The following is a 56,409-nucleotide window of genomic DNA, read 5'->3' on the forward strand; positions in this document are numbered from 1 at the left end:
GTACGGCGGGATGGTGTGCTTGGTCGGCCCGTCGATCGCGCGTGCCTTGTCGCCTGCGATGCGATAGAAATCACCCTTGCGTCCGAACGCCTTGGTGACGGCGGCCACGGCCGAGGCGAACAGGATGCGGGGCGTTCCGCACTCACGCAGCGCCATCTCCATCGTCTCGGGCATGCCGAGGCCGATGCCGTAGGGGGTGCGCGTGACGTACTTCGACAGGAACAGCGCAAGCTTGCGGGGCTTGATCTCATCGAGCCGGTACGACCGGCCCTGCGTGATCGCCACGATCTTCTCGGTCACGAAGAGCAGATCCCCCGGCTGCACGGCATCCGCCGCGTACTCGGTTACCACGGCATCCAGATCGTCGTCCGGCATGACGACGCGGGTGCGCAGCGGGATGCGGGCGTAGCTCTTGCCGTCGACGCTCGCCTCGAGCGCCTTGCCGTCGTTCGCCTGCATCACTCGAGGTAGTCCCGCAGCGACTGCGAGCGGCTCGGGTGACGCAGCTTGGCCATCGTCTTCGACTCGATCTGGCGGATGCGCTCACGCGTGACGCCGAACGTGTCGCCGATCTGGTCGAGAGTCTTGGGCTGACCGTCGCCGAGACCGAAGCGCATGCGGATCACGCCCGCCTCGCGCTCGGAGAGCGAGTCGAGGAGCTGCTCGAGCTGACGCTGCAGCATCGTGAAGCCGACGGCGTCGGCGGGCACGACGGCTTCGGTGTCCTCGATCAGGTCACCGAACTCGCTGTCGCCGTCCTCGCCGAGCGGGGTGTGCAGCGAGATGGGCTCGCGACCGTACTTCTGCACCTCGACGACCTTCTCGGGCGTCATGTCGAGCTCGCGGCTGAGCTCTTCCGGAGTTGGCTCGCGTCCCAGGTCCTGGAGCATCTGGCGCTGCACACGGGCGAGCTTGTTGATGACCTCGACCATGTGCACCGGGATGCGGATGGTGCGGGCCTGATCGGCCATCGCGCGGGTGATGGCCTGACGGATCCACCAGGTGGCGTAGGTCGAGAACTTGAAGCCCTTGGTGTAGTCGAACTTCTCGACGGCGCGGATCAGACCGAGGTTGCCCTCCTGGATCAGGTCCAGGAACTGCATGCCGCGGCCGGTGTAGCGCTTGGCGAGCGAGACGACGAGACGGAGGTTGGCGCCGAGCAGGTGGCTCTTGGCCCGCTGACCGTCGCGGGCGACCCACTGCAGGTCGAGGCCCAGCTGGCTGGTCTTCTCGGCTGCGGACATCGCCGACAGCTTCTCCTCGGCGAACAGACCGGCTTCGATGCGCATCGCGAGCTCGACCTCTTCGGCCGCGTTCAGCAGCGCGACCTTTCCGATCTGCTTCAGGTAGTCCTTGACAGGGTCGGCGGTCGCGCCGGTGATCTGCGTGGAGTAGACCGGGACGTCGTCCTCGTCCTTCGATGTGAGGACGATGGCGCCGGTGGGCAGCGGCTCGGTGAACGCCGGCTTCTTGCTGTCGTCGTCTTCGGCGTCTTCGACGACGCCGTCCGGCACCGCCTCTGCGGGGGCTTCGTCGTCCGAGGCCTTCTTCCGCTTCGCCGGTGCCTTCTTGGCCGCGGGGGCCTTGGCTGCGGCGGTCTTCTTGGCGGCAGGCTTCTTCGCCGCCGGCTTCTTCGCGGCAGCAGTCTGCTCGGCCTCGACGGCCTCTGCTTCCGGCTCGGTCTTCTTGGTCGTCCGGGTGTTCTTCGTAGCGGCAGGAGTCACGTTTCGCCTTTCACGGGGCAGCGCACTCGCCCCGGGACATTTCGGACACTAGTAAGACCCTTGTCAAGTCGTCAGCGCGAACGCGGACCATTGACAACGGGTCGGATTACCAGTATCGCACACGAATCGTGAGCTGGATGCATCCGGTGGCAAGACGGATCAGGACCGGGAGCGCTTGTCGTCGTCGCCGGGCGGCCGGGTGGCGAGATACCGCTCCAGTTCGGCGGCCAGTTCGTCGGCGCTGGGCAGATCTCGTTCGTCGAAGCCGCCCTCGTCGAACCGATCCGCATCCTCGGGGTCGCGACCGGCCATGTACGCGTCGTAGCGATTCTCGAGGGTGTGCACCATCTGGCGCAGCTCGTCGTTCCCCTCCACCTGCTCGTTCACCTTGGCGAGGAACTCTTCGCGTCCCTCCCGCAGGTCGTCGAGCCCGAGCACGATCCCGGTCGAACCCATGATCCGGTCGGCGGCGGCGATGACGGCCTCGGGGTTCTCCGTCTCGGCCAGATAGTGAGGAACGAGCAGTACGAAGCCCACGACGCGGTCGCCGCGCTCTGCGAAGCGGTACTCCAGCAGGTGTCCTGCCGTACCGGGAACCTGCGTGCGAGGACGCCACACCGACATGCTCGCCGTGATCTCCTTGCGGTTGCCGCTCACCGTGGTGCTGATCGGTCGGGTGTGCGGCACCGGCATCGCGATCGAGTGCACCCAGGTGACGCCCGAGACGGCGAACTCCTCGGCGAAGTCGAGCACGGTCTGGGCGAATGCGTTCCAGGCGAAGTCGGGCTCGTATCCCGAGAGAACAAGGAACTGCTGACCCAGCGCGTCGTGCGCGATCGACAGCTCGAGGCGCGCGGGGCGGTACTCGGTCAGGTGATCCTGCTCGAACACGAAGACCGGCCGGCGCGCCCGGTAATCCAGCAGCACGTCGTTGTCGTACACGGCCACCGGCTGCGGGTCGGAGACATCGCGTAGATGTTCGATGAGACCCGACACGGCGCTGCCTGCGTCCGTGAAGCCCGTGAGCAGGATGACCAGCGGCAGTCCCGGCGGGACGGCAGGGGCGTTCGCGACGCGTTCGTACAGCTCTCCGGAGACGGGCATGTCTCAATGCTACGAGCAGCGCGGCGCACGGGGCGCCCCACTGTCTCGCTCACAGCGAACACTGCTGGGATGCCAGGGGCGAGCGGTGCCTAGGATGGAACCATGACGCTTCCTGCGCTCTCGCACACCGTTGATCCATTTCCCGGGAGCGCTGCCGACGCCGCAGTGCTCGTCGTCCCGGACACCGAGGCGTTCCCGGATGCGCTGGATGCCTATCCAGGGCTGAAGGACGTGCTCGCCGCCGTCGGCTTCACCGGCGCGGCCTCGTCGTTCACCCGCGTGCACGCACCGTCGGTCACGCAGCTGCCGTTCGCGGTGGTCGGCGCGGGCAAGACAGCGGATGCCTCGTCCGTCCGCGACGCGGCCGGAACCGCGCTGCGCTCGCTGACCGGCTTCGCCGACGTCGCGCTCGCGCTCGCCGGGCCTCTGGACGAGTTCGCGGCCGCGGCCGCGGAGGGCGCCGTCTACGGCGGTTACCGCTTCGAGGGATACCGCGCCAAGCCCGGCAAGCCCCGGGCCGAGAACATCACAGTGCACAGCGCCAACGTGTCCGCGGACGACATCGAACGCGCCCGCGTGCTCGGCGACGCGCTCGCGCTCGTGAAGGATCTGGTCTCAGTGCCCGCCGAGTGGCAGAGTCCCGCCGATCTCGCGCAGAGCGCGGCGGATGCCGTCGCCGGCCTCGACGTGTCGGTCGACGTTCTCGACGAGAACGCGCTGGCCGAGCAGGGTTACGGCGGCGTGCTCGGCGTCGCACAGGGGTCGGATCGCCCGCCGCGCGTCGTGCGTCTCGAGTACGCCCCCGCAGACGCCGCCGGTCACATCGCACTGGTCGGAAAGGGCATCACGTTCGACACGGGAGGCCTATCACTCAAGCCTGCGGCGAGCATGGTCGGGATGAAGTTCGACATGGCCGGGTCCGCCACGGTCCTCGCCACGCTGAAGGCGATCGCCGAGCTGAAGCTGCCGGTCCGCGTCACCGCGTGGATGTGCATCACCGACAACATGCCCTCGGGCAGCGCGACCCGCCCCGGCGATGTGCTCCGCATGCTCGACGGCCAGACCGTCGAGGTGCTGAACACCGATGCGGAAGGCCGCCTGGTCCTCGCCGACGGACTCGTGGCCGCGAGCCGCGAGAACCCCGATGTCATCTTCGACGTCGCCACCCTCACCGGCGCGATCCTCGTGGCACTCGGGCACCGGCACACCGGCGTCATGGGCGACGACGACGCCGTGTCGGAGTACCTGGCCGCGGCCGAATCCGCAGACGAACTGGCCTGGCCGCTGCCGCTGCCGGACTACATGGAGGACTCCCTGGACTCCCCCATCGCCGACATGCTCAACGCCAACATGGGCGATCGCGCCGGCGGCTCGATGTTCGCAGGCCTCTTCCTGCAGCGCTTCGTCGGACGCACCGGCGACGCGGAAGACGCTCCGCGCATCCCGTGGGTGCACCTGGACATCGCCGGGTCGTCGGAGAACGGCAGCTCGCCGTACGGATTCACGGACAAGGGCGCGACCGGCGCGACCGTCCGCTCGCTCGTCGCGTTCGCCGAAGCACGCGCCAAGGAGGCCTGATGACCACGCACACCTTCGACCTCGTCGTCCTCGGCGGCGGCAGCGGCGGCTATGCCGCGGCTCTTCGTGCCGCCGAACTCGGCAAGAGCGTCGCGCTGATCGAGAAGGACAAGGTCGGCGGCACGTGCCTGCATCGCGGATGCATCCCGACCAAAGCGCTGCTGCACGCCGCCGAGGTGGCCGATCACGTCCGCGATGCGGGATCCGTCGGCATCGGCGCGACGTTCGACGGCGTCGACGCCGCCGGCGTCCGCGCCTACCGCGAGAACATCGTCGCGAAGAAGTACAAGGGCCTGGAGGGCCTCGTCAAGGCACGCGGCATCACGACCGTCGCAGGGACCGGCAAGCTCAACGCCGACCGCACCGTCTCGGTCGGCGACGACGTGTACAGCGGCACCGACGTCGTGCTCGCGACGGGCTCCTACAGCCGCTCGCTTCCCGGCCTCGACATCGGCGGACGCATCCTCACCAGCGAGCAGGCGCTCGAGCTGGATGTCGTCCCGGAGCGCGTCCTCGTGCTCGGCGGCGGAGTCATCGGCGTGGAGTTCGCGAGCGTGTGGCGCTCGTTCGGCGCCGAGGTGACGATCATCGAGGCGCTGCCGCACCTGGTCCCGAACGAGGACATCGCCCTCAGCAAGGGACTCGAGCGGGCGTTCCGCCGTCGCGGCATCCAGTATTCGCTCGGAACGCGCTTCCAGACGGCGACGCAGGATGACGCGAGCGTCACGGTCACGCTGGAAGACGGCAAGACCTTCACCGCCGACTACCTGCTCGTCGCCGTCGGCCGCGGGCCGGTCACGGCGGACCTCGGATTCGAGGATGCCGGGATCACCCTCGACCGCGGATTCGTGACCGTGGACGAGGAGCTTCGCACCGGCGTCCCGAACGTCTGGGCGGTCGGAGACATCGTTCCGGGGCTCCAGCTCGCACACCGAGGCTTCCTGCAGGGCATCGCAGTGGCAGAGCGGATCGCCGGCCTGTCCCCCGCTCCGCTTCCGGAATCGCAGATCCCGAAGATCACCTACTGCAACCCCGAGGTGGCGTCCGTCGGCGTGTCCGAGGAGGCCGCCGTCGCAGAGCACGGCGCCGACGCGGTCGTATCCTATGAATACAACCTCGCCGGCAACGGCAAGAGCGAGATCATCGGCACGACGGGCCTCGTGAAGGTCGTCCGACTGAAGGACGGGCCTGTCGTCGGAGTTCACCTTCTCGGCGATCGGGTCGGAGAACTCATCACCGAGGGACAGCTCGCCGTCGCCTGGGAGGCGCACCCCGAAGACATCGCCCCGCTCATCCACGCGCACCCGACGCAGAGCGAGGCACTCGGCGAGGCCTTCCTGGCGCTCTCCGGAAAACCATTGCACGCCCTCTGACCACCAACCGGTGTCAGGGTCACTAAGCTGAGTACGTCATAAACATTCTTGAAGGAGACTCCGTCATGAGCACATCCGTGGTCCTCCCCGCTCTCGGTGAGAGCGTCACAGAGGGTACGGTCACCCGCTGGCTGAAGCAGGTGGGAGACACCGTTCAGGCGGACGAGGGCCTGCTCGAGATCTCGACCGACAAGGTCGACACCGAGATTCCCTCCCCTGTCAGCGGCGTCATCGAGGAGATCCTCGTCGCCGAGGACGAGACCGTCGAGGTCGGCGCGCTTCTGGCGCGTATCGGCGACGGCAGCGGCGCTGCCCCCGCTTCGGATGCTCCGGCTGCCGCCGAATCCGCCCCGGAAGCCGCGCCCGCCGAGGCCGCCCCTGCGCAGGAGGCGCCCGCCGAAGCAGCAGAAGCCGAGACCGCGCCCGCCCAGGAAGCCGCCGCCGAATCCGCTCCGGCCGTTCCTTCCGGCGACGCGACCGACATCCGCCTCCCGGAGCTCGGCGAGAGCGTCACCGAGGGCACCGTCACCCGCTGGCTGAAGCAGGTCGGCGATGAGGTCGCCGTGGATGAGCCGCTGCTCGAGATCTCCACCGACAAGGTCGACACCGAGATCCCCTCGCCGGTCGCCGGAATCCTGCAGGAGATCGTCGCAGCTGAGGACGAGACCGTCGAGGTCGGCGGTGTCCTGGCCCGCGTCGGCTCCGGCGCTGCCCCCGCGGCTGACGCTCCGGCTCCTGCCGCTGAGGCTCCGGCACCCGCGGCCGAGTCCGCTCCGGCTCCTGAGGCGGAGGCTCCTGCCGCTCCGGCGCCTGCCCCCGAGACTCCGGCTGCTCCCGCTCCTGCCCCCGCCGCTCCCGCTCCGGCCCCCGCCGCAGCACAGCCGGCTGAAGAGAAGGCCGATGACAAGGGCTCGCTCTACGTGACGCCGCTCGTGCGCCGCCTGGCGTCGCAGCAGGGCGTCGATCTCGCCACCGTCACCGGCTCGGGCGTGGGAGGGCGCATCCGCAAGGAGGACGTCCTCAAGGCCGCCGAGGCCAAGGGCGCAGCACCTGCTGCGGCCGCCGCCGCTCCGGCACCCGCACCTCTCGAGGTCTCGCCGCTGCGCGGGACCACGCAGAAGATGTCGCGCCTGCGCAAGGTCGTCGCAGAGCGCGCCGTCGCTTCGATGCAGCAGACCGCACAGCTGACCACCTTCGTCGAGGTGGATGTGACGGCTCTGGCGAACTACCGCAACAGCGTCAAGGACGACTTCCTGAAGAAGACCGGCGACAAGCTGTCCTTCCTGCCGTTCTTCACGCTCGCCGCCGCGGAGGCCCTGCAGGCCTTCCCGATCATCAACGCGACGGTCGACGGTGAGAACATCGTCTACCCGGCGACCGAGAACATCTCGATCGCCGTCGACACCGAGCGAGGCCTGCTCACTCCGGTGCTGCGCGACGCGGCGTCGAAGAACCTCGCGCAGATCGCTCACGAGATCGCGGACCTCGCCGCTCGCACCCGCGACAACAAGCTGAAGCCCGACGAGCTCGCCGGTGGCACCTTCACGGTCACCAACACGGGCTCGCGCGGCGCGCTGTTCGACACCCCGCTGGTGTTCCTGCCGCAGTCGGCGATCCTCGGCACCGGCACCGTCTTCAAGCGCCCCGGCGTGGTGACGGTCGACGGCGTCGACGCGATCGCGATCCGCTCGTACGCGTACCTCGCGATCTCGTACGACCACCGCATCGTCGACGGCGCGGACGCGGCGCGCTTCCTCGGAGCGGTCAAGGCACGCCTGGAGGCCGCGAACTTCGCTGGCAACCTGGGCGCCTGACCTCAGGCAGTCACTCCGGCTGGTGCGCGACGTCGTAGATGTCGCGCACCAGCCATTTCTGTTCCCGGCGCTCGAGCACGAGCATCTGCTGCGCGCTCTCGCCGGACGCCTCGGTCGGGGCGAGCCTGACGACGGCGACATCGCCATAGTCGTCCACGAGCGTCGCCGTACTCGCCGCCGCCCCCTGCGCGACCAATCCTCCGGCCGGTGTCGCAACGCCCGCCGCGAGCGCTTCAGGGCACGCCTCCGCCGCCGCCTCGACGCAGCCCACGACGGTGTCGAGCAGTCCCGGCACCGACAGCAGCGGGTCCTCGCCCTCTGCGGGCGCGGAGACGACCGGATCCGGCCCCGCAGAGGGTTCCTCGGTCGCCGGAGCTGACTCGACGGGCTCATCCACCCTGACCGGCCGGCTTCCCTTCTGCGCGGCCTGTGCCGGATCGGCGTCCCCGCCCTCGGGCCACATCAGCCCGACCACGAGCACGACGGCGGCGAGCGAACCCGCCAGGATCAGCGGACGCCGCCGCGACCGTGGCGGCGCGCTGTTCTCCCGTCGTCGCTCGCCGACCTTCTCGCTGTCGCGGTGTCGCTTTCGCGTGAGCCGGGACAGCCCGGCGATCATGGCCTCCGACATCGTCTGCAGTGCGGTGCGTGCGGCATCCAGCGTTGACGGCCGGGCTGCGGCCGCGCGCGTCGTCGCACGCGTTCGTCGCGCGCGGCGCCCACCCTCGCCCTCGGGGCGCGGCACCCGGCGCGGCGCGAGATCGGCCGCGCGCTCGGGAGCGAAGACATCCAGTCTGAGCGCGCGCGGCGCCGCCACGGCGAACAGCTGGCCCTCCCAGCGGGCATCCGCGTCGTCATGATGGCGCCGATCGCGGAGCGCCGCAGCCATCTCGTCGAGAACACGGATCGTGGCCCTGTCATCGGTGTGCTCGGCGATGCGCTCGACGAGCGCGGACGTGCGCGCCCTGGCACTGCCGCCTGATCCGTGCACGAAGAGCGGTCGCCCATCGCCGGTGAGCCACCAGTCGCCCTCAGCGTCCGCAGCGTCCGCAGCGTCCGCGCCGAGTTCCCTCACGCCGCGCAGCAGGCTCACCACCAGCGTGCCCAGCTCGCCGGTGGCCAGCGGGGCTTCCGCCGCGCGTCGACGACCGAGAAAGCCCTCGACGGGCTGCGTGCACCACGGAAGCAACGCGTCATGCCCGTCTCTCCGGCGACGCACGTCGATCACCCCGCACACGTGCTCGGCGCCGGAGAAGGCCCATCCGGCCCACTCGGCGAGCTCCACGGCGTCGACGCACACGGCGACGCCGTCCTCATAGGCGACCAGGGCGCCGGGGAACGGTCCCTCCGTGCGGTCGACAGCGCGGATGAGACGATGGGCCCCCGGCACCAGCGCGGAACGATCTGCTGCGGCATCCGTCTCTGTCATCGGCCCATCACACCGCACCTGGGCCCCCGAAAAGGCCGGAGGGGCCCGAATGTGCACAGGTCGGCTCTCATCGCAGATGTGCAGGACTAGTGCGCCTCACGCGAACGCGAACATGAGGGGCTGCCGGACTCGGTATCCTGGTACGCATGGCTAAGCGTGCTCCCGAACCCGAAAAGCGTCCTGGGTTCTTCTCCCAGATCAAGTCCCTCTTCCGGTTCACACGCGAGATCTATCCGTGGCTCCCCTGGGCGCAGATCGCCATCCTCATCGGCGGCATCCTGCTCGGCCTCGTCGTCGGCTACCTCATCCCGCCGTTCCAGATCTGGTCCCTCGTGCTGTGGGGCGTCACCGGACTCATGGTCGGCGTGCTTGGGTCTCTCTTCCTGATGACGCGCCTGTCCACCAAGGCGATGTACCAGAAGATCGACGGTATGCCCGGCGCGACCGGCCATATCCTCAGCACGAGCCTCGGCCGCAAGTGGCAGGCGTCGGACACTCCGGTCGGCATCAACCCGAAGACGCAGGAGGCCGTGTACCGCGCCATCGGCCGCGGCGGCATCGTCGTGGTCGGCGAGGGAGCACGAGGCCGCCTCACGCGTCTCATCAACGAGGAGCGCACGAAGGCTCAGCGTGTCGCGCACGGCGTGCCGGTGCACGTCTACTACGTGGGTCACGGTGATGACGAGGTCGCGATCGCTGACCTCTCCAAGACCATCAAGAAGCTCCCCAAGGCCATCGACAAGACGACAATGGCCGCGGTCATCCGCCGTGTGGACTCAGTCTCCCAGTCTGTGACGTCGCTGCCGATCCCGAAGGGCATCGACCCGACCAAGGTCCGCGCGCAGCGCCCGCGCTAAAGCTCAGCGCGACTCCGGCAGGTGCTCCTTCGGGAGCCGCCGGACCTTGGCCCTGCGCCTGCGGCGCTCGGGCACCATCGAGCGCATCTCGTCGAGCTTGCCGAAGCACAGCAGCCGGTCGTCCGCCTCCAGCACGACGTGCTTGCGCGGATTGGGGATGACCGAGACGCCGCGGTGCAGCGTCAGAACGGTGATGTCCCGCTCCCACAGGCCCGACTCCCCCAGCGTCTTGCCGACCAGTTCAACAGCGCTGTGCACGCTGAGCTCCGCCACGCCGTAGCCTGCCGAGACGGTCAGGCGCTGGCGGACGTCGATCTCGGGGAACGCTACCTGCGCTGCGATGTAGTCGATGATCGCGCCGGCGACATCGAGCTTCGTCGCCTGCTCGATGCCCTGCAGACCCGGCGAGGAATTGACCTCCATCACCAGCGGCCCCTCGTCGCCCTCCAGCATGTCGACACCGGCCACCCGCAGCCCCATGATCTGCGCTGAGCGGACAGCGGCCCGCTCGTACTCGGGGTCGAGCTGGACGGCTTCGACGCTGCCGCCGCGGTGCACGTTCGAGCGGAACTCGTCTCCGGCGGCCACCCGTCGCATCGCCGCGACCACCCTGTCGCCGACGACGAGGGCGCGGATGTCGCGACCGCGGCTCTCCGAGACGAATCGCTGGATCAGCACGTTCTGCTTCGTCGAGTGCAGCGTCTCGATGATCGCCTCGGCGACCTTGACCTGCGGGGCGAGGATCACACCGATGCCCTGGGTGCCCTCCAGCAGCTTGATGACCACGGGTGCGCCGCCCACGCGCTCGATCGCGGGCCTCACATCGGCGCGGTTGCGCACGAACGCGGTCGCGGGCATGGCGATGTTGTGCCGTGACAGGATCTGGCTCGCGCGCAGCTTGTCGCGGGCGCTGGAGATGCCGTTCGCGGTGTTGGGCGTGTAGACGTCCATCTGCTCGAACTGCCGGACGACGGCCGTGCCGAAGTAGGTGATCGAGCTTCCGATCCGGGGCAGGATCGCGTCGTAGTCGCTGAGCGGCTTGCCCCGGAAATGCAGATCGGGTTCGTCGGCGGTGAGGTCGATCGCGAACTTCAGCGTATTGAGTACTTTCACGTCGTGTCCGCGCTGGATCGCGGCTGCGCGCAACCGCTGCGTCGAGTATGCCTGGGGTGCACGGCTGAGTACGGCGAGCTTCACGTCTGTTTCCTGCCAAGATGTATCGCGTGGTTAGGACATCTCATTCAAACACTCTTACCGGGTGGCGTGAATGGGTGAGCCTGCCCGACGCCGGCGTCGACTGGATCAAGGCGAAGATCGACACCGGCGCGCGCACCTCCTCGCTGCACGCCTTCGACGTCGTCGAGTTCGACCGCGAGGGCGAAGCCTGGGTGCGGTTCCGGGTGAACCCGTGGCAGCACACCGACGCTGAGGCCACGATCGTCGAGTGCCCGATCCACGATCGGCGCGAGGTGCGCAGCTCGTCCGGCCACTCGCAGGAACGTCTGGTCGTGCTGCTGGCGATCCGTCTGGTCGACCGGCTCATAGTCTCCGAGGTGACGCTGAGCAATCGTGACGAGATGGGATTCCGGATGCTGATCGGCAGGGAGGCCCTGCGTCGCGGGTTCATCGTCGACCCCGCCCGTTCGTTCCTCGGCGGCCGCGCCCCCAAGGAGGCCCGCCGCCGCAATCGCGGTGCAGCTGACGTCACGCCCTGATTAGGACCGTGCCGACCGCCTTGTCGTGCAGTCCGCGCTGATCCTGGTCCCAGATGACGGCGGGGATGACGAGCACGAGCAGCAGAGTGCGCACGATCGGGCGCCACAGGCCCACCCATGCCCCGTTCGCGAGCACCAGGCGCATGCCGAGGATGCGATGCCCCGGGCTGCCGCCGATCGTCGGGATGAACAGGATCTGGACGACCGCGAACACGACCAGCGTCGCAAGCGAGTCGTACTGGAAGAACGCGATCGAGATGACCACGGCGGCTGCCCAGTCGATTGCGAGAGCGCCGATGCGCCGGCCGACGCGGGCGATGCTCCCCGGCCCTGCCGTGGGGTAGCCGAGACGCTCCCCTGGATACGAGTTCACGGCGTCCGTCACACATCCATCCTATCGAGGGTCTGTAACATGGCCGAAACAAAGAGGACACGGCTGAGAAACCCCTGCGCCCTACTGTTCATGCAGGCCCGAAGGCCCCGATCCGCGTCATCCAGGAGTGATAAATGTTCACCGATTCATCCGAGGTGCTGAGCTACATCAAGGAGAACGACGTCAAATTCCTTGACATTCGTTTCACCGATCTGCCCGGCGTGCAGCAGCACTTCAACATCCCGGCGTCGACCGTCGACGAGGCCTTCTTCACGGATGGTCAGCTCTTCGACGGCTCCTCGATCCGCGGCTTCGCCAGCATCCACGAATCGGACATGCAGCTCATCCCGGACGTGACCACCGCCTACGTCGACCCGTTCCGCGAGGCCAGCACGCTGGTGATGCTCTTCGACATCTACAACCCGCGCACCGGCGAGATCTACTCGAAGGACCCGCGCCAGGTCGCGAAGAAGGCCGAGAAGTACCTCGTCTCCACCGGCATCGCAGACACCGCGTTCTTCGCTCCGGAGGCGGAGTTCTACATCTTCGACGACGTGCGCTACTCCGTCAGCGCCGGCGAGAGCTTCTACAAGGTCGACTCCGAAGAGGCGGCATGGAACACCGGTCGTGAGGAAGAGGGCGGGAACCTCGCCAACAAGACCCCCTACAAGGGCGGCTACTTCCCCGTCAGCCCTGTCGACAAGACGGCCGATCTGCGCGACGACATCACCCTGCGCCTGATCGACGCCGGCTTCCACCTGGAGCGCTCGCACCACGAGGTGGGCACGGCAGGTCAGCAGGAGATCAACTACCGCTTCGACACGATGGTGCACGCGGCGGACGACATCCTGAAGTTCAAGTACATCGTCAAGAACACCTGCGAGGAGTGGGGCAAGGTCGCGACCTTCATGCCCAAGCCGCTCTACGGTGACAACGGCTCCGGCATGCACACGCACCAGTCGCTGTGGAGCGAGGGCAAGCCGCTGTTCTACGACGAGGCCGGCTACGGACAGCTCAGCGACGTCGCGCGCTGGTACATCGGCGGCATCCTGGCCCACGCGCCTGCGCTGCTCGCCTTCACCAACCCGACCCTGAACAGCTACCACCGTCTGGTCAAGGGCTTCGAGGCTCCGGTCAACCTCGTCTACTCGGCCGGCAACCGCTCCGCCGCGATCCGCATCCCGATCACGGGCTCGAACCCGAAGGCCAAGCGCATCGAGTTCCGCGCCCCCGACGCCTCGGGCAACCCGTACCTCGCCTTCGCGGCGCAGCTGATGGCGGGACTGGACGGCATCAAGAACCGCATCGAGCCGCACGAGCCCGTCGACAAGGACCTCTACGAGCTTCCTCCCGAGGAGGCGAAGAACATCCCGCAGGTGCCCAACTCGCTGCTGGACTCTCTCGACGCACTCCGCGACGACCACCAGTTCCTGCTCGAGGGCGGCGTGTTCACGCCCGAGCTGATCGAGACCTGGATCTCGTACAAGATCGAGAACGAGATCCTGCCGATCGCGCAGCGTCCGCACCCGTTCGAGTTCGAGCTGTACTTCGGGGTCTGATCCTTCGCACACCGTAGAAGAGCCGGGTCCGCACTGCGCGGATCCGGCTCTTCTGCGTCGAGCAGCCAGGCGTTACGGTTCAGTATGGGCAAACTCAAGTACGACCACACCGCCGAACCGATCCAGATCGAGGACGTCACGCTGGCGCACCTGAAAGTGGTGATCGCCACCAAGCTCCGCCGCCAGGAGAGCTTCATGATGACCTGGCGCCCGATCGATCAGGGCGAAGGCGGCCGGCTCACGGCCTGGATCCACCCCTCCGTGCCGCTCGTGTTCGTCTTCGACAGCCCCGATGCGCCCGCGATCGACTCCAAGCGGCTGGAGGAGATGATCCACGCCACGAACGCCACCGGCGAACTGGTGCTCGATCATCTCGTGAAGACGCTGGACTGAGCCGTCCGCTCAGAGCACGTTCAGGGCGCCCGCCTGCACGCGCACCTCGAATGACGACACCTCGCCGAACTCCTCGCCGTCGACCTCGAATGCGAGGGGCTGCTCGAGTTCGACGCGCACGCGCTCCGCTGTCAGGTGCTGCGTCGACTCCGTGCTCACTGCGCTCTCGCCGCGGGTGAGAATACGGCGGATGCCGTTGTCCCAGACGACGGAGCGCACGGTGTCGAGCCACTGCAGCGCGCCGTCTGCGCTCACCAGCAGCAGGTCGAGTCGGCCGTCGTCCAGCTTGGCGTCCGGCAGCAGTCGCACCCCGCCCTGGACCATGCCGCAGTTGCCGATCAGCAGCGTGTGCCCGCGGACCTCCTGCGGTTCGCCGTCATCGATGGTCAGCGTGACGCCCGTCATCTCCGTGCCGGCCATCGCCCGTCCCATGGCCTCGACGTACGCGAGCCATCCGGCTCTGTCCTTCAGATCGTCATCGGTCTCGACGAGCATCTGCGCGTCGACGCCGAACCCGACCATGACCGCGAACGCGCGCTCCCCGTCGTCGGTGCGCACCCAGCCGAGATCGATCTGCCGCGGTTCGCCGCCCTTGATCCGGCGGAGCGCCGCGGGGATGTTCTCCAGCGGAACGTCGAGGTTGCGTGCGAGCAGGTTGCCGGTGCCCTGCGGAACGATGCCCAGCGCGGCATCGGTGCCCGCGAGCGTCTCCGCCACCGCACGGACGGTCCCGTCTCCCCCGACGGCGATCACGACCGAGCATCCCGCGGCCACGGCATCCTGCGCCATTCCGTGGCCCGGATCGTCGGGAGTGGTCTCCCACCAGCGCACGTCGTCTCCAAGGTGCTCGGCCACGGCCTTGCGCAGCTTCTCCTCATCGACCTTCGAAGGATTCCAGATGAGGCCGTAGCTCGTCGCTGTCATGTGCTCAACCGTAGAACAAGTGCTCGAAGACACGCCGTGCGCGTCTCGTCGTGCCGAGGTAGTCCTCCTCGACGGCGCTGGCGGAGCGCTCGGGGTACCCGAGCAGTCGCGCGATCGCGTCGAGTTCGCGGCGGTCTGTGGGCAGTGCGTCGCTGGTCTGGCCGGTGCGCAGGGTGATCGCCGAGCGCAGCCGACTGGCCAGCAGCCACGCGTCCCGCAGCAGGTCCGCATCCTCCGCCGCCATCAGGTCGCCGTCGACCGCGGCCTGCAGCGCGTCCAGGGTCGACGTCGTGCGCAGCGCCGGAAACGCGTGGGCGTGCTTCAGCTGGATGAGCTGCACGAGCCATTCGACGTCGCTGAGGCCTCCCGGCCCGAGTTTCAGATGCCGGTGCGGGTCGGCGCCGCGGGGCAGGCGCTCCCCCTCGACACGCGCCTTGATGCGCTTGATCTCACGGAGGGCGTGTTCGTCGACGTCCTCGGGATAGCGGACGCTGTCGGTCATCGCCATGAATCGCTCGACGAGCGCGGAGCTCCCTGCGACGCCACGGGCGCGCAGGAGCGCCTGAGCCTCCCAGGACACCGACCAGCGCCGGTAGTACTCCGTATAGGCCACCAGGGTCCGTACGACGGGCCCGTTGCGGCCTTCGGGACGCAGACCGGCATCCAGGTCCAGCGGTACCTTGGCATCGGTGAGGTGCTCTCGCAGCCCCGCCACGATCTGCGAGGCCAGGCTCTGCGCCCGCTGGGGGTCGACATCGCCCGGGTCATAGACGTAGAGGATGTCTGCATCGGAACCGAAGCCCAGCTCCGCGCCGCCGAACCGGCCCATCCCGATCACGGCGAACTCGAAGGAGTCGTCCTCGGGCGGCACCACCTCGCGCCGAACGGCTCGCAGCGCCGCCTGGATCGTCACATCCGTGATGGCGGTGAGCGCCGTGGCGAGCTCCTCGATCGTGATGACGTCCAGGACGCCGCCCATCGCGATGCGAAGCAGTTCCCGCCGACGCAGTGCCCGCACGGCCTTCAGCGCAGACGTCACGGACGCGTGCCTGGTCTGGATCGCCCTGGCCTCCTCGTCGAGCTTCACCGGGGCACGCGGCCGAAGGCGCTCCGCGTTGTCGAGCCAGGCCACCGACTCGGGGATCCACTCCAGGAGCTCGCCGATGTACCGCGACGCCGACAGCAGCAGCGTGAGGCTCTCCGCGGCGCCGGACGAGTCGCGCAGCATCCGCAGGAACCAGGACGTGTCCCCCAGACGTTCACTGATCCGGCGGAACGCCAGCAGGCCGTAGTCGGGGTCGCTGCCGTCGGCGAACCAGCGCACCATGATCGGCATGAGGTGGCGCTGGATGGTGACCTTCCGGCTGATGCCGGACGTGAGCGCGCCGATGTGTCGGAGCGCGCCGGCCGGGTCGCGGAAGCCGATCGCGGCCAGGCGGTCGCGAGCCTGCTCGGTGGAGAGCGTGCGCTCCTCCTCCGGCAGGGCCGCCACCGCACTCAGAAGCGGGCGGTAGAACAGCCGGGTGTGGATGTCGCGGACTTCGCGTCTGACGCGCTCCCAGAGCTCCCAGATCGCCGGTGCGGTCTCGGCGAGCCCGGATGCACGGGCGAGCACGCGCTGTTCCTCCGCCGTCCGCGGCATGAGGTGGGTGCGCGTGAGGTCTCGCAGCTGCACCCGGTGCTCCATCAGGCGCAGCGTGCGGTAGTCGGCCGCGAAGATCGCGGCATCGGAGCGCCCGATGTATCCGCCCGCGACCAGTGCGTCCAGGCTCTCGAGCGTGCCGCGGGTGCGGATGTCGGGATCGGTCAGCCCGTGCACGAGCTGGAGAAGCTGCACGGTGAATTCGATGTCTCGGATGCCGCCGACGCCGAGCTTCAGCTGATACGGGGCATCCTCGGGGTCGACGTGCTCGGTGACCCGCTCCCGCATGCGCTGCACGCTGTCGACGAAGTCCTCACGTGCGGCGCTGGACCAGATCTTCGGCTGGACGGCTTCCAGATACGCCTCTCCGAGCGACTCGTCGCCCGCGATCGGACGCGCCTTCAGCAGCGCCTGGAACTCCCAGCTCTTCGCCCAGCGGTCGTAGTACGCCAGATGGGAGCCAAGCGAACGCACGAGCGCGCCCTGCTTGCCCTCAGGGCGGAGGTTGGCGTCGACGTCCCACAGCGGCGGCTCGACCTCGATCCCGCAGATGCCCTTGATGGTCTCCCGGGCGAGGCGCGTGGCGATGTCGATCGCGCGCCCCTCCTCGAGCGCGTCTTCGTCGGCGGAGCCACCCACGAAGATCACGTCGACGTCGCTGACGTAGTTGAGTTCGCGGGCCCCGGCCTTGCCCATGCCGATGACGGCGAGCTGCGTGCGTGCGACGTCCTCCGCCGGGACTGCCGCCGCGACGCGTGCTCGCGCGACGGCGAGTGAGGCCTCCAGCGCCGCGCCGGCGGCATCCGCCAAGGCGGCGGACACTGCGGCGATCCGGGTAGCCGGCTCCGGCGTCATCAGGTCGATCGCCGCGATCTCCGCGAGGGAGCGGCGGTACGCGATACGCAGCGCGACCCAGGAGGTGTCCTCGCCGGAGGCAGCGATGCCGTCCACGGCGCCCACCGCAGCCAGCATGCGCTCCTGCAGAGTGCGCGCGCTCGGTACGAGCGATCCGACCTCGCCGAGGACCTGGAGCTCGTCCGGATGCCGGTAGAAGAAGTCCGCCAGCCCGTTCGAAGCACCGAACACCCGCCACACGATCGCGCGCGACTCCTCGTCGCCCATCAGCTGCCGCAGGACGCCCGTGTCGCGTCTGGCGATCCGCAGCATCCCCTCGACGGCAGCATCCGGATCGGCCGCCACGGCGCCGCCGAGCAGCTCCGCACCGTCGACCGCGAGCAGGGTGGACAGCTCGTCGACGGCATCGGCGGCGCCGCTCAGCCCTGTGAAACCGAGTCGGGCGAGTGCCGATCGTGACAGCGCGGACTCTGAGCGGACCATCCGATCAGAGCAGCTCGAGGTTGCTCTTCAGCTCGAACGGGGTGACCTGACCGCGGTAGGCCTCCCACTCCTTGCGCTTGTTCAGCAGCACGTAGTTGAACACCTGCTCGCCGAGCGTCTCGGCGACCAGCTCGGAGGACTCCATGTACTCGAGTGCGTGATCGAGGCTGGCAGGCAGAGAGGTGTAACCGAGAGCACGGCGCTCTGCGTCGCTCAGCGACCAGACGTTGTTCTCGGCCTCCGGCGGCAGCTCGTACTCCTCTTCGATGCCCTTGAGGCCGGCGGCGAGCAGCAGCGCGTACGCGAGATACGGGTTGGCCGCCGAATCCAGCGCGCGGTACTCGACACGCGACGACTGGCTCTTGTTGGGCTTGTACATCGGCACGCGCACCAGTGCGGAGCGGTTCGCGTGGCCCCAGGTCACGAAACTCGGCGCCTCGTCGCCGCCCCACAGCCGCTTGTACGAGTTGACGAACTGGTTGGTGACGGCGGAGATCTCGCTGGCGTGACGGAGGAGACCGGCGATGAAGTGGCGTCCGGTCTTCGACAGCTGGTACTTTGCGCCCTCTTCCCAGAAGGCGTTCTGGTCGCCCTCGAACAGCGACATGTGCGTGTGCATGCCGCTGCCCGGCTGGTCGCTCATCGGCTTCGGCATGAACGTCGCGTAGACGCCCTGCTCGATCGCGACCTCCTTGACGACCGTGCGGAACGTCATCACGTTGTCCGCGGTCGTCAGGGCGTCCGCGTACCGCAGGTCGATCTCGTTCTGACCGGGGCCGCCCTCGTGATGGCTGTACTCGACCGAGATGCCCAGGTCCTCCAGCATCCGCACCGACCGGCGACGGAAGTCGTGGGCCGTCCCGCCGGGGACGTTGTCGAAGTACCCGGCCGAGTCCACCGGGACGGGACCCTCGGGCCCGACGCCCGAGGACTTGAGCAGGTAGAACTCGATCTCGGGATGCGTGTAGAACGTGAACCCGGCATCCGCCGCCTTCGCGAGCGTGCGCTTGAGGACATGACGCGGGTCGGCGACCGCGGGCTGACCATCGGGCGTTGTCAGATCGCAGAACATGCGCGCCGTCGGGTCGATCTCGCCGCGCCACGGCAGGATCTGGAAAGTCGTGGGGTCGGGCTGCGCGAGCAGATCGGACTCGTAGGTGCGTGTGAGCCCCTCGATGGCCGAGCCGTCGAAGCCGATCCCCTCGGCGAACGCCCCCTCCACCTCGGCCGGCGCGATCGCGACGGACTTCAGGGTGCCGATCACATCGGTGAACCAGAGACGGACGAATTTGACGCCGCGCTCCTCGATCGTGCGCAGCACGAAGTCCCGCTGCTTGTCCATGCCCATATGCGGTATTACTTCCCGTCCACGTCGGTGGCCTTGCGCCAGTCTTCGTCGATCGCTTCCTCGACCGCCCATGCCTCAGAGCGCTCGCGCAGCGTCTGCAGCGCGTTCGCGGCCGCGGCGGCCGTGTCGAAGGGGCCGACACGATCGACGGCGGGCGACATGTAGCCGTACTCGACTTCACCGGAAGTGGTGTTGTACCAGTACTTGCGCTCTCCGCTGGACATGTACGAATCTTCTCCTCGAGACATGGCCCGTCCCTTCGTAAGGCTTTGTCACGATACTAATGGGGACACCCGCTCTCGCTAGGCTATTGCGCATGGCAAAAGCGATCGGCGTCGACATCGGCGGCACAGGCATCAAGGCAGGAATCGTAGACCTCGACAAGGGGACGCTCGATTCCGATCGTATTCGCGTCGACACCCCGAAGGGCGCCTCTCCCGAAGACGTGCTGAAGGCGGTCCACGAGGTTCTCGACACGCTCGGCGTGCGCGACTCCGATCTGCCCCTCGGCGTGGCATTCCCCGCGATCGTGAAGCGCGGCAGGACGCTGTCCGCGGCCAACGTCTCCAAGGAGTGGCTCGACTTCGAGGCCGAGAAGTTCTTCGAGGACGGTCTCGGCCGCGACATCACCTTCGTCAACGACGCGGATGCCGCCGGGATCGCCGAGGCGCGCCACGGCGCAGCCCGCGACGTCGAGGGCCTCACGATCATGGCGACCCTGGGCACCGGCATCGGCTCGGCGTTCCTGTACAACGACGTGCTGCTGCCGAACACCGAGCTCGGCCATCTGCTCTACGACGGCACCACCGTCGAGGACGCGTCGATCGAGAAGTGGTGCGCGTACTCGGCCATGGAGCGCGAGAACCTGTCCTGGGAGGACTGGTCGGCCCGGCTCCAGGTCTTCTTCTCGCACGTCGAGTTCCTCTTCAGCCCCGACCTGTTCGTCGTCGGCGGTGGCGTCTCGAAGCACCCCGACAAGTTCATTCCGCTGCTCGATCTGAAGACGCCGATCGTCCCGGCGATCCACCGGAACTCCTCCGGCATCATCGGCGCGGCGTCCCTGGCTGCGGACTAGCGAGATCCGGCGTACGGGCTGCGAATGGGGCGGCCTGTACGCCGGGTTCTGTCCCGGGGTCTCTCTCGAGGATCCCCTTCGACGGCCATCTCTCTCGGCGACACGTTGCCGTGCCGCTCCAGCGGTCTACCCGAGGACTCGGCGAGCCGCGTCATCATCCTCTGTCTGACCTTGCTCCGGACGAGGTTTACCTGGCAGGTCATGTCACCATGACCCCCGGTGGTCTCTTACTCCACCCTTTCACCCTTACCTCGCGACCCGTGGGCCGGAGGCGGTCTGCTCTCTGTGGCACTATCTCGCGGATTGCTCCGGGTGGGCGTTACCCACCGTCCTGCCCTGCGGAGCCCGGACGTTCCTCGGTGCGGTTGCCCGCAACGCGACCGTCCAGCCGCCCCATTCGCCTCTCCAGTCTACTTCTCGCCGGTGCGCTCGATCCGGAGGTCGAGCGGCACGTCGATCGAGAACGCCCCGAACAGGCGCCTGGTGGCGACTGCGGCGGCCTCGCGCACCGCGGATGCCGCGGCATCGGCCTGCTCGGCCGGAACATGCAGGATCACCTCGTCATGCAGGAAGAAGGCCAGGTGCGCCTGCGTCGCGAAGGGACCGGATGCCGTCGCCGGGGTCTGTGCAGCAGGAAGCTGCCTCAGCCGATGCCGGATCTCCGCCAGCCAGATCAGCGCCCACTCGGCGGCGGTCCCCTGCACGATGAAGTTGCGGGTGAATCGGCCTCGTTCACGTGCTCGCCCGCGCGCACGCTTCACCTCGGCGGGCACGACATCGGCGCCGGTCGCGGCGGCCTGCTGCGCCTGCCAGTCTGCGTCCGGTCTCGGCGAGGATCGGCCGAGCCAGGTCGATACGACACCGCCGTCCTCGCCGATGCGGGCGGCCTCGTCGACGCGGTGCATAGCGCGCGGGTAAACCCTGCGCAGGCGCGGCACGAGCCTGCCGCTGTCCCCCGTCGTGGCACCGTACATCGCGCCCAGCACTGCGTACTTGGCCTCTTCTCGCGTCGCCACCGCTCCGGAGGCGACGACCCCCGCGTACAAGTCCTGTCCGCGAGCGGCCTCGGCCATGGCCTTGTCGGATGCCATCGCGGCGAGCATCCGCGGCTCGAGCTGCGCGACGTCGGCGATGACGAGCATCCACTCCGGGTCGGCCCGCACGGCGGGCCGGAGGATGCGCGGCAGCTGCAGCGCTCCGCCACCTGAAGACGCCCAGCGGCCGGTGACCACGCCACCGGGGATGTACACGGGGCGGAAGCGTCCGCCGTGCACCCACTCCGCGAGCCACGCCCACCCGTTGGCGCTCATCAGCCGCGACAGCTTCTTGTACGCCAGCAGCGGCGCGATGACGGGGTGGGAGATCTCGCTGAGCTGCCACTGGCTGGTCGACTCGACGTTGACGCCGACGCGATGCAGTGCGCGCAGCAGCTTCACGTGGCTGTCGAGGTGGAGCGTCGGGTCCCCGACGTGGAAGCGCACGGCGTCGGCGTGGGTCGCCATGTGCGCGGGCATCCCTCCGCCGGACGGGCGGGCGCCGAGCACCTCAGTGAGGATGCGGTCGTGCTCGGCGGCATCCCAGGGAAGGCCGGCGGCGCGCATCTCCTCGGCGATCAGGCCGCCCGCGGACTCTGCGGCGCAGAGGAGCGCGAGTCGACCCGTGCGGTCGGCGGCGATCACGCCGAGCTGTGCGCGCAGTTGGTCGAGGAGGTCGGCGACGGACTCCGCCCCGCCGTGGTCGTCCGGGGCGAACAGCGCGGGCTCAGTGATCTCCGGTTCGCGCGGCAGCCAGTCGGGCGAGGGCGCGAGCGGACGGGCGACCACATCCGTGTCGCGGAGGATCGCGTGGCACAGCAGCAGGTCGTGCGTGCGGGTCAGCTGCACACCCACGGAGAGGAGATCGGGGTAGAGCTCGCGTGCGCTGCGGATCACCCAGCGCGGGCGTTCACGCGCTTCGACCTCGCGGACCCAATCGGCAAGTTCTGCGGCGGCGAGGTCGGTGCGGTCGATCTCTGAGCCCTCGGCGTCGAGCCGGACGGCGGCGGCCCCGCCGTCGCCCGTTGCGGCCAGCAGGATCCGGGAATCGGCTGCCGGCCCGGCGCTCACAGCCCCGATTCTTCGGTGCGCACGAGGATCGCGCCGCACTCCGGGCACGAGACGACGGCATCGGGCGCGGCCTGACGAACCTCATTGAGATGCGTGCCGGAGAGCATCATGCGGCATCCTTCGCAGGTGCCGCGCCGCAGTAGTCCGACGCCGATGCCGCGCGACGCGCGTCGGGTGTACTCGGCGAGCAGCTCAGCGGGGATCTCTGCGGTCACCGCGTCGCGGTCGCGGGTGAGCTGTTCGATCTCGCTGGTGGCGGCCGCGATCGACGCCTTGGCCTGCGCCGTGAGCTCGGTGCCCTCGGCGGTGGTGGTGTCGATCAGCGCCTGCTGGGTCGCGACGGCGGCTTCGGCGTCTTCGAGACGGCCCATGACGTCGAGCTCGATGTCTTCGAGGTCGCTGATGCGCTTGGCGAGGCTGGCCAGCTCGTGCTCGAGCGCCTGCGCGTCCTTGGGACTGGTCGTGGTCGCGAGGCGGTCGGCGTCGCGCGTGCGGCGCTGCTCGGTGACCTTCACATCGGATTCGAGCCGGGTCAGTTCGGTGCGGATGTCGTCGCGGGTACCGCTGAGCGCGGTCAGCTCACGGAGCTGCTCCTGGCGTTCCTTGGCGAGCTCGCTGATACGCGCCCCCTGCGCCGGTGTCGTCCGCTGCCGCTCGGCCTGCTGAAGGCGTCGATCGAGCTCGGCGACGTCGAGGAGGATGCGCTGTTGTTCGGGGCTGGCGTTCACACATCCAACTTACCGTCCAGGTAGGTCCAGATCCGGTTCTCGCGCAGGAATCTGCTCCGTTCGCGCATAGAACCGGGCGTGCCGCTGTCGCGGAAGAACGCTTCGAACTCCACGACGCCGTCCGTGTCGAACGGCCCCCCTGACACGGTGTCGAGGATGTCCAGCCGGGTCCATCGGGTACCCGCGTCGAGATCCAGCTCGGCCGGTCGAGTGGTCGGATGCCACGATCGCAGCAGGTACGCGGCATCCCCCGTCGCGAAGGCCGTGAAACGGGAGCGCATGAGACGCACAGCCGTGGGGGCGGCGATGGCGCCGGAGAGCACGGGGCCGCAGCACGAGTCGAATGTGTCTCCGGATGTGCAGGGGCAGCGCATGCGTCCATTGTGCCGCGTACCCTGTGACCATGACCGCTCTTCCCGTCCGTACCGCCCACAACGGCTTCACTCTCCCCGCGATCGGCCTCGGCACGTATCGACTGAACGGCGATGCGGGCGCTGCCGCGATCGCCGGCGCCATCGACGCCGGCTACCGGCTGGTCGATTCCGCATTCAATTACGAGAACGAAGGCGCGGTCGGCCGTGGGGTGGCGGATGCCGCCACTGATCGCGCTGAGGTCATCGTGACCACGAAGCTGCCCGGCCGGCACCACCCGGCCGAGAGGGCGCGCACCAGCATCGAGGAGAGCCGATTCCGGCTCGGCCTGGATGCCACCGACCTGCACCTCATCCACTGGCCGAACCCGATCCAGGACGAGTACGTGCAGGCGTGGGCCGCGCTCGTCGAGGCGCAGCAGCGCGGCACAGTGCGCCAGATTGGCGTCTCCAACTTCCTGCCCGAGCACCTGGAGCGCCTGGAGCGCGAGACCGGAGTGCTCCCGGTGGTCAATCAGATCGAGCTGCACCCGTACTTCCCGCAGACCGAGCAGCTCGCCTACCACCGCGAGCACGGCATCATCACCGAGGCGTGGAGCCCGATCGGCCGCGGCAAGGAGCTGCTGGAGGAACCGGTGATCGCGGAGGTCGCCGCCGCGCACGGCATCTCGCCGGCCCAGGCCGTGCTCGCCTGGCACGTCGCTCGTGAGAGCGTCGCGATCCCGAAGGCGTCGTCGCTGGAGCACCAGAAGGCCAACCTCGCGGCGGCATCCATCACACTCGATGAGGCCGAGGTCGAGGCGATCACCGCGCTCGGTCGCGCCGATGGCCGGCTGTTCGACGCAGACCCGCGCTCGCACGAGGAGTCCTGAGCCGCGACGCTCCCCCGCCGCGGCGCGTCACAGCATCGCGGTGAGAACGCCGCCGTCAGCGCGCAGAGCCGCGCCGTTCGTGGCGGAAGAGAGCGGACTCGCCAGGTAGAGCGCGAGGTTGGCGATCTCGGCAGGGTCGATGAATCTCTGCAGCAGCGATGTCGTGTTCTGCGAGATGATGGCGGCCTTCATCGCATCCTCAGGAACATCCTGCGCTGCCGAGAGCGCGCCAACCGTATCGGCGACGCCATCGGAGTAGGTCGGACCGCCGAGGATCGTGTTCACAGTGACACCGGTGCCGCGGGTGAGCTTGGCCAGGCCGTTGCTCAGAGCCAGCACTGCGGCCTTCGTCACGCCGTAGTGCACCATGTCTGCAGGGATGTTCACGCCGGATTCGCTTCCGACGAAGATGATGCGTCCCCACCCGCGCTCCAGCATGCCGGGCAGCAGCTGGCGTGAGAGGCGCACGCCGCTCATGACGTTGACGTCGAAGTAGCGCTGCCAGTCGTCGTCGCCGATATCGCCGAACGCAGACATTTCGAAGAGTCCGACGTTGTTGACCAGGATGTCGACCTCGCCGAGCTGCTCGAGCAGCTGCGCCATCTGCCGTGGGTCTGCGACGTCCGCGACGATCCCCGCGACCGGCGCGTCAGGATCCTCCCCCTTCAGCTCGACAACAGCACGATCGACCGTGGCGCGTTCGCGCCCGTTGATCACGACGGATACACCTTCTGCGCGGAGCCCCCGCGCGATCGCGAATCCGATCCCCTGCGTCGACCCGCTCACGAACGCTCGTCGGCCGCTCAGCTGCAGTTCCATGACTCTCCATTCACTTGATCAGTCAAGTCATAGCTTACCAATGTCACTTGACTGAGAAAGTGCAATAGTCTGCTGTCATGACGGATCGCACAGCCCCCTCAGCACTCACGGGCGACGACCTGGAGACCTGGTCCTCTCTGGCCACCGTCCTGGAATGGCTGCCGGCCGCGCTCGACGCTCAGTTGCAGTCCGACTCGGAGGTGACGCACTTCGAGTACGGGATCCTGTACGCCCTGGCCGATGCTCCGGAGCAGGCGCTCCGGATGAGTGTGCTCGCGGGCTACGCGAACAGCTCGCTTTCGCGTCTGTCGCGCGCCGCGGCGCGGCTGGAGAAGCGCGGTTGGATGCGACGGATGCCGGATCCCACCGACGGCAGGTACACGCTCGCGATTCTCACCGAGCCGGGCAGGGCGAAGGTCGAGCAGGCCACGCCGGGTCATGTGCGCACGGTGCATCGGCTCGCCCTCGACCCGCTGACGGCGGCGCAGAAGAAGCAGCTTCGGGAGATCAGCAGGCGAATCCAGCGTGCGATCCGCGATGAGTCCGGGTGGAGTCCGGCTGCGACGGAATAGTCCCGCGCGGGCTCGACTTGCATCTGACATGAGAGCAATCGTCTACACGGACAAGGGCGACTCCACTGCGCTCACGTTGACCGAGCGCGAAACGGCACAGCCGGGCCCAGGAGAGGTGCGGGTGCGCATCCACGTCTCCGGTGTGAATCCGACGGACTGGAAGGCCCGCGCAGCTACCGGCGCGCCGATGCCGTTCGAGGAGATCGTCCCGAACCAGGACGGTGCCGGTGTCGTGGATGCCGTCGGCGACGGCGTCGAGGGCCTGCAGGTCGGCGATCGCGTGTGGGTGCATCTCGCTGCCCACCAGCGGCCGACCGGCACCGCCCAGGATTTCACGGTGGTTCCGGCATCGCGCGCAGTTCGACTCCCGGACGGTGTCGGCTTCGATGTCGCCGCAAGCCTCGGTGTTCCGGCGATGACCGCGCACCGCGCGCTGACCGTGCACGAGCATGGCCCGGCGCGGCTCTCCCCCGGCGCGCTCGCCGGGCGGACCGTGCTCGTGCAGGGCGGTGCGGGCGCCGTGGGTCACGCGGCGATCCAACTCGCCGCATGGGCGGGCGCGACGGTCATCACGACCGTGAGCACGGGTGCGAAGGAGCGGCTCGCCCGCGCGGCGGGCGCTCACCACGTCTTCCAGTACCCCGATGACCGACTGGCCGAGCGCATCCTCGAAGTCGCCCCGTCCGGCGTCGATCAGGTCGTGGAGGTCTCACCGGCGAGCAACGCCGCGCTCGACGTCGCGGTGCTGGCCAATCACGGGTCAATCGCGTACTACGCGAACGACAAGGGCGACGCGTTCACGATCCCGATCATGCCGAGTTTCGCCAAGAACGCCCGCTGGCAGGGCCTGCTCCTGTACACCGTCGGCGAGGATGCGTTGACCGCAGCCGCCGAGGATGTCACGGCGGCGCTGGAGGACGACGCTCTTCCCGTCGGCGAGCATGCCGGGCTGCCGCTCACGTGGTTCCCGCTCGAAGAGACCGCCGCCGCGCACGATGCGGTCGAGCGCGGCGCGATCGGGAAGATTCTCATCCGGGTCTTGTCCGACGACTGAACGGATAACGCTGGGCAGACACCGGTGAGCCTTCGCAGTACGGTTACGCCATGGCCGACGCTCGGAAGGCACGCCGAAGACTGATCCGCCCGATCGACCTCGTCGACGTGCTCGTCTACCTGATCGTGCTCGAGCTGTTCGTGCAGTTCTTCCCGTCCGTGGTCTCGGAATCGTTCCTCGTCTCGGTCATCACCGCCGTGCTGATGAAGATCGCTCTCGAGATCGTGGTGACCGCGAAGACCGCATCCTGAGGCGGCTCAGAGCCGGAGAATCGCGTCGGGTGAGAGTGACTGCGCGGATCGCGCTGGTGATCCTCAGCGCCGGCAGCAAGTTCCTCGTTCTGTGGCTCACCGATCTCGTCCTCGGAGGGGCCGTGCGGCTCGGCGGGTTCATCGAGGTCACGTTGCTGATCGTCGCGTTGATGGCGGCGCGGTACGCGGTGCGCGCACTGATCCGTTGAGACGCGGAAATCTGTGGGAGAAGTGGGCCCTGCCGGGATCGAACCGACGACATCCACGGTGTAAACGTGGCGCTCTACCAGCTGAGCTAAAGGCCCTGGTGGCTTTATTCTATCCAGCGCCCGCGTGCGCGACGTAACCATCGAACGGGGCTAGGCTGAGAACAGCGCGCGTTGTGCCGAGACGACAAGACTCCCCCGCGTCGCTTCCCGTTTCCTTGGCAAGACCTGCCAGCTTGACGAAAGGCTCCACGTGACCGTCCACGATCAGGATCCGTACTCCCAGGGCCCCCTCGACAGCGATCCGGAAGAGACCGGCGAATGGCGGCAGTCGCTCGACGAGCTCGTCGACGCCAAGGGCCACGGACGTGGTCGAGAGATCATGCTCAGCATGCTCAAGCGCTCCAAGGAGCTGCACCTGAACGTGCCGATGGTCCCGACCACCGACTACATCAACACCATCGCCTCCGAGAACGAGCCGGAGTTCCCCGGTGACGAGGAGCTCGAGCGGCGCTACCGTCACTGGATCCGGTGGAACGCCGCGATCACGGTGCACCGCGCGCAGCGCCCCGGCATCGGCGTCGGCGGTCACATCTCCACGTACGCCTCGGCTGCGTCGCTGTACGAGGTCGGCCACAACCACTTCTTCCGCGGGCAGGACCACCCTTCCGGCGGCGACCAGATCTTCTACCAGGGCCACGCCTCCCCCGGCATGTACGCCCGTGCCTTCCTCGAGGGACGCCTGACAGAGGCGCAGCTCGATGCGTTCCGCCAAGAGAAGTCCGGCGCTCCGAACGGCATCCCCTCCTACCCGCACCCGCGCATGATGCGCGAGTTCTGGCAGTTCCCGACCGTCTCGATGGGTCTGGGACCCATCAACGCGATCTACCAGGCGATGACGAACAAGTACCTCGCCAACCGCGGCATCAAGGACGTCGCGGACTCGCACGTCTGGGCGTTCCTCGGCGATGGCGAGATGGACGAGGTCGAGTCCCGCGGCCAGCTGCAGGTCGCGGCGAACGAGGGCCTGGACAACCTCACCTTCGTGATCAACGCCAACCTGCAGCGGCTCGACGGCCCTGTGCGAGGCAACGGCAAGATCATCCAGGAGCTCGAGTCGTACTTCCGCGGTGCCGGCTGGAACGTCATCAAGGTCGTCTGGGGCCGCGAGTGGGACGACCTGCTGGCGCGCGACAGCGACGGCGCGCTGCTCAACCTCATGAACGTCACCCCCGACGGTGATTACCAGACCTACAAGGCAGAGAACGGCGCGTTCGTCCGCGAGAACTTCTTCGGACGCGATGAGCGCACCGCGGCCCTGGTCAAGGACTACACCGACGACCAGATCTGGAAGCTCCGCCGCGGCGGCCACGACTACCGCAAGGTGTACGCGGCGTACAAGGCCGCGATGGAGCACAAGGGCCAGCCGACCGTCATCCTCGCCAAGACCGTCAAGGGCTACGGCCTCGGTCCGCACTTCGAGGGCCGCAACGCGACGCACCAGATGAAGAAGATGACTCTGGACGACCTCAAGCTCTTCCGCGACACCATGCAGATCCCGATCACGGACGCGCAGCTCGAGGAGAACCCGTACCAGCCGCCGTACTTCCACCCCGGAGCGCAGGACGAGACGATCCAGTACATGCTGGAGCGCCGTCGCGAGCTGGGCGGCTTCCTCCCGGAGCGCCGCACGAAGCACGTCGACCTCGCCCTCCCCGAGGACAAGGACTACGCCTTCCCGAAGAAGGGTTCCGGCAACCAGGAGGTCGCCACCACGATGGCGTTCGTCCGTATGCTCAAGGACCTGCTGCGGGTGAAGGGCTTCGGCGAGCGGATCGTCCCGATCATCCCCGACGAAGCGCGCACGTTCGGCATGGACTCGTACTTCCCCTCGGCGAAGATCTACAACCCGAACGGTCAGAACTACACCGCCGTCGACCGCGAGCTGCTCCTGGCGTACAAGGAGAGCCCGCAGGGTCAGATCATGCACGTCGGCATCAACGAGGCGGGCGCCACCGCGGCGTTCACCGCCACCGCCACGTCGTACTCGACGCACGGCGAGCCGCTGATCCCGATCTACATCTTCTACTCGATGTTCGGCTACCAGCGCACCGGCGACGCGTTCTGGGCGGCCGCCGACCAGATGGCGCGTGGTTTCGTGATCGGTGCGACCGCCGGACGCACCACGCTGACCGGTGAGGGCACGCAGCACGCCGACGGCCACTCGCCACTGCTCGCGTCGACCAACCCTGCGACCGTGAGCTACGACCCGGCCTACGGCTACGAGGTCTCGCACATCGTGCAGGCCGGCATCGAGCGCATGTACGGCGGATCGCACCCCGACCCCGACGTCATGTACTACCTGACGGTCTACAACGAGCCGTTCAAGCAGCCCGCCGAGCCCGAGAACGTCGATGTCGAAGGCATCCTCAAGGGCATCCACCGGGTGTCCGAGGGCACCGGCGAGGGCCCCCGCGTGCAGCTGCTCGCCTCCGGCGTCGGCGTCCCGTGGGCGATCGAGGCGCAGGAGCTGCTGGCGAAGGACTGGGGCGTCGTCGCCGACGTCTGGTCGGTGACCAGCTGGAACGAGCTGCGCCGTGACGGCCTGGCCGCCGACGAGCACAACTTCCTGCACCCCGAGGAAGAGCCGAAGCTCTCCTACCTCACGCAGAAGCTGCAGTCGGCCGACGGCCCGTTCATCGCCACCAGCGACTACATGCACGCCGTGCAGGACCAGATCCGTCAGTGGGTGCCCGGCGACTTCTACACGCTCGGCGCCGACGGCTTCGGCTTCGCCGACACCCGCGCTGCGGCACGCCGGTTCTTCAAGATCGACGGACCGTCCATGGTTGTCCGCGCCCTCCAGGGCCTGGCCGACCAGGGCAAGCTCGACCGCTCCGTGATCGCCCAGGCGATCTCGAAGTACGACCTGCACAACGTGAACGCGGGTACGAGCGGGAACGCCGGCGGCGAGAGCTGAGCCGCGTGTGACCGCATCGTCTCCCGCGTCGATGGACAAGACCGCGACGCTTGCCTGGCTGCGTCGCATCTCGGGTGATCTCGCGACCGCGACGATCCAGCGACTCGAGGAGACGCTGCCCTGGTACGCCGACATGCCACCGGCCCGCCGCTCTGCGGTCGGGCTGGTGGCGCAGGCCGGCATCACCTCATTCATCCAGTGGTTCGACGACCCGACATCCACGCCGTGGATCGCCGCTGACATCTTCGCCGCCGCGCCGCGCGAGCTGCTGCGCAGCGTCAGCCTCACCCAGACGCTGCAGCTGATCCGCGTGACCGTCGAAGTCACCGAGGAGCGCGTTGCTGGGAAGGGCGAGGATCTGCGCGAGGCGATCCTGCTGTACTCGCGCGATGTCGCCTTCGCAGCCGCCGACGTCTATGCCCGCGCCGCCGAGGCACGAGGGCTCTGGGATGCCAGGCTCGAAGCCCTGGTCGTGGATTCCATCCTGACCGGCGAGGCGGACGAGGAGCTGCCCAGCCGCATCGCAGCCCTCGGCTGGCACGGTCACGGCGAGGTGTGCGTGCTGGTCGGCACGACTCCCCCTCAGTTCGACGTCGATCATGTCCGCCGCACCGCGCGCAAACTCTCCGTCGATGTTCTGATCGGCGTGCAGGGGTCACGGCTCGTGCTCGTGCTCGGCCGCGCCCACGTGCCCGGTCGCGAGGAGGAGCAGGAGGACCTCGCCTTCGACGAGATCGCCACGCGCCTCGAGCCGTCGTTCGGCCCGGGTTACGTCGTGCTCGGACCGCCCGTCGCTGCCCTGGTGGATGCCGGGCAGAGTGCCCGCGCGGCTCTCGCGGGGTTCGCGGTCGCGCGCGCCTGGCGCACCGCGCCGCGTCCTGTCGAGGCCGATGATCTCCTCCCCGAGCGCGCTCTCGCCGGCGACCCGCTCGCGAAGCAGACGCTGATCGACCGCATCTACCGGCCGCTGCAGGCGCACTCCACTGACCTCGTCACGACGCTGTGGAGCTATCTCGACAACGGACGCTCGCTGGAGGCTACCGCGCGGGAGCTGTTCGTGCACCCGAACACCGTGCGCTACCGCCTCAAGCGCGTGAGCGAAGTGATCGGCTGGGATGCCACCGGCCCGCGCGAAGCGCTGATCCTGCAGACGGCTTTGATCCTCGGTTCGATCGGAACAGCCGAGACGGTGCGTCGGCGACCGGCCGCACGCCGCGCCCGCTGAGCCCGAGACCGCTGTGCGCCACGCACAAACGAATCCGGGAATCTTGTGAGGGTACATCCACCGTTTCGGCATGATCGTTGGCAGACTGGGTAGGTGATTGTCGTCGCCTGCCCTGGACAGGGCTCACAGACCCCCGGCTTCCTCGCACCCTGGCTCGAGCTCGACGGCGTGGCCGACAGCCTCGCCCGGTACTCCGAGGCCGCAGAAGTCGACCTGATCGCACACGGCACCGAATCCGACGCCGACACGATCCGCGACACGCGCATCGCGCAGCCGCTCATCGTCGCGGCATCCCTGATCGCCTCGCAGGCGCTCGTGGAACGCGCCGGCCGCCGCGCCGACGGCGTGGCAGGTCACTCCGTCGGCGAACTCGCCGCGATCGTCGGCACCGGCGTGATCGCGGCCGAGGAGTCCATGCGACTGGTCGGCATCCGCGGGCGCGCGATGGCCGATGCCGCCGCGCACACCCCCACCGGCATGAGCGCCGTGATCGGCGGCGACGAGCAGGCCGTGCTCGAGCGTCTGGCCGAGCTCGAGCTGACTCCCGCGAACTACAACGGCGGCGGTCAGATCGTCGCCGCCGGCGCCCTGCCCGCTCTGGGGTCTCTCGCCGAGGCGCCGGTCAAGGGCACGCGCGTGATCCCGCTGCAGGTCGCGGGAGCATTCCACACGTCGTATATGTCCTCTGCCGTGGACGCCCTGCGCTCCGCCGTGGCCGACGTGACGCCGAACGATCCGGACCTCACCCTGTGGACGAACCGTGACGGCTCGATCGTCGCCTCCGGGGCCCACGCGCTCGACTTCATCGTCGACCAGGTCTCCTCGCCCGTGCGATGGGACCTGTGCATGGCCTCGTTCGCCGACGCCGGCATCACCGGCATGATCGAGCTCGCGCCGGCGGGCGCCCTCGCGGGGCTCGCCAAGCGCGGCCTGCGCGGCACTCCCGTCGTCGCCGTGAAGTCCCCAGATGACCTCGATGCAGCGGCCGAGCTGCTGAACGGAGCAGCCGCATGACCGCCACTCTCAAGCAGGCCAGCGGCCCGCAGTACACCCGCATCCTCGCCTACGGCGCGGCACGCGGCGAGAACGCCGTCCCGAACGATGATCTGATCGGTCCGATCGACTCCAGCGACGAGTGGATCCGCCAGCGCACGGGCATCGTCACGCGAGTGCGTGCCGACAAGGAGACCGACGCCGTCGATCTCGCCGCCATCGCCGGCGCCGAGGCGATCGAGAAGTCGGGCATCCCGGCATCCGACATCGATCTTGTCATCGTCGCCACCATCAGCAACCCGCGCCAGTCCCCCTCCGTCTCGGCCATCGTCGCCGACCGCGTCGGCGCCAACCCGGCAGCGGCCTATGACATGAATGCGGCGTGCGCCGGCTACGCCTACGCCATCGCACAGGCCGATGCGCTGATCCGGTCGGGTGCCGCGCACTACGCACTCGTGATCGGCGCCGAGAAGCTCTCCGATGTCGTGGACCCCACTGACCGCAGCATCTCCTTCCTACTCGGCGACGGTGCGGGCGCCGCGGTCGTCGGACCGAGTGAGACGCCGGGAATCGCACCGGCGGTGTGGGGCTCGGACGGCTCGAAGTCCGAGGTCGTCGCCATGAACGGCACGCTGACCCAGTTCCGCGACGGCGAGGTCCCGTGGCCGACGCTTCGCCAGGAGGGGCCCGCGGTGTTCCGCTGGGCCGTCTGGGAGATGGCCAAGGTCGCGCGCGAAGCGCTCGACGTCGCCGGCATCGAAGCGTCCGATCTCGCGGCCTTCATCCCTCACCAGGCGAACATGCGCATCATCGACGAGTTCGCCAAGCAGCTGAAGCTGCCCGAGACCACGGTGATCGCCCGCGACATCGAGACCACCGGCAACACGTCTGCCGCGTCCATCCCGCTGGCCAGTCACCGGCTGATGGCCGAGCACCCGGAGCTCTCCGGCGGTCTCGCCCTCCAGATCGGCTTCGGCGCCGGGCTCGTATTCGCCGCACAGGTCGTCGTCCTCCCCTGAACCACGTACGCCGTTCCCTAGACTGGGCAACGGTTCCGAACACAACCCGCAAGAAAGAGGAAATCCACATGGCTTTCACCAACGATGAGGTCCTCGCCGGCCTCGCCGAGCTCGTCACCGATGAGACCGGAATCGACAGCTCCGAGGTCGCCCTCGAGAAGTCCTTCACCGACGACCTCGACATCGACTCGATCTCGATGATGACGATCGTCGTCAACGCCGAGGAGAAGTTCGGCGTCACGATCCCCGATGACGAGGTCAAGAACCTCAAGACCGTCGCCGACGCCGTCAACTTCATCGTCGCCGGTCAGGAGTAAGACCCGCAGGATGCCACCTCCGTGCACGCGGAGCGTGGCATCCTCACTTTCGATAAGGAACCTCACGCAATGACCAAGCGCATCGTCGTCACCGGAATCGGTGCCAGCTCCGCGATCGGCGGCACCGCCCCGGAGAACTGGACCAACCTGCTCGCGGGCATGTCCGGCGGCCGCTCGCTCGAACACGAGTGGGTGGCAGAGTACGAGCTCCCCGTGACCTTCGCCGCCGAGGCCATCGTCCGTCCGGAGACCGTTCTCGCGCGTCCCCAGGCGAAGCGGCTCGACCCCTCGTCGCAGTTCGCGATGGTCGCCGCGATGGAGGCTTGGGAGGATGCCGGAACCCCCGATGTCGACCCCGAGCGCCTCGGCATCGACTTCGCGACCGGGATCGGCGGCGTGTGGACTCTCCTCGACGCGTGGGACACGCTGCGCGAGAAGGGGCCGCGACGCGTCATGCCGATGACGGTCCCCATGCTCATGCCGAACGCGGCGGCGGGCAACCTCTCCCTGCACTTCCAGGCGCGCGCCTTCGCGCGCACAGTGGCCTCCGCCTGCGCCTCCAGCACCGAATCGCTCGTGAACGCCTACGAGCACCTCCAGGCCGGTCTCGCCGATGTCGTCATCGCCGGCGGCACCGAGTCCGCGATCCACCCGATCACTGTGGCATCCTTCGCCTCCATGCAGGCGCTGTCCCGCCGCAACGACGACCCGGCGACGGCATCCCGTCCCTACTCCGTCGATCGCGACGGCTTCGTCATGGGCGAGGGCGCAGGAGTCCTCATCCTCGAGACCGAGGAGCACGCGAAGGCCCGCGGCGCGAAGATCTACGCCGAGCTCGTCGGCGGCGGCGTGACGGCCGATTCGTACCACATCACAGCGAACGACCCCGAGGGTCGCGGCGCCGAGCGCGCCGTGCGCCTCGCGCTCGAGGTCGCAGGCCGCACCCCTGACGAGATCACCCACATCAACGCGCACGCGACGTCGACGCCGGTGGGCGACCCGAACGAGTACATCGCACTGCGCAACGTCATCGGCGACCGCGTCCACCAGATTCCGGTCTCCGCCACCAAGGCCTCGACCGGCCACCTGCTCGGCGGCACCGGAGCGCTCGAGGCCATCTACGCGATCCTGGCCATCCGCGATCGGATCGCACCGCCGACCATCAACATCAGCACGCAGGATCCTGAGATCCCGCTGTTGGTATCCGGCGATGCCCAGCCTCTCGGCGATGGCCCGCAGCTCGCGATCAGCAACTCGTTCGGCTTCGGCGGCCACAACGCCGTCGCCGCGTTCGCCGACTACGAGGGCTGATGCCGGACTCTGACGCGGTCGCACTGTACTGGGAGCAGGTGCGCGCCGCTCATCCTGAGCTGCCGTCCGCGGTTCCCGAGGCATGGGCTTTCGGCGCGACCCCGGCGCACGCCGACGAGCTGCTCGAGCTCGTTCTCGCAGGGGTCAAGACCGGCACTGCGTCCTCGATATGGGACTACGAATCCACCGGCGATCCTCTTCCCACGGTCGGCGAGCTGAGCGTCATCCTCGACGGCGCCGGCATGCCGCGGGCTGTCCTCGAGACGACGTCGCTGCAGACCGTCCCGTTCGACCAGGTGTCAGCGGAGCATGCGCACGCCGAGGGCGAGGGTGATCGCACCCTCGCATACTGGCGAGAGGTGCACGAGCGCTTCTGGCGGGAGTACTCCGAGGGTCCACGCGGGTTCGCGCCCGACATGCCGGTGCTGTGCGAGCGGTTCCGTCTCGTTCACGCCGCATGACGAAGGCCTCGTCCCCGATCGTTCGGGCGAGGCCTTCGTCATGCGGGGCGTGGGATTCGCGTTCTCAGGTGCCGGGATGCTCACCGGCTTCCGATACTGACGCCTCCCAGCGCCCCGAGTTCGTGGTGTCGGGTCAGCCGACCTTGTGCAGCCAGACCACGCTGGCATCGTCACTGGCGTGACGGAACGGTTCGAGCTCCTCGTCCCACCCGGATCCGAGCGCGACGTCGAGTTCCCGCTGCAGTTCGATCGCACTCCCGGCGGCGATCTCCATGGCGTAGCGGATGCGGTCCTCGCCGATCACGATGTTCCCGGCTGCGTCGGTCTGCGCGTAGTGGATGCCGAGATCAGGCGTGTGCAGCCAGCGTCCGCCGTCGCTGCGGGGCGTGGGATCCTCGGTGACCTCGAAGCGCAGGTGCTCCCAGCCGCGGATCGCGGTCGCAAGAGCAGCACCGGTGCCGACCGGTCCGTCCCAGTAGAACTCGGCACGGCGAGATCCCTCGAGCACGGGCTGGTCCGCCCAGTCGAAGTTCACCGCACGACCGATGGCGCGTCCCACCGCCCATTCCAGGTGCGGGCAGAGCGCGCGAGGCGCGGAGTGGATGTACACCACTCCGCGTGCGTAAGCCGTCGCCATGATCTCTCCGTTTCATCAGGTGCGTCTTCCCCTACGACCTGTTCCACGAGAGTGGCGTGAATATGCGGTTATACGGCGATTATCGCGCAGAACCCGCCGAATCACAAGCGTGTGATTCGGCGGGTTCTGTGGGAGTGTCTTACGCCTCGCTCATGGCCAGCTTGGCCTGCTGACCCTTTGCGGCGTAGTAGGCGGCGCGAGCGGCATCCTTCCGGGCCTGCTCGGCGTAGCCGGCCTCGAGAACGTCCTGCGGGACCTCGACGTTCGGGACGTCGTCCGTGCCGTTGTACTTCTCGATGTAGGCGTCGAGCTCGGGACCCGAGGTCCACGACGTGATCAGGCAGTAGCGCGGCTCGGTGCCGTTGTGTGTTGCGGCGTGCCACAGGCGCTGCGTGTCGACGATGAGCTGAGCACCGGCGGGCAGAGCGATGCGGTACTCGATGCTCGGGTCGGTGCGGTTCTCACGCAGGACGAAGTAGCTGTCCTTGTCGTCGGTCAGGTTGAAGAACCCGCGGACCACCCAGCCGGTGCCGTCGGGGTTCAGACGGTTGTTGTCGTCCTGGTGCAGGTTGTACAGGCACTCGCCGTACGGCGTCGGCTGCAGCTCGATGATGCGGCAGCGTCCGACGTTCGCGCCGGGCTCCTGCGCGCGGCGCGTCAGGATCGGCGCCTTCTCGGTCTGCTCCGGGATCCAGACGCCGTCCTTGTCGGTGCGCGGCGGCTTGTGGTTCCAGAAGCCGTTGCACTCGATGTCACCCTTGGCGCTGGCAAGCGGCGCGAAGCGGGTGTCACCGGACGACTTCCAGTCGACGTACTCGATGTCGAGCCATTCCTTGGGGTCGAGCTCCTGGTTGTAGCTGTCGAGGACGACGAAGCCCTTTTCCTCGAGCGCTGCGGACTTGATGTATCCCATGATCTGAGTCATGTCCTTTCATCGGGGGCCAGCACGTTTTAACAGGCCCTGATAAGGCAAGCCTAACAGCGCCGACTGAACGCGCCTGAGGACACGGCCGTGAAAATCGCACCCGCACTAGACTTGATGATGGCGGAGCGACTGGTGCCGCCGATGTGAGGAGCAGAAGCGAACACCATGGCAACCGCCACGAACGTCGAAGCGACCGCCGTCAACACCATCGAGTGGCTCTCCGCTCCGGGCACCGCCATCGTCGTCCCCGTCTACCAGCGCCAGTACCGGTGGGACATCGGCGGATGCGAGCGGCTGCTCGCCGACATCCGTGCTGTGGCCGGCGAGGACGACACGCATCGCCACTTCATCGGGTCGATCCTCTCGGCGCAGGATTCGGCCGAGACCGACCTGATCCTGATCGACGGCCAGCAGCGCATCACCACGCTCATGCTGCTGGTGGCTGCCCTGCACCACGCGGTCCGCGACACGGATGCCGGGATGGCCGCCGAGCTCGAGCGGGTCCTCGTGCGCGCCGAAGACCCCTCGCGCACCAAACTCCGCCCCCACGACGCCTGGGCGCACCTCTACGAGTCGGTCGTGCTGGATCGTCGCGAAGACGCCGAGCGCGAGTCGCGCTTCGACGACAACTATGCGTTCTTCCGCAGCCAGGTCCATGCAGATGAGGCGCCGCGGATCTGGCGCGGCCTGCAGCGTCTCGAGCACGTCTCGATCACGCTCGGAGCACAGGCGAACGCGCAGCAGATCTTCGAGAGCCTGAACTCCACGGGTGAGCCGCTGCGCGATCACGAGCTCATCCACAACTACATCCTGATGGGGCTGACGCACGCCGAGCAGCTCGACGTGGAGGCGCGCTTCTGGCTCCCGATCGAGCAGCACACCGGTGAGATGATCGGCGCGTTCTGGCGCCACTACCTGGTCATGACGACGGGCCGCGAGGTGGCGGCGGACGGCGAGCACGGCGTGTATGCGGCGTTCCGCCGCTCGTTCCCCAGCGTGGATGCGCAGCACCTTCAGGCGGATGCCGAGATCTGGCGCCACTACGCCGAGATCTACGGCATCCTGCTCGACCCGTCCCTGGAAGCGGATGCCGAGATCCGCCGGCAGCTGGTCTACATCAACACTTTCGGACGGGCCGCATATCCGCTGGCGATGAGCGCGTACAGCGACCACGCACGCGGGCTGATCACCCGCGAGGAGCTGATCGAGACTCTCGAGTGGACGCAGGCGCTCTATCTGCGCCGCGCCCTGGTCGGTCTTCCGGCGGAACGGCTGATCGCGCGGCTGTGCCGGGCGCGCGCTGAGGGACGCGACGCGCTGATGCGCGCGTTCGCCCGCATCACGCCGTCCGACGAGCGAGTGAGCGCCGTCCTCAAGTATGTGGAGCTGCCTCACGCGGCGTACGTGCTGGGACGTCTCGAGGACGTGCCGGATGCCGAGGGGTACGACATCGAGCACATCGTTCCGCTGCTTCCTGGCGAGGCGTGGTCCGGTGACGGCATCCGCTCGTGGAGTGAGTACTCCGACGACGAGCAGAACAGTCATCGTGCGCTCGCGCCGACGCTCGGGAACCTCACTCTTCTCGAGCAGCCGCTGGCTGAGCGCGTGTTCGGTGCATCCTTCCCGGAGAAGAGCGCTCAGGCCTACGCCCGCAGCGACGTCGACGAGACCAGGGCTCTCGCCGAGCTCGTCGGCTGGAGCACCTCTGCGATCAGCGAGCGCAGCGTGCGACTCTCGGCATCCCTGCTGCGGATGTGGGCGCGTCCCGCGCTTCCGGAGATCGACGACGACGGTCTCACACCCGTACTGGACGCCGTGCGCCGCCGCGGCTGGCCGGCAGGTTGGGACCGCGAGTTCGACTACGTCGAGTATCGCGGAGAGCACTGGGAGGTCAAGGACGTCCGGGCGCTGTTCAATCGCGTGTTCCGTCGCGCATGGACAGACGACCGGGCAGCGGCCCTCAGGTACAGTGCAGCGCACGGCGGACCGATCTATTCCGAGATGGCGTGGAAGGGCCAGTGGGACGCCCTGGACGACGAGAACTACCTCTACATGGGGTGGGATTCGAACTACATGATGAATGCTCTGCAGGGTGTGCTGGAGGAATCCGCGATCTCCGCCGAGGTCTTCGTGAAGTACTCCTACATCGGGAACGTGATGTGATGCGGCAGGATGTTCCCGTGGATCTGACCTTCGATGAGATCGCGCTGGGCTGGGACGACGACGTCCCGCTGGAGTGCGAGTGCGACCACGGCGATGACGAAGCGTACGCGCCGTGCGGACGTCGGGCGAAGTGGCGCGTGACGATCGACTGCACGTGCGGGGAGGATCACCCGCGCACGGTGGAGCTGCTGTGCACCAAGTGCCTTCGCACCGCGCGGAAGGACCTCGGAGACGAGGCAATCACGGCGCGTCCGCTGTGAACCGCGCGGAGATCTGATCGGCGATCGTCGCAGTCTCCTTCTTCGCGTCATTCAGGATCGCGTGAGCCGCTTCTGAATCAGAGACTGCCGACGTCGACGCACCGTGCTTCCGCGCCGTCTGCAGATTCGCGCTGATGTTGACGCAAGCACCGGCGATGCCCGCAGTGAGCGCCTCTGCCGCGACGGCCAGATCAGCCCTGAGCGACGGGTTTCCGATCTCGGCGAGCAGGACGAGTTCGGGCAACAGGCTTCTGCCCGCCTCCCCCAGTGCCGCCGAGGAACGGGCGGCCACGACCGCGGCGTCCCGGACGCGGCTGTCCCGCTCAGGGTCGTCGGCGGGCATCGCGAGAGCGGCACCGAACTCGACTGATCTGACCCCGTCCTCCTCGGCCGCTTCCAGCGCCGCCGCGCGGTGGTCGACGAGTCGCGCCGCGCACTCCGTCGCGCGCACATCGCCGGGGGTGTACTCGGCGACCATTCCCAGCAGGGCGGCCGCGAGGCCGACCATGATTCCGCACGCGGCACCTCCTCCTGGCGCGCCGCTCGGTTGCGCCAGTTCCGCAAGCCACGTCGAAAGAGGTGCGGACGTCGGCACGCGGGAGTCATCCATGCGGGTCACACTATCGATCGGTAGGGCGGGCGGGACTTGAACCCGCGATCGTTGGGTTATGAGCCCACTGCCTTCACCAGCTTGGCCACCGCCCCTAGCGCGTCCACTCTATCCGAGCCGTACCGCGTCCTCGTGCGTACGCAGGTGCTCGTGATAGATCTCCGCGTTGCGGATGAGGTCCGCACGCTCCTCCGCAGAGAGCTCACGGCGAACCTTGGCCGGCACGCCCGCCACAAGCGAGCCGTCCGGGATCTCGGTGCCGCCCAGGATGACGGCGCCGCCGGCGATGAGGCATCCGCGGCCGATCACGGCACCGCTGAGGATCACCGACCCCATTCCGATCAGCGAGCCGTCACCGATCGTGCAGCCGTGCACGACGGCGTTGTGCCCAATTGAGACGTTCTCGCCGACCATGACGCCGTGCCCGCTGTCGACGTGCACCGAGACGTTGTCCTGCACGTTGCTGCCACGGCCGAGCACGATTCCGGCGGAGTCGCCGCGCAGCACCGCGTTGTACCAGACGCTGGATCCTGCCTCCATGACGACGTCGCCGATCACGCGCGCACCGTCGGCGACGAACGCGTCTTCCACGATGCTCGGGGTCTTGTTCGCAAGGGCAAGGACGGAGGCCGACGAGGAGATGCTCATGAGGTGAGACTATCCTGACTTCCGCGTCGTTCCGCGGATTTTCGGGGTGATAAGCCCAGCCTCAGCTTGCTTGCGGAATGCCTCAGGCTGAGTAGCGTTGTGTCCATCAGGCATCGAAAAGCCGTAATGGAGGACAAATAATGAGCAAGGCGCAGACCGTTTCCACCACCGCCAGCGACCCGACCGTGGCAGCCGCCGCGTCGCAGTTCCTCTCCCCCGTCGTACTGGGCCTGCAGGCCCTGACGATCAACACGAAGCAGGCGCACTGGCACGTTCGCGGCGCGAACTTCGTCGGCGTGCACGAGCTGTTCGACACGATCGTCGCTCACGCCGGTGACTTCGCAGACACCGCCGCGGAGCGCATCGTCGCTCTCGGCCTGCCGATCGACGCCCGTGTGAAGGCCGTCGCCGAGAAGGGTGCCGGCTCCGAGGTTCCCGCCGGCTTCGCGCAGTCCAGCGACCTGATCCGTAACGTGATCGCCGACATCGACGCGATCCTGGTCGACACGAAGGCCGCCATCGACGGTCTCGACGAGGTCGACCTCACCAGCCAGGATGTCGCGATCGAGATCATGCGCGGACTCGAGAAGGACCGCTGGTTCCTCGTCGCGCACATCGCCGAGTAACACACCTCCTGCGAGGGGCACCGGGATCCGTCCCGGTGCCCCTTCGTCGTGTCGGGGCGGGACAGCGCGCGTTCAGAACGGCGCGGGCACCGGCATCCGCTCTTCGACGTCTTCGAATGTCACGTGCGTGGCGACGCCCGGTGGGCGATCGACATGGATCCTGCCGGTGGGACTGGTCCATTCCAGAATCCCACCGCCGAGTTGTCGTACCCTCCACGGGGTGTTGTGCTTGGTCACGTGATGTCGGCGGCAGAAGTCGGCGAGATTTCCGATCTCAGTCGGCCCGCCGTGAGCATGATCGACCGTATGGTCGCCATCGCACATCCGCGCGAGCATACGGCAGCCGGGGAAGCGGCAACGCCGGTCCCTGGCACGCAGATAGCGGCGCATCTCGGCCGAGGGACGATAGCGGTCGACTCCGAGCACGGAACCGGACACCGGGTCGGTCAGGACGCGGTCGAAGCCCGGCGCGTGTCCGACCAGGATCCGCGCCGTCTCCGGATCCACCGGCCCCACGCCCTCCAGGTGTGCGGGCGCTGCCAGCTCATCCGGGTCCGTGAGCGTCAACGCCGGGACGGTGATGTCGATATGCGCCCGGATCTCGCCGAGCAGCCCATCTGCACCCAGGTGCCCCGTCGGTGTCGCCGTCAGCACGAGGTCGGCCAGCAGATCGCATCGCAGCTGGTTCATGGTGCGCTGGTCGGCGAAGTCATCCTCAGCCATCGCCTTGCCCAGCCGCGCGTTCTCCTGCTTCACCTCGAACGCCATCTGAGTGAGGCGATCATGCTCGGCGCGGATGAGCGCGGTCGGCCCGTACTGTACAAGCTCTGCCATGCCGTCCTCATGATCCCGCATCCATACGCCGCGATTCTCGCGCGCCTCGCGGTGCCGCTCGGTGAATGAGACCTCGCGAAGTCGCTCCGCCGTCTGCTTGGCGAAGGGACGGAATCGATTGGGAGACTCCGCTTCGGCGCGCGGCAGCACGATGCTCTCGAAGCGCTCCCTCCCCTCTGCGCTCTCGATCGCGTGACCTGCGGCGAGGATGATCCGCACGTGGGCATGCGAGACGGCACCTCTGTAGAACGCAGCCGCGGTCTGCGGGAAGTCCGTGACCAGCAGCACGGCATCGTCCATCTGCGACTCGACCGTGCGATCACTCACTCGCAGCGCGGCGGCGAGCTCGGTCGCCACCGCGCGATGCGCCATCTCACGGGAGTCGACGGAGTCGAACGGCTCGTCGTCGGCGATCCGCGCGGCGGTCGCCAGCATTGCCGTCTTGACCGCCGTGAGCTGATTGATCGTCTGCTCCATCGACGCCATCGTGCGCACGAGATCGTCCAGCAGCGCGTTCAGTGCCGGAGACGTCATCGCCGAGGTCGTCATACCCCCATTCAACTCGGGGCCACCGACATTCGAACATCGATACGCACCGGACGTTCAACCTCGGGTTGAAGGTCATCGCCCGAGGTGCGTGAGCCGTCCCCCGAGCAGGGTCGCCGACACCGGCATCCGGCGCAGCGTCGCCATCGAAGCAGCATGGGGGTCGGCGCCGCACAGCACCAGGTCTGCACGCTCACCGGGCCGCACCTCGCTGCGCACGGTGGCCACCAGCGCCTCGTCGAGCGTCAGCCGCTCCTCTGGATGCCACGGCTCCCGCTCATCGTCGGTGCGGTACACGGATGCGGCGATGGCCTGCCACGGATCCAACGGTGCCACCGGGGCATCCGATCCCAATCGCACTTCCGCGCCGGCCCGCAGCAGCGACGCCATGGGGTAGCCGAGCGCCGTCTGCTGTGCCCAGTAACCTTCCACCAGGTCGCGGTCGTCCAGCGCGTGCTGGGGCTGCACGCTCGCCGCGAGCCCGAGACGCGCGATGCGCGCGATGTCCGCGTGCTTGACGAGCTGCGCGTGTTCGATCGTGCCCGTGGCTCCGGTCGCCGTCACGGCGTCGAGCGCCGACGACACCGCGCGGTCTCCGATCGCGTGGATCGCGACGCCGAGGCCGGCGCCGGTGGCCTGAGTCAGCAGATCGATGAGATCGTCGGGCGAGACGTTCATCACGCCGAGGTCCGCCTCATCGCCGGGATACGGGTGCGAGCACGCGGCCGTGCGCGTGCCCAATGACCCGTCGGTGATCACCTTGAACGGCCCCATCCGCACCAGCCCGCGGGTTCCCGTCAACGGCTCGCCGGTTCTGAGGCCCTCCTCGATCGCCCGGGTCAGATCTGACAGGTAGACCGCGAACTCCACGCGTTGCGACCCGAATCCGCCGTCCACCCGACGCGCCCAGGAATCGGCGTTCCAGGCCATGTCGAAATCGACGATTCCCGTCACACCGCGGGCGGCGGCAGCGGCGCCGGCGGCAGCGACCGCGCGATCGCCGTGCGCGGTCTCGACGGAGTTCAGGCGCTTCGAGATCTCGAACGCGTCCTCCTCGCGCAGCATCCCGTCCGGCGACGAGAACCGCTCGCGCTGCAGCGCGGCCGAGTTCAGCCACACGCTGTGGACGTCGGCGTTGATCAGGTACGTCGGCGCGCCACCTGTGCCAGCATCCAGCGTCTCGAGTGAGGGCGCGTCCGGCCACAGGGCGTCACGGAAGCCGGTTCCGACGCGGCGGCCGTCTGCGAGCGGGGCGACAGACGACATCCGCGCCGCAGCCTCCGAGGCCGAAGATGCGTCACCGAGCGGCTCGCGCTCAGATGCGAGCGCCCACTGGATCGTGTGCACATGGTTGTCCCAAAGCCCCGGCACCACCCACGCGCTGTCGCCCTCGAGGACCGACCCACGCGGGCGCACAGCTCCGGCCGGCGCGATGTCGACGATGCGGTCACCGTCGAGATGGATGTCCACCGGCTCCGAATCCGCGAGATGCTCACGGCCGGGGCCGGCGATGCGCACACCGCGAACCGCGGCGACGGCGTCACCGACCTCTGTCATGCCTTTCGTCCCGGCCGAGCATCCTGTGCTCTTCGCATCTCGTCGGCGAGGGCGGGATTCGCGTACACGCCATCGCCCTGCAGCTCGGCGATGACGTTCTCGACTGTCGCGGCATCCTTGTTCTGGCTCAGTTTGCGCTTGGCGACGACGCGTGTCGGCGTGAGCCGGAATCCGACCGTGCCGGCGGCGAGCCGTCGCACGAACGCTTCGTCGTTCGGGCGCTCCCACATCAGACGCGGGTCCGGCATCCGTCCTTCGAAGCGCTCGACGAGCCGGTCGAGAACCCGCAGGTTCTCGTCGTCGCCGAGGATCTCGGGAACCCCGGCGAGATGCAGCGCGATGTAGTTCCAGGTCGGCACCGCCTGGGTGTCCTTTCCGTACCAGCCGGGCGAGACGTACCCGTGCGGGCCCTGGAAGACGACGAGCAGTTCGCGCTCGCCCATGCCGTGGATCAGGTCATCCGGACGTCCCACGTGCCCGACGATCGTGAGGTCGTCGCGATCCTCGTCGAGCATCATGACGTAGTGCGAAGCGACCTGGCCCTCATCGGCCGCGCTGACGATCGTCGCCCACGGATTCTGTTCGATCACCCGGCGCATCTCCGCGACGTCGGCCAAGGTGAAGCTGGGATTCTGGCGCATCCCCTCAGCCTACGACGGCGCGGTCGCCGTCAACGTCTGCGCTGCCCCGGTTCGACGACCGAGATCGTCTCGGTCTTCCACTCTTCCCACCCTGGCGTCCCCGCCATGAAGGCGTCCACCTCGTCACGGGTGGCGCGCAGCTTCGGGTCGTTCTTCAGATACTGCTTCGTCTCACGCGCAACGAGGCCCGACAGCACCAGCAGCCCGATGAGGTTCGGGAACGCCATCAGACCGTTCATCGCATCCGAGAAGGCCCACACCACCCCGAGTTGCACCGTGCATCCGATGAAGACGACGAGCGAGAAGATGATGCGGAACGGCATGACCGCCCGACGGCCGAGCAGGCGCTCGATGTTCCGCTCTCCGTAGTACGACCATCCGAGGATCGTGGAGCCCGCGAACAGCACGAGTCCGATCGTCACGATGATGTGGCCCCAGTCGCCCGGCAGTCCGTGCGAGAACGCCTCGCCGGTCATGAGGGCCGGACTGATCTGCTCGCCTGTCTCCGGGTCGATCTGATTCCAGGTGCCGGTGGCGATGATGACCAGCCCGGTGCAGGTGACGACGATGATCGTGTCGATGAAGGTCTGTGTCATCGACACGAGTCCCTGGCGCACCGGGTGGCTGGTCTGCGCGGCAGCGGCCGCGATCGCGGCGGACCCCATGCCCGACTCGTTCGAGAAGATCCCGCGTGCCACGCCGAACTGCACGGCGATGATGATCGCCGACCCCGCGAAGCCGCCCACGGCGCTGGTGCCGGTGAACGCCTCGGTGAAGATCTGCGCGAAGGCCGCAGGCAAGGCCCCGACATTGGCGATGAGGATGTAAATCGCTCCGAGCACGTAGAAGACGATCATGATCGGGACGAGACCCGCGGTCACGCGGCCGATCGACTTGATGCCGCCCACCAGCACGCTCAGCGCGAAGATCGTGAGGACGATGCCGGTCACCCAGGTGGGCACGTTGAAGCTCGACTCGAGGTTCGTGGCGATCGAGTTGCCCTGGGTCATGTTGCCGATGCCGAAGCAGGCGATGACCGCGAAGATGGCGAATGAGAGTCCGAGGACCTTGCCCAGCGGACCCCGGATGCCTCGTTCGAGGTAGTACTGCGGACCGCCGTTCTTCTCGCCGGCGGCATCCGTGGTGCGGAAGCGCACACCGAGGAACGCCTCCGAGTACTTCGATGCCATCCCGAGCAGACCGGTGATCCACATCCAGAACAGGGCGCCCGGTCCGCCGATGCCGATCGCCGTCGCGACGCCGACGATGTTCCCCGTGCCGACCGTCGCGGCCAGCGCGGTGGTCAGCGCCTGGAACTGCGAGATGTCGCCGTCCGATCCGGGGTCCTTACGCGTGAAGAGACCGAGCCGCAGAGCGGATCCGAGGCGCAGGAACTGCAGGCCACCGAGCCGGATCGTCAGGTACAGACCGGTACCCAGTAGGAGCGGGATCAGGAACCAGGGCCCCCAGATCCAACCGCTGAAGGTCTCAAGTGCGGTCTGGAGTCCGGTGAGGTCCATGCATGCTCCTGTCTCGCGTCGTTGCAGTCGGTGGAACCACCCTAGTCACGCCTGGCAGCGCGGACACCAGTACAGCTTGCGCGCGCCGAGCTCTTCGAGCACGATCTCGGTGCCGCACACCCGGCATGGAAGGCCGGCGCGGTGGTACACCCAGTGCCGGTCGTCGCGGCTCGCCATCGCCGCACGGTAGTCGGCAGGCGACAGGTCGTCCATGGTCATCATCTGGCCGGTCTCGACGCCGAGCGGCAGCAGCCGCGCCCAGTCCTCCCAGAGCTGCCGGACGATCTCCTCCGGCACGGCCTTGCCCGGCGTGTGCGGATTCAGGCGCGCCCGGTACAGCATCTCGGCCCGGTACACGTTGCCGATGCCGCTGACGACGGACTGGTCCATCAGGAGCAGCGCGATCGCGGTGCCCTTCTTGCGCACGGCGCGGACGAACCGTTCCTCGTTCTCCGCCGGATCGCCGACGAGCGGATCGGGTCCGAGCTTCGCCACGGTCGCGAGCATCTCGTCGGGAGTCTGCAGCACGCACGCCGTCGGCCCGCGCAGGTCTGCCGCGGTGATGTCTGTCATCAGGCGCAGTCGCACCTGCCCCACGATCGGAGGCGGCCACTCGGCTCCCTCGTCTTCCAGGCCCTTGGTCTGCTCCGACATGCGCACGTGGACGCGGGTGCGTCGCGGAGCGCCGATGGATGCGAGCGAGTTCTCCCCCACGTCGTCGAGGATCTGCGCGTCGTCGAGCAGATCCGGATCCGTGCCGCGCTGGTTGGTCTGCCCCATCCGGCCGTTCGCCGAGGCAATGGTGGGATCGAGCAGGATCTCCCCCGCGAAGTCCCACGCACCGTAGAGACCGAGGTGCACCCGCAGCCAGAGGTCGCCCTCTGCCTCGAGAAACATCTGCTTGCCGACGGCCTTGACGCTCACGGCCTCACGACCGTCGAGCACAGCGGCGCCCTCGGCGAACCGGCCCTGCGGGCTGGACGCGTGCAGCGTCTTGCCGATGAAGTTCCGGTCGAACTGCCGCGCGATCCGGTGTACGGAGTGTCCCTCGGGCATGTCAGGCGCGGGGGTCGGGCAGCAGCGATCCGTCGCGTTCGAAGTCCGCGATCTGCCCGATGCGGCGGACGTGCCTCTCGTCACCGGAGAACGGCGTGGCGATGAAGCGCTCGATGAAGGAGACGACCTCTTCGAAGGTGTGCTGGCGCGCGCCGATCGAGATGACGTTGGCGTCGTTGTGCTCGCGCGCGAGCTCGGCGGTGGAGAGGTTCCACACGAGCGCCGCGCGGATGCCGTGCACCTTGTTCGCGGCCATCTGCTCGCCGTTGCCAGATCCGCCGAAGACGACGCCGAGCGCCTCGACGCCCGCCGCCTGGTCGGCCACGACGGCCTGCGCTGCACGGATGCAGAACGCCGGGTAGTCGTCGACCGCGTCGTACTCGACAGGGCCGTGGTCGACGACGTCGTGTCCGAGGGAGCTCAGATGCTCCTGCAGCTGGGTCGAGAACTCCAGACCCGCGTGATCTGTGGCGATGTGGATGCGCATGCTCACCATCCTAGAAGCGCCGGCCGACACACCCGTCAGGGTGCGATGCCGGCGGCGGCGGGCTTGAATCCGAGGCGGACGTTCTCGCAGTCGCCGGGGCGGGACACGTCGTACCAGGGTCCGAGATCCGTGACGTGCGGGCGTTCGGCCGCCGGAGTCCCCTCGATGCGCTCGACGACGAGGTCGATGAGACCGCTGACGAATGCCGGATGGATGCCGGGGGTCTGCGTGCGCACCGCTGGAATGCCCGCCTCGGCGGCCGATTCCATGGCCTCGGTGTCGAGGTCCCACATGACCTCCATGTGGTCGCTCACGAAGCCGAGCGGCACGATCACGACGGCCTTCGCCCCTGCGGCGGGCAGCTCAGCGATCACGTCGTTGATGTCGGGCTCCAGCCAGGGCTGGCTGGGCGGGCCGGACCGGGACTGGAAGACGAGCTGCCACGGCACGGTCGCGCCGCCGGTGACGGCGCCGAGCTTCTCGATGATGTGCTCGGCGACGGCGCGGTGCTGTGCAGCGTACGCACCGCCCTCGCCCCAGTCGACGTCGCGGGGTCCGGAGCGCTCGGCATCCGCCGTCGGGATCGAGTGCGTCGAGAACAGCACGTGGATGTCGGATGCCGGGATGCCCTGTCCGAGGAACTCGGACACCGCGGCATCCACTCCCTCCTGGAAGGGGGCGACGAAACCGGGGTGGTCGAAGAAGAGACGCACCTTGTCGGCGGTGACGCGGTCCTCGAGACCGGCCTTTGTGATGGCGTGCGCGATGTCCTCGCGGTACTGACGGTCGCTGGAGTAGGAGCTGTATGCGCTCGTCGCGAGCACCAGCAGCGTCTTGTGGCCGTCGTTCGCGGCCGCCGTGAACGCGTCGTCGAGGTACGGCTCCCAGTTGCGGTTGCCCCAGTAGACGGGCAGGTCGATGCCGCGGGCGGCGAGCTCGGCCTCGAGTGCGGCCTTCAGATCGCGGTTCTGCTGGTTGATCGGGCTCACCCCGCCGAAGTGCCGGTAGTGATGCGCCACCTCTTCGAGGCGCTCGTCCGGGATGCCGCGTCCTCCCGTGACGTTCCGCAGGAACGGGATGACGTCATCCTGCCCCTCGGGGCCGCCGAAGCTCGCGAGCACCAGGGCGTCATAAGCCACCGGGGTCTCGATGAACTCGGCTCCGCCGGCGGCGGCAGAAGACGCGAAAGGAACGGAAGTCTGATCGAGCGCAGTCACCCCTCCATCTTCCCACCTCCCGCGCGCCGGCATCGTCGCCGTCCTGGCGTAGGCTGTCATGGTTGCCGTCGGCGCCAGCAGCGTCGACCCCATGCGACACCCCCGAACCCCTGGGAGAAACAGCTGTGCCTGGAGAGAACCTCACCCGAATCGAAGCGCAGGAGCGCCGCGAGATCATCGACACCCAGTCGTACGCGATCTCGCTCGACCTGACCAAGGGCGCCGAGGTGTTCGGCTCCCGCAGCGTCGTGCACTTCACCGCGAAGCCCGGCAGCTTTACCTTCATCGACCTCATCGCCCGCGACGTGCGCGAGATCTCGCTCAACGGAGAGCAGCTCGACCCCGCCGAGGTCTTCGCCGAATCACGCATCACGCTGACTGACCTGCAGGAGGAGAACGTCCTCGTCGTCGACGCGGACTGCCTCTACACGAACACCGGTGAGGGACTGCACCGCTTCGTCGACCCCGTCGACGGCGAGGTCTACCTCTACTCGCAGTTCGAGGTCCCCGACTCGCGCCGCGTGTTCGCCGTGTTCGAGCAGCCCGACCTCAAGGCCACGTTCCAGTTCACCGTCACGGCGCCCCAGGCGTGGAAGGTGATCTCCAACTCCCCCACGCCCGAGCCCATCAACCACGATGAGAGCAACACCGCGACGTGGGGCTTCGAGCCCACCCCGCGCATCTCGTCGTACATCACGGCCCTCGTCGCAGGCCCGTACGAGTCGACGTTCTCCGAGCTGACCAGCGCCGACGGCCGGGTCATCCCGCTGGGCGTCTACGGGCGCAAGAGCCTCTGGGAGCACCTCGACGCCGACTACATCTTCGACAAGACCCGCGAGGGCTTCGCGTACTACGAGGAGAAGTTCGGAGTCCCGTACCCGTTCGCGAAGTACGACCAGCTGTTCGTGCCGGAGTTCAACGCCGGCGCCATGGAGAACGCAGGTGCGGTCACGTTCACCGAGACGTACGTCTTCCGCAGCAAGGTGACCGACGCCGTGAAGGAGCGTCGCGTCGTCACGATCCTTCATGAGCTCGCGCACATGTGGTTCGGCGACCTCGTCACCATGAAGTGGTGGAACGACCTGTGGCTGAACGAGTCGTTCGCCGAGTGGGCGTCGACGATCGCCACCGCAGAGGCCACGGAGTGGACCGAGGCGTGGACCACATTCAACGCCATGGAGAAGACCTGGGCGTACCGTCAGGATCAGCTCCCCTCGACGCACCCGATCACCGCCGAGATCAACGACCTCGAAGACGTACAGGTGAACTTCGACGGCATCACCTACGCCAAGGGCGGGTCGGTGCTCAAGCAGCTCGCCGCCTGGGTGGGCATCGACGCGTTCTTCGCGGGCGTCGGCCAGTACTTCCAGAAGCACGCCTGGGGCAACACCGAGCTGAGCGACCTGCTCACCGAGCTCGAGGCGACCAGCGGCCGTGAGCTGAGCACCTGGTCCAAGAAGTGGCTCGAGACGGCCGGCGTCAACACGCTCTCGCCCGTCATCGCCGAGGACGCGGACGGCGTCATCTCCCGGTTCGCGATCACTCAGACCGCCCCGGCGGACTACCCCACGATCCGCCCGCACCGGCTCGGCATCGGCTTCTACAACCTCGACGGCGGCGCACTCACCCGCACTCACTACGTCGAGATCGACGTTGACGGCGACCGCACTGAGGTGCCCGAGCTGCAGGGTCAGAAGCGCCCCGACCTCGTGCTGCTGAACGACAACGACCTCGCCTACGCGAAGATCCGCCTCGACGAGCGCTCGCTCGAGACCGCGATCGCACACCTCGCCGACGTCTCTGACCCGCTCGCTCGCTCCCTCATCTGGGGTGCCGCCTGGGATCAGACGCGCGACGCCGAGAGCACGGCATCCGACTACATCGAGCTCGTGCTCGGCAACATCGGCCGCGAGACCGAGTCGACCACCGTTCGCACCACACTCGCGCAGCTGCGCACCGCCGCGACGCTCTACGTCGCGCCGGCTGAGCGCGACGCGGCGCGCCTGAAGGTCGCAGAAGGCCTTTGGGATCTCGCGCACAGCGCCGCCGCGGGCAGCGACAGCCAGCTGCAGTTCGTGACGGCTTTCGCGGCATCGATGGTGAACTCCGAGCACGCCGGCATCGTCGGACGCCTGCGCTCCGGCGAGGAGACCCTCCCGGGCCTCGAGATCGACACCGACCTGTCCTGGCAGCTGCTCGTCGGCCTCGCATCGATCGGCGCCACCGATGCCGCGTCGATCGACGCTGCACTCGCCGCGGACAACACGTCCAAGGGCGCCGAGTTCGCCGCGCAGGCGCGTGCTGCGCTGCCGACGGTCGACGACAAGCGCGTCGCATGGGCCTCGCTCGTCGACAACGCCGATCTGCCGAACACGATCGTGCGCTCTGCTGCGCTCGGCTTCGTGCACCCGAACAGCGCAGAGGTGCTCGGGGAGTTCGTGCAGCGCTACTTCGACATGCTCGTCCCGGTGTGGGAATCGCGCACGTATCAGATCGCCAACTACCTGATCGTGGGGCTCTACCCCACCGCGCTGGCCGACGCCGAGCTGCGCGACGCCACGCGCGCGTGGCTGTCCGCCAACTCGGATGCTGCACCCGCGCTTCGCCGCCTGGTCAGCGAAGGACTCGCCGACGTCGAGCGCGCGCTGAGCGCACAGGCGAGGGATGCCGAGGAGCCCGAGCCCGTCGACTGACCGACTCCGCTGTGATCAGGCCTCTGACCGCGCTGCTTTCAGCCCGGTCAGAGGCCTGATCGATAGAATCGGGAGGTGCTGAACCTCCCCCTCGAGACCGTGCCTGAACCATCGGCGTTCCAGCTCTGGCTGGTCCAGCTCTGGGAAGGCACGCTCGCGTGGCTCCTCGCCGCGGGCGAGAACGTGATCCACGTCGTTCTGACCGTCGTCATCTGCGTCGTCATCGCGTTCGTGCTGCGACTGCTGATCCGGCGCATCGTCCACCGCATCGTGGATCGCGCCAAGTCGAAGGCGAATGTCGATGACACGCAGGCCCTCGAGCGGTCGCCCCTCGCAGACATGCGACTCGTTCAGCGCACGCGCACCCTCGGCACGATCCTGCAGAACATCGTCAACGTCGCGGTCGCCATCGTCGCTCTCGTGCTGATCACCAATCGGCTCGCACCCGATCTGGTCGGCTCGCTCACGCTCCTGACGGCCGCGATCGGCGCCGGACTCGGCTTCGGCGCGCAGAACATCGTCAAGGACGTCCTGAATGGCCTGTTCATCGTCGCCGAAGACCAGATCGGCATCGGAGACATGGTCGATATGGGTCTCGCCACAGGTGTCGTCGAGTACGTCGCGGTTCGCATCACTCATGTGCGCGATGTGAACGGCACGCTCTGGTACGTCCGCAACGGCGAGGTGACCCGGATCGGCAACATGTCGCAGGGATGGGCTCGCGCCATCGTCGACATCGGCGTCCCGGTGGACGCGGATGTGCCGGCCGTGGAAGCCGCGCTTCTGGAAGCCGCTCAGGGGCTTGCCAAGGACAACAAGTGGCGCACGCGCATCATCGAGCGCCCCGAGGTGTGGGGCCTCGAGTCGATGTCGGGCGAAGCGCTCGTCATCCGCGTCGTCATGAAGACCCGCGCGACCGCGATGGACGACGTCGCCCGCGAGTTGCGGATGCGGTTGAAGGATGCCGTCGAGAAGCTCGATCTCGCGGTGCCGTCGCTCGAGTCCGTCATCCCCGACGGCGTCGCCGGTGCGCGCCGGGTGCGCGGCGCGAATCCGCCGAGGACACGCCCCAATGCCGTCACCGGTGTTCCGCCGGCTGCCCGCGGCATCTGGCGGAAGAAGAACCCCAAGCAGCAACCCGAGCCTCCGGAGGAAACCGAATGACGTTCTACGACGAGGTCGGCGGCCAGACGACCTTCCAGCGGATCGTCGATGTCTTCTACCGCGAGGTCTCGCTCGATCCCGTCCTCAAGCCGATGTACCCCGAGGAAGACCTCGGTCCTGCGGCGGATCGCCTGACGATGTTCCTCGTGCAGTACTGGGGCGGCCCCACCACGTACAGCGAGCGAAGAGGGCATCCGCGTCTGCGCATGCGACATGTGCCGTTCCGCGTGGATCCCGACTCGCGCGACCGCTGGCTGCGCTGCATGCGCACGGCTCTCGACGAGGTGGAGCTCTCTCCGCTGCACGACGCCACGCTCTGGGACTACCTCGAGCGGGCCGCTTATGCCATGGTGAATACGCTGCCATCTGCCGCCGCCTCCCCTGGTGGCCGGCCGACGCTCGACGCACGCAGCACCAGTGAGGATTCAACGGAGACCGCATGACGACCACGCCCCTGTCCGCAGATGTTCTGGTGATCGGATGGGGGCTGGCAGGGCTCGTCGCCGCGTCCGAGGCCGTGGCGGCAGGACGCCGAGTGATCATCGTCGACCAGGAACCGCGATCCAACCTCGGCGGACAGGCTTGGTGGTCCTTCGGCGGGCTGTTCTTCGTCGACTCGCCCGAGCAGCGACGGATGGGCATCAAGGACTCGCTGGAGCTCGCGAGGCAGGACTGGTTCGGCAACGCCGGCTTCGACCGCGACGAGGACGAGTGGCCCAGGAAGTGGGCTGAGGCGTACCTGCAGTTCGCCGCCGGTGAGAAGCGCGCGTGGCTGCGCGAACGCGGTGTCGGGTTCTTCCCCGTGGTCGGCTGGGCGGAGCGCGGCGGCTACGGTGCACTGGGGCCCGGTAACTCCGTGCCGCGATTCCACATCACCTGGGGCACCGGTCCTGGGATCGTCGCACCGTTCGACGAGGCCGTGCACCGAGCCGAGGAGGCCGGCACGGTCACGATCCTGCCCCGCCACCGCGTCACAGAACTGATCCTCTCGGACGGCGCCATCGTCGGCGCCCGAGGCGACGTGCTCGCCGACAGCCCCACCGAGCGCGGTACCGCATCGTCGCGTGACATCGTCGGAGCGTTCGAGATCTCGGCGGGCGCGACGATCGTGTCCTCCGGCGGCATCGGCGGCAACCACGACCTCGTCCGGTCCTCCTGGCCAGAACGACTCGGGACGCCGCCCGCGCACATGCTCTCCGGGGTGCCCGCGTACGTCGACGGATCGATGCAGGCGGTGTCGCAGGCCGCCGGCGCGCACCTGATCAACGGCGACCGCATGTGGCACTACGTCGAGGGGATCCAGAACTGGGATCCGGTCTGGCCGATGCACGGCATCCGGATCCTCCCCGGCCCGTCATCGCTGTGGCTGGATGCGACGGGCAGACGGCTTCCCGTGCCGCTGTTCCCCGGCTTCGACACTCTGGGGACGCTGGAGCACTTGCGCAGGACCGGGCACGACCACTCCTGGTTCATCACGTCGCGGCAGATCGTGGAGAAGGAGTTCGCGCTGTCCGGCAGCGAGCAGAACCCCGATCTCACCGGCAAGGACGTCCGGCTGCTGCTGAAGTCCCGGCTTGCGAAGGGTCCGACCGGGCCCGTGCAGTCGTTCCTCGACGAGGGGGCGGACTTCATCGTCGAGGACGACCTGGACTCGCTGCTCGCGCAGATGGCCAGTCACGACGGCGGGGAGCTGCTGGATCTGGAGCACGTGCGACGCGAGGTCATCGCTCGCGACCTCGAGATGGAGAACGACTTCACCAAGGACGCCCAGGTCGGGATGCTGCGCTCCATGCGCGCGTACCGCGGAGACAAGCTCATCCGCACCGCCGCCCCGCACCGGCTGCAGGATCCTTCCGCCGGCCCCATGATCGCGGTCAAGCTGCACGTGCTCACCCGGAAGTCGCTGGGCGGGATCAAGACCGACCTGGACGGACGGGCGCTCGGCGCCGACGGCGCGGTGATCCCCGGCCTGTTCGCGGCGGGAGAGGCGAGCGGCTTCGGCGGCGGCGGCGTGCACGGCTACCGGGCTCTGGAGGGCACGTTCCTCGGCGGATGCCTGTTCTCGGGACGGCAGGCCGGTCGCGCGGCGGCGCGCTGAGGCGTTACTCGCCCCGAGCCGATACTCGGGTCGTTGAGCCGCTACTCGGTTCTGAGCCGTTACTCGGTCCCTGAGCCTGTCGAAGGGCCCGTCGCGCGCACAGCGGTGAGCCCGGACGCCACCGGACCGCGGGTCAGCACGTGCCCCCGCCGGAAGCCCAGCCGGGTCCACCGACCGGACACCGTGATCGGCACCTTTTCCTCGCCGGAGATGAATCCGAACGCGTGGGCGGCGAAAGCGACCCCGCGCGGCAGGCCGTGGAGGTCGTCGTCCGGCTCGCCCCAGATCGCGGCGCGCAGCGCGCGAACCGCCTCCTCACCTGATCCGGGCGTTGCGCCGCGTGCGACAGCGGAGATCCCCCACTGCGCGCGCTGAGCGATCACGGCGGCATCCAGCTCGCCCGTCGGCGTCCAACCGGAGCGAGGCGGGGCGACGCCGGCCCAAGCCGGCGACCGTCCGGTCTCGGGGAGCCGCAGCATCCGCTCGTCCTCGTCGCGGGACAGTTCGTCCACGACGATGTCGCACTGCAGCTCGGGGTCGGCGTGCACGATGCGCATCGCGAGGATCGTCGGGGTCTGATCGAACAAGCCCTGCGGTGCGAGGGCGGCAGCCGTCAGCGCCAGAACCCCGCCCACGGCCTGCAGCCTGACGCCGTCGTCGGCGACCTGGCCGGCCCGCCCCAGGAAGGTGAGCACGTCGCTCGCGGTGTCGGAATCGGCGAGGATGAGGCTGGGCTGCACGCGTTCTAAACTACCAAGGACGCGACCTGAGATCCCCGGGTGCAGTCTTCCACGAGCAGTGAGGAGCGCCATGAGCGCAGATGCCCCGGCCCAGACCTCCGTCGACAACCTGCTCGATGTGCTGGATCTCGACGAGAGTCAGGCCAGGACCACAGAGGACATCTTCACGGGCCGGTCGCACAGCATGCCCACCGGGCGCATCTACGGGGGCCAGGTGCTCGGGCAGTCGCTCCTGGCCGCCGAGCGGACGATGCCCGCGGACCGCGCGGTGCACTCGATGCACGGATACTTCCTGCGCCCCGGTGATTCTTCTCTGGGCGTCACGATCGCCGTCGATCGCATCCATGACGGCCGCTCATTCTCCACCCGCCGTGCCCAGGCGTACCAGAACGGCGTGCCGATCTTCTCGATGATCGCCTCGTTCCAGGACGAGGCACCCGGCGTGGAGCATGCCGAG

Annotated in this window: 54 protein-coding genes, 2 tRNA genes and 1 other RNA gene (2 of these 57 only partly in view); 28 read left to right on the plus strand and 29 right to left on the minus strand. The window is 68.2% G+C overall.

Annotated features, from left to right (window positions below):
- The 3 genes from MAE01_RS06505 to MAE01_RS06515 form a co-directional block, all read right to left on the minus strand.
- Positions 1–459 carry the 5' portion of a coenzyme F420-0:L-glutamate ligase gene (locus MAE01_RS06505; RefSeq protein WP_186806144.1) on the minus strand. It extends 234 nt beyond the left edge of the window, so 459 of the gene's 693 nt are visible here — the first part of the coding sequence; its start codon is at positions 457–459; the stop codon falls past the left edge of the window.
- Complete coding sequence (locus tag MAE01_RS06510) at positions 459–1,724, minus strand: RNA polymerase sigma factor (RefSeq protein ID WP_147038741.1); 1,266 nt, start codon at positions 1,722–1,724, stop codon at positions 459–461. Before MAE01_RS06510 ends, MAE01_RS06505 begins: the two co-directional genes overlap by 1 nt.
- Before the next feature lie 159 nt (positions 1,725–1,883).
- Positions 1,884–2,828, minus strand: coding sequence for a proteasome assembly chaperone family protein (locus MAE01_RS06515; protein WP_147038742.1), 945 nt, complete (start codon positions 2,826–2,828; stop codon positions 1,884–1,886).
- Positions 2,829–2,930: 102 nt separating this feature from the next.
- Here MAE01_RS06515 and MAE01_RS06520 point away from each other — a divergent pair, with 102 nt between their 5' ends.
- The 3 genes from MAE01_RS06520 (at position 2,931) to sucB (ending at position 7,593) form a co-directional block, all read left to right on the plus strand.
- Positions 2,931–4,406, plus strand: coding sequence for a leucyl aminopeptidase (locus tag MAE01_RS06520; RefSeq protein WP_147038743.1), 1,476 nt, complete (start codon positions 2,931–2,933; stop codon positions 4,404–4,406).
- A complete protein-coding gene (lpdA, locus tag MAE01_RS06525) occupies positions 4,406–5,779 on the plus strand; it encodes a dihydrolipoyl dehydrogenase (protein WP_147038744.1) in 1,374 nt (457 codons plus the stop codon). Before MAE01_RS06520 ends, lpdA begins: the two co-directional genes overlap by 1 nt.
- A 65-nt stretch (positions 5,780–5,844) precedes the next feature.
- Positions 5,845–7,593, plus strand: a complete 1,749-nt coding sequence (gene sucB / locus MAE01_RS06530) for a 2-oxoglutarate dehydrogenase, E2 component, dihydrolipoamide succinyltransferase (protein WP_147038745.1) — start codon at positions 5,845–5,847, stop codon at positions 7,591–7,593.
- A 10-nt stretch (positions 7,594–7,603) separates the two neighbouring features.
- Here sucB and MAE01_RS16150 read toward each other — a convergent pair whose 3' ends face one another.
- Positions 7,604–9,022, minus strand: a complete 1,419-nt coding sequence (locus tag MAE01_RS16150) for a hypothetical protein (protein WP_229718185.1) — start codon at positions 9,020–9,022, stop codon at positions 7,604–7,606.
- A 146-nt stretch (positions 9,023–9,168) separates the two neighbouring features.
- Here MAE01_RS16150 and MAE01_RS06540 point away from each other — a divergent pair, with 146 nt between their 5' ends.
- Positions 9,169–9,879 (plus strand): DUF4191 family protein, encoded by a 711-nt coding sequence (locus tag MAE01_RS06540; protein ID WP_147038746.1) that lies wholly within the window; start codon positions 9,169–9,171, stop codon positions 9,877–9,879.
- A 3-nt stretch (positions 9,880–9,882) separates the two neighbouring features.
- On the opposite strand, the gene MAE01_RS06545 is transcribed toward MAE01_RS06540, so the two are convergent.
- Positions 9,883–11,076 carry a RimK family alpha-L-glutamate ligase gene (locus MAE01_RS06545; protein ID WP_147038747.1) on the minus strand — a complete coding sequence of 398 codons (1,194 nt, stop codon included), beginning with the start codon at positions 11,074–11,076 and terminating at the stop codon, positions 9,883–9,885.
- 17 nt (positions 11,077–11,093) lie between these two features.
- On the opposite strand from MAE01_RS06545, the gene MAE01_RS06550 reads away from it, so the two are divergent.
- Positions 11,094–11,594, plus strand: a complete 501-nt coding sequence (locus MAE01_RS06550; protein WP_147038748.1) for an ATP-dependent zinc protease family protein — start codon at positions 11,094–11,096, stop codon at positions 11,592–11,594.
- On the opposite strand, the gene MAE01_RS06555 is transcribed toward MAE01_RS06550, so the two are convergent.
- Positions 11,584–11,979: an RDD family protein gene (locus MAE01_RS06555; RefSeq protein ID WP_229718184.1), complete on the minus strand. Its 396-nt coding sequence runs from the start codon at positions 11,977–11,979 to the stop codon at positions 11,584–11,586. The two genes, MAE01_RS06550 and MAE01_RS06555, sit on opposite strands and share 11 nt — an antisense overlap.
- Positions 11,980–12,101: 122 nt before the next feature.
- On the opposite strand from MAE01_RS06555, the gene glnA reads away from it, so the two are divergent.
- A complete protein-coding gene (gene glnA, locus MAE01_RS06560; protein WP_147038749.1) occupies positions 12,102–13,526 on the plus strand; it encodes a type I glutamate--ammonia ligase in 1,425 nt (474 codons plus the stop codon).
- A gap of 84 nt (positions 13,527–13,610) precedes the next feature.
- A complete protein-coding gene (locus MAE01_RS06565) occupies positions 13,611–13,919 on the plus strand; it encodes a DUF7882 family protein (protein ID WP_147038750.1) in 309 nt (102 codons plus the stop codon).
- Between the two features lie 9 nt (positions 13,920–13,928).
- Here MAE01_RS06565 and MAE01_RS06570 read toward each other — a convergent pair whose 3' ends face one another.
- From MAE01_RS06570 to MAE01_RS06585, 4 genes are read right to left on the minus strand one after another with little or no spacing between them, the layout of a single operon-like run.
- Positions 13,929–14,843: a diacylglycerol/lipid kinase family protein gene (locus tag MAE01_RS06570; protein WP_147038751.1), complete on the minus strand. Its 915-nt coding sequence runs from the start codon at positions 14,841–14,843 to the stop codon at positions 13,929–13,931.
- Positions 14,844–14,847: 4 nt separating this feature from the next.
- On the minus strand, positions 14,848–17,823 hold the full coding sequence (locus MAE01_RS06575) for a bifunctional [glutamine synthetase] adenylyltransferase/[glutamine synthetase]-adenylyl-L-tyrosine phosphorylase (RefSeq protein WP_147038752.1): 2,976 nt from the start codon (positions 17,821–17,823) through the stop codon (positions 14,848–14,850).
- A 4-nt stretch (positions 17,824–17,827) separates the two neighbouring features.
- Positions 17,828–19,165 carry a glutamine synthetase family protein gene (locus MAE01_RS06580; RefSeq protein ID WP_147038753.1) on the minus strand — a complete coding sequence of 446 codons (1,338 nt, stop codon included), beginning with the start codon at positions 19,163–19,165 and terminating at the stop codon, positions 17,828–17,830.
- Positions 19,166–19,179: 14 nt separating this feature from the next.
- The gene (locus MAE01_RS06585) at positions 19,180–19,395 is read right to left on the minus strand and encodes an SPOR domain-containing protein (RefSeq protein ID WP_147038754.1); all 216 of its coding nucleotides are present in this window, start codon (positions 19,393–19,395) and stop codon (positions 19,180–19,182) included.
- Positions 19,396–19,487: 92 nt separating this feature from the next.
- Here MAE01_RS06585 and ppgK point away from each other — a divergent pair, with 92 nt between their 5' ends.
- The gene (gene ppgK, locus MAE01_RS06590) at positions 19,488–20,246 is read left to right on the plus strand and encodes a polyphosphate--glucose phosphotransferase (RefSeq protein ID WP_147038755.1); all 759 of its coding nucleotides are present in this window, start codon (positions 19,488–19,490) and stop codon (positions 20,244–20,246) included.
- Positions 20,247–20,267: 21 nt separating this feature from the next.
- Here ppgK and rnpB read toward each other — a convergent pair.
- The 4 genes from rnpB to MAE01_RS06610 form a co-directional block, all read right to left on the minus strand.
- Positions 20,268–20,642, minus strand: an RNA gene (gene rnpB, locus MAE01_RS06595) — RNase P RNA component class A.
- Positions 20,643–20,656: 14 nt separating this feature from the next.
- A complete protein-coding gene (locus MAE01_RS06600) occupies positions 20,657–22,351 on the minus strand; it encodes a bifunctional 3'-5' exonuclease/DNA polymerase (RefSeq protein WP_229718183.1) in 1,695 nt (564 codons plus the stop codon).
- Positions 22,348–23,079, minus strand: coding sequence for a zinc ribbon domain-containing protein (locus MAE01_RS06605; protein WP_147038756.1), 732 nt, complete (start codon positions 23,077–23,079; stop codon positions 22,348–22,350). Before MAE01_RS06605 ends, MAE01_RS06600 begins: the two co-directional genes overlap by 4 nt.
- Complete coding sequence (locus MAE01_RS06610) at positions 23,076–23,453, minus strand: YchJ family protein (protein ID WP_147038757.1); 378 nt, start codon at positions 23,451–23,453, stop codon at positions 23,076–23,078. Before MAE01_RS06610 ends, MAE01_RS06605 begins: the two co-directional genes overlap by 4 nt.
- 29 nt (positions 23,454–23,482) lie before the next feature.
- Here MAE01_RS06610 and MAE01_RS06615 point away from each other — a divergent pair, with 29 nt between their 5' ends.
- Entirely contained in the window at positions 23,483–24,322 is an 840-nt protein-coding gene (locus MAE01_RS06615; RefSeq protein WP_147038758.1) for an aldo/keto reductase, read from the plus strand.
- A 27-nt stretch (positions 24,323–24,349) separates the two neighbouring features.
- Here the strand turns inward: MAE01_RS06615 and MAE01_RS06620 are convergent, their stop codons facing one another.
- Entirely contained in the window at positions 24,350–25,141 is a 792-nt protein-coding gene (locus tag MAE01_RS06620; protein WP_147038759.1) for an SDR family NAD(P)-dependent oxidoreductase, read from the minus strand.
- Positions 25,142–25,218: 77 nt separating this feature from the next.
- On the opposite strand from MAE01_RS06620, the gene MAE01_RS06625 reads away from it, so the two are divergent.
- The 4 genes from MAE01_RS06625 to MAE01_RS16160 are packed head-to-tail and all read left to right on the plus strand — an operon-like array spanning position 25,219 to position 27,227.
- On the plus strand, positions 25,219–25,713 hold the full coding sequence (locus MAE01_RS06625) for a MarR family winged helix-turn-helix transcriptional regulator (RefSeq protein WP_147038760.1): 495 nt from the start codon (positions 25,219–25,221) through the stop codon (positions 25,711–25,713).
- Between the two features lie 28 nt (positions 25,714–25,741).
- The gene (locus MAE01_RS06630) at positions 25,742–26,767 is read left to right on the plus strand and encodes an NADPH:quinone reductase (protein WP_147038761.1); all 1,026 of its coding nucleotides are present in this window, start codon (positions 25,742–25,744) and stop codon (positions 26,765–26,767) included.
- A 50-nt stretch (positions 26,768–26,817) separates the two neighbouring features.
- Positions 26,818–27,018 (plus strand): hypothetical protein, encoded by a 201-nt coding sequence (locus tag MAE01_RS16155; protein WP_229718182.1) that lies wholly within the window; start codon positions 26,818–26,820, stop codon positions 27,016–27,018.
- Between the two features lie 29 nt (positions 27,019–27,047).
- Positions 27,048–27,227 carry a hypothetical protein gene (locus MAE01_RS16160; protein ID WP_229718181.1) on the plus strand — a complete coding sequence of 60 codons (180 nt, stop codon included), beginning with the start codon at positions 27,048–27,050 and terminating at the stop codon, positions 27,225–27,227.
- Positions 27,228–27,250: 23 nt separating this feature from the next.
- On the opposite strand, the gene MAE01_RS06640 is transcribed toward MAE01_RS16160, so the two are convergent.
- Positions 27,251–27,323: transfer RNA gene (locus tag MAE01_RS06640), tRNA-Val, on the minus strand.
- Positions 27,324–27,477: 154 nt separating this feature from the next.
- Here MAE01_RS06640 and aceE point away from each other — a divergent pair.
- The 7 genes from aceE (at position 27,478) to MAE01_RS06675 (ending at position 35,530) form a co-directional block, all read left to right on the plus strand.
- On the plus strand, positions 27,478–30,204 hold the full coding sequence (gene aceE / locus MAE01_RS06645) for a pyruvate dehydrogenase (acetyl-transferring), homodimeric type (protein ID WP_147038762.1): 2,727 nt from the start codon (positions 27,478–27,480) through the stop codon (positions 30,202–30,204).
- Between the two features lie 31 nt (positions 30,205–30,235).
- Complete coding sequence (locus MAE01_RS06650) at positions 30,236–31,429, plus strand: PucR family transcriptional regulator (RefSeq protein WP_147038825.1); 1,194 nt, start codon at positions 30,236–30,238, stop codon at positions 31,427–31,429.
- Between the two features lie 93 nt (positions 31,430–31,522).
- The gene (locus MAE01_RS06655; protein WP_147038763.1) at positions 31,523–32,443 is read left to right on the plus strand and encodes an ACP S-malonyltransferase; all 921 of its coding nucleotides are present in this window, start codon (positions 31,523–31,525) and stop codon (positions 32,441–32,443) included.
- Positions 32,440–33,441, plus strand: coding sequence for a beta-ketoacyl-ACP synthase III (locus tag MAE01_RS06660; RefSeq protein ID WP_147038764.1), 1,002 nt, complete (start codon positions 32,440–32,442; stop codon positions 33,439–33,441). The genes MAE01_RS06655 and MAE01_RS06660 overlap by 4 nt, the downstream gene beginning before the upstream one ends.
- Before the next feature lie 68 nt (positions 33,442–33,509).
- Positions 33,510–33,758, plus strand: a complete 249-nt coding sequence (locus tag MAE01_RS06665; RefSeq protein WP_147038765.1) for an acyl carrier protein — start codon at positions 33,510–33,512, stop codon at positions 33,756–33,758.
- Positions 33,759–33,827: 69 nt separating this feature from the next.
- The gene (locus MAE01_RS06670) at positions 33,828–35,069 is read left to right on the plus strand and encodes a beta-ketoacyl-[acyl-carrier-protein] synthase family protein (protein WP_147038766.1); all 1,242 of its coding nucleotides are present in this window, start codon (positions 33,828–33,830) and stop codon (positions 35,067–35,069) included.
- Positions 35,069–35,530, plus strand: coding sequence for an ASCH domain-containing protein (locus MAE01_RS06675; protein WP_147038767.1), 462 nt, complete (start codon positions 35,069–35,071; stop codon positions 35,528–35,530). Before MAE01_RS06670 ends, MAE01_RS06675 begins: the two co-directional genes overlap by 1 nt.
- Positions 35,531–35,663: 133 nt before the next feature.
- Here MAE01_RS06675 and MAE01_RS06680 read toward each other — a convergent pair whose 3' ends face one another.
- Both MAE01_RS06680 and MAE01_RS06685 read right to left on the minus strand, forming a co-directional pair.
- Complete coding sequence (locus tag MAE01_RS06680) at positions 35,664–36,167, minus strand: DUF3145 domain-containing protein (RefSeq protein WP_147038768.1); 504 nt, start codon at positions 36,165–36,167, stop codon at positions 35,664–35,666.
- 139 nt (positions 36,168–36,306) lie between these two features.
- Positions 36,307–37,080: a hypothetical protein gene (locus MAE01_RS06685; protein ID WP_147038826.1), complete on the minus strand. Its 774-nt coding sequence runs from the start codon at positions 37,078–37,080 to the stop codon at positions 36,307–36,309.
- A gap of 177 nt (positions 37,081–37,257) precedes the next feature.
- Here MAE01_RS06685 and MAE01_RS06690 point away from each other — a divergent pair, with 177 nt between their 5' ends.
- Both MAE01_RS06690 and MAE01_RS06695 read left to right on the plus strand, forming a co-directional pair.
- On the plus strand, positions 37,258–39,255 hold the full coding sequence (locus MAE01_RS06690; RefSeq protein ID WP_147038769.1) for a DUF262 domain-containing protein: 1,998 nt from the start codon (positions 37,258–37,260) through the stop codon (positions 39,253–39,255).
- A gap of 17 nt (positions 39,256–39,272) precedes the next feature.
- Positions 39,273–39,515, plus strand: coding sequence for a hypothetical protein (locus MAE01_RS06695; protein WP_147038770.1), 243 nt, complete (start codon positions 39,273–39,275; stop codon positions 39,513–39,515).
- Here MAE01_RS06695 and MAE01_RS06700 read toward each other — a convergent pair.
- The 3 genes from MAE01_RS06700 to MAE01_RS06710 all read right to left on the minus strand — a co-directional run bounded on the left by MAE01_RS06700 (position 39,496) and on the right by MAE01_RS06710 (position 40,773).
- Complete coding sequence (locus tag MAE01_RS06700) at positions 39,496–40,125, minus strand: cyclodeaminase/cyclohydrolase family protein (RefSeq protein WP_147038771.1); 630 nt, start codon at positions 40,123–40,125, stop codon at positions 39,496–39,498. The two genes, MAE01_RS06695 and MAE01_RS06700, sit on opposite strands and share 20 nt — an antisense overlap.
- Positions 40,126–40,146: 21 nt before the next feature.
- Positions 40,147–40,220, minus strand: a tRNA-Ile gene (locus MAE01_RS06705).
- A gap of 13 nt (positions 40,221–40,233) precedes the next feature.
- Positions 40,234–40,773, minus strand: coding sequence for a gamma carbonic anhydrase family protein (locus MAE01_RS06710; RefSeq protein ID WP_147038772.1), 540 nt, complete (start codon positions 40,771–40,773; stop codon positions 40,234–40,236).
- 140 nt (positions 40,774–40,913) lie between these two features.
- Here MAE01_RS06710 and MAE01_RS06715 point away from each other — a divergent pair, with 140 nt between their 5' ends.
- Positions 40,914–41,399, plus strand: a complete 486-nt coding sequence (locus MAE01_RS06715; RefSeq protein WP_147038773.1) for a Dps family protein — start codon at positions 40,914–40,916, stop codon at positions 41,397–41,399.
- Positions 41,400–41,471: 72 nt separating this feature from the next.
- Here the strand turns inward: MAE01_RS06715 and MAE01_RS06720 are convergent, their stop codons facing one another.
- The 7 genes from MAE01_RS06720 to MAE01_RS06750 form a co-directional block, all read right to left on the minus strand.
- Positions 41,472–42,782 (minus strand): HNH endonuclease signature motif containing protein, encoded by a 1,311-nt coding sequence (locus MAE01_RS06720; RefSeq protein ID WP_147038774.1) that lies wholly within the window; start codon positions 42,780–42,782, stop codon positions 41,472–41,474.
- Between the two features lie 72 nt (positions 42,783–42,854).
- A complete protein-coding gene (locus tag MAE01_RS06725; RefSeq protein ID WP_147038775.1) occupies positions 42,855–44,336 on the minus strand; it encodes an amidohydrolase in 1,482 nt (493 codons plus the stop codon).
- Positions 44,333–44,977: an FMN-binding negative transcriptional regulator gene (locus tag MAE01_RS06730; RefSeq protein ID WP_147038776.1), complete on the minus strand. Its 645-nt coding sequence runs from the start codon at positions 44,975–44,977 to the stop codon at positions 44,333–44,335. Before MAE01_RS06730 ends, MAE01_RS06725 begins: the two co-directional genes overlap by 4 nt.
- A gap of 29 nt (positions 44,978–45,006) precedes the next feature.
- Complete coding sequence (locus MAE01_RS06735) at positions 45,007–46,497, minus strand: alanine/glycine:cation symporter family protein (protein WP_147038777.1); 1,491 nt, start codon at positions 46,495–46,497, stop codon at positions 45,007–45,009.
- Positions 46,498–46,542: 45 nt separating this feature from the next.
- The gene (locus MAE01_RS06740) at positions 46,543–47,553 is read right to left on the minus strand and encodes an Fpg/Nei family DNA glycosylase (RefSeq protein WP_147038778.1); all 1,011 of its coding nucleotides are present in this window, start codon (positions 47,551–47,553) and stop codon (positions 46,543–46,545) included.
- A 1-nt stretch (position 47,554) separates the two neighbouring features.
- A complete protein-coding gene (locus MAE01_RS06745) occupies positions 47,555–48,040 on the minus strand; it encodes a ribose-5-phosphate isomerase (RefSeq protein WP_147038779.1) in 486 nt (161 codons plus the stop codon).
- 35 nt (positions 48,041–48,075) lie between these two features.
- Positions 48,076–49,257, minus strand: a complete 1,182-nt coding sequence (locus MAE01_RS06750; protein WP_229718179.1) for a ferrochelatase — start codon at positions 49,255–49,257, stop codon at positions 48,076–48,078.
- Positions 49,258–49,382: 125 nt separating this feature from the next.
- Here MAE01_RS06750 and pepN point away from each other — a divergent pair, with 125 nt between their 5' ends.
- The 4 genes from pepN to MAE01_RS06770 all read left to right on the plus strand — a co-directional run bounded on the left by pepN (position 49,383) and on the right by MAE01_RS06770 (position 55,212).
- A complete protein-coding gene (pepN, locus tag MAE01_RS06755) occupies positions 49,383–51,950 on the plus strand; it encodes an aminopeptidase N (RefSeq protein ID WP_147038780.1) in 2,568 nt (855 codons plus the stop codon).
- 78 nt (positions 51,951–52,028) lie between these two features.
- Complete coding sequence (locus tag MAE01_RS06760) at positions 52,029–53,114, plus strand: mechanosensitive ion channel family protein (RefSeq protein WP_147038828.1); 1,086 nt, start codon at positions 52,029–52,031, stop codon at positions 53,112–53,114.
- Positions 53,111–53,557, plus strand: a complete 447-nt coding sequence (locus MAE01_RS06765) for a globin (RefSeq protein ID WP_147038781.1) — start codon at positions 53,111–53,113, stop codon at positions 53,555–53,557. Before MAE01_RS06760 ends, MAE01_RS06765 begins: the two co-directional genes overlap by 4 nt.
- A complete protein-coding gene (locus MAE01_RS06770) occupies positions 53,554–55,212 on the plus strand; it encodes an FAD-binding dehydrogenase (RefSeq protein WP_147038782.1) in 1,659 nt (552 codons plus the stop codon). The genes MAE01_RS06765 and MAE01_RS06770 overlap by 4 nt, the downstream gene beginning before the upstream one ends.
- A gap of 59 nt (positions 55,213–55,271) precedes the next feature.
- Here MAE01_RS06770 and MAE01_RS06775 read toward each other — a convergent pair whose 3' ends face one another.
- A complete protein-coding gene (locus MAE01_RS06775) occupies positions 55,272–55,952 on the minus strand; it encodes a DUF8185 domain-containing protein (RefSeq protein WP_147038783.1) in 681 nt (226 codons plus the stop codon).
- Between the two features lie 70 nt (positions 55,953–56,022).
- Between MAE01_RS06775 and MAE01_RS06780 the strand changes: the two genes are divergently transcribed.
- A protein-coding gene (locus tag MAE01_RS06780) for an acyl-CoA thioesterase (protein ID WP_147038784.1) crosses the window boundary here: on the plus strand, positions 56,023–56,409 show its beginning. 501 nt of this gene lie beyond the right edge of the window; only the first 387 of its 888 coding nucleotides appear in the window; it begins with the start codon at positions 56,023–56,025; its stop codon lies off the right edge, out of view.

Origin of the sequence: Microbacterium aerolatum (genome assembly GCF_007988825.1) — a bacterium.
Taxonomy (GTDB): Bacteria; Actinomycetota; Actinomycetes; order Actinomycetales; family Microbacteriaceae; genus Microbacterium; species Microbacterium aerolatum.

Bases quoted from the DNA above. Each gene is read 5' to 3' on its own strand.
- MAE01_RS06740 (WP_147038778.1), bottom strand. From the start codon at position 47,553: ATGCCCGAGGGACACTCCGTACACCGGATCGCGCGGCAGTTCGACCGG.
- MAE01_RS06670 (WP_147038766.1), top strand. From the start codon at position 33,828: ATGACCAAGCGCATCGTCGTCACCGGAATCGGTGCCAGCTCCGCGATC.
- MAE01_RS06720 (WP_147038774.1), bottom strand. From the start codon at position 42,782: ATGACGACCTCGGCGATGACGTCTCCGGCACTGAACGCGCTGCTGGAC.
- MAE01_RS06675 (WP_147038767.1), top strand. From the start codon at position 35,069: ATGCCGGACTCTGACGCGGTCGCACTGTACTGGGAGCAGGTGCGCGCC.
- MAE01_RS06585 (WP_147038754.1), bottom strand. From the start codon at position 19,395: ATGTCCAGCGGAGAGCGCAAGTACTGGTACAACACCACTTCCGGTGAA.
- MAE01_RS06765 (WP_147038781.1), top strand. From the start codon at position 53,111: ATGACGTTCTACGACGAGGTCGGCGGCCAGACGACCTTCCAGCGGATC.
- MAE01_RS16155 (WP_229718182.1), top strand. From the start codon at position 26,818: ATGGCCGACGCTCGGAAGGCACGCCGAAGACTGATCCGCCCGATCGAC.
- sucB (WP_147038745.1), top strand. From the start codon at position 5,845: ATGAGCACATCCGTGGTCCTCCCCGCTCTCGGTGAGAGCGTCACAGAG.
- MAE01_RS06570 (WP_147038751.1), bottom strand. From the start codon at position 14,843: ATGACAGCGACGAGCTACGGCCTCATCTGGAATCCTTCGAAGGTCGAT.
- lpdA (WP_147038744.1), top strand. From the start codon at position 4,406: ATGACCACGCACACCTTCGACCTCGTCGTCCTCGGCGGCGGCAGCGGC.
- MAE01_RS06680 (WP_147038768.1), bottom strand. From the start codon at position 36,167: ATGGCGACGGCTTACGCACGCGGAGTGGTGTACATCCACTCCGCGCCT.
- MAE01_RS06725 (WP_147038775.1), bottom strand. From the start codon at position 44,336: ATGACAGAGGTCGGTGACGCCGTCGCCGCGGTTCGCGGTGTGCGCATC.
- MAE01_RS06690 (WP_147038769.1), top strand. From the start codon at position 37,258: ATGGCAACCGCCACGAACGTCGAAGCGACCGCCGTCAACACCATCGAG.
- ppgK (WP_147038755.1), top strand. From the start codon at position 19,488: ATGGCAAAAGCGATCGGCGTCGACATCGGCGGCACAGGCATCAAGGCA.
- MAE01_RS06520 (WP_147038743.1), top strand. From the start codon at position 2,931: ATGACGCTTCCTGCGCTCTCGCACACCGTTGATCCATTTCCCGGGAGC.
- MAE01_RS16150 (WP_229718185.1), bottom strand. From the start codon at position 9,022: ATGACAGAGACGGATGCCGCAGCAGATCGTTCCGCGCTGGTGCCGGGG.
- MAE01_RS06770 (WP_147038782.1), top strand. From the start codon at position 53,554: ATGACGACCACGCCCCTGTCCGCAGATGTTCTGGTGATCGGATGGGGG.
- MAE01_RS06685 (WP_147038826.1), bottom strand. From the start codon at position 37,080: ATGGGATACATCAAGTCCGCAGCGCTCGAGGAAAAGGGCTTCGTCGTC.
- MAE01_RS06745 (WP_147038779.1), bottom strand. From the start codon at position 48,040: ATGCGCATCCACATCGCCACAGATCACGCGGGTCTGGAGTTCTCGACC.
- MAE01_RS06715 (WP_147038773.1), top strand. From the start codon at position 40,914: ATGAGCAAGGCGCAGACCGTTTCCACCACCGCCAGCGACCCGACCGTG.
- MAE01_RS06610 (WP_147038757.1), bottom strand. From the start codon at position 23,453: ATGCGCTGCCCCTGCACATCCGGAGACACATTCGACTCGTGCTGCGGC.
- MAE01_RS06615 (WP_147038758.1), top strand. From the start codon at position 23,483: ATGACCGCTCTTCCCGTCCGTACCGCCCACAACGGCTTCACTCTCCCC.
- MAE01_RS06735 (WP_147038777.1), bottom strand. From the start codon at position 46,497: ATGGACCTCACCGGACTCCAGACCGCACTTGAGACCTTCAGCGGTTGG.
- MAE01_RS06620 (WP_147038759.1), bottom strand. From the start codon at position 25,141: ATGGAACTGCAGCTGAGCGGCCGACGAGCGTTCGTGAGCGGGTCGACG.
- MAE01_RS06565 (WP_147038750.1), top strand. From the start codon at position 13,611: ATGGGCAAACTCAAGTACGACCACACCGCCGAACCGATCCAGATCGAG.
- MAE01_RS06540 (WP_147038746.1), top strand. From the start codon at position 9,169: ATGGCTAAGCGTGCTCCCGAACCCGAAAAGCGTCCTGGGTTCTTCTCC.
- glnA (WP_147038749.1), top strand. From the start codon at position 12,102: ATGTTCACCGATTCATCCGAGGTGCTGAGCTACATCAAGGAGAACGAC.
- MAE01_RS06650 (WP_147038825.1), top strand. From the start codon at position 30,236: ATGGACAAGACCGCGACGCTTGCCTGGCTGCGTCGCATCTCGGGTGAT.
- MAE01_RS06575 (WP_147038752.1), bottom strand. From the start codon at position 17,823: ATGGTCCGCTCAGAGTCCGCGCTGTCACGATCGGCACTCGCCCGACTC.
- MAE01_RS06710 (WP_147038772.1), bottom strand. From the start codon at position 40,773: ATGAGCATCTCCTCGTCGGCCTCCGTCCTTGCCCTTGCGAACAAGACC.
- MAE01_RS06630 (WP_147038761.1), top strand. From the start codon at position 25,742: ATGAGAGCAATCGTCTACACGGACAAGGGCGACTCCACTGCGCTCACG.
- MAE01_RS06625 (WP_147038760.1), top strand. From the start codon at position 25,219: ATGACGGATCGCACAGCCCCCTCAGCACTCACGGGCGACGACCTGGAG.
- MAE01_RS06730 (WP_147038776.1), bottom strand. From the start codon at position 44,977: ATGCGCCAGAATCCCAGCTTCACCTTGGCCGACGTCGCGGAGATGCGC.
- MAE01_RS06660 (WP_147038764.1), top strand. From the start codon at position 32,440: ATGACCGCCACTCTCAAGCAGGCCAGCGGCCCGCAGTACACCCGCATC.
- MAE01_RS06665 (WP_147038765.1), top strand. From the start codon at position 33,510: ATGGCTTTCACCAACGATGAGGTCCTCGCCGGCCTCGCCGAGCTCGTC.
- MAE01_RS06550 (WP_147038748.1), top strand. From the start codon at position 11,094: ATGTATCGCGTGGTTAGGACATCTCATTCAAACACTCTTACCGGGTGG.
- MAE01_RS06580 (WP_147038753.1), bottom strand. From the start codon at position 19,165: ATGGACAAGCAGCGGGACTTCGTGCTGCGCACGATCGAGGAGCGCGGC.
- MAE01_RS06515 (WP_147038742.1), bottom strand. From the start codon at position 2,828: ATGCCCGTCTCCGGAGAGCTGTACGAACGCGTCGCGAACGCCCCTGCC.
- MAE01_RS06700 (WP_147038771.1), bottom strand. From the start codon at position 40,125: ATGGATGACTCCCGCGTGCCGACGTCCGCACCTCTTTCGACGTGGCTT.